General features: G+C 59.2%; 48 protein-coding genes, 1 tRNA gene and 1 pseudogene (2 of these 50 cut by a window edge). 18 read left to right on the top strand and 32 right to left on the bottom strand.

The features are described 5' to 3' along the window. Together ACFQ00_RS10070 and ACFQ00_RS10065 are read right to left on the bottom strand one after the other, a co-directional pair. Positions 1-1,098 carry the 5' portion of an MFS transporter gene (locus ACFQ00_RS10070; RefSeq protein WP_381489811.1) on the bottom strand. The gene continues 69 nt to the left of window position 1, outside the view, so the window shows 1,098 of its 1,167 coding nt (coding positions 1-1,098); the start codon lies at positions 1,096-1,098; its stop codon lies beyond the left edge, outside the window. Positions 1,099-1,126: 28 nt separating this feature from the next. Continuing rightward, positions 1,127-2,128 (bottom strand): zinc-dependent alcohol dehydrogenase family protein, encoded by a 1,002-nt coding sequence (locus ACFQ00_RS10065; RefSeq protein WP_381489808.1) that lies wholly within the window; start codon positions 2,126-2,128, stop codon positions 1,127-1,129. 218 nt (positions 2,129-2,346) lie between these two features. Between ACFQ00_RS10065 and ACFQ00_RS10060 the strand changes: the two genes are divergently transcribed. After that, entirely contained in the window at positions 2,347-2,781 is a 435-nt protein-coding gene (locus tag ACFQ00_RS10060; protein ID WP_381489805.1) for a hypothetical protein, read from the top strand. Positions 2,782-2,801: 20 nt separating this feature from the next. Here ACFQ00_RS10060 and ACFQ00_RS10055 read toward each other — a convergent pair whose 3' ends face one another. Then, entirely contained in the window at positions 2,802-5,609 is a 2,808-nt protein-coding gene (locus tag ACFQ00_RS10055) for a LuxR C-terminal-related transcriptional regulator (protein ID WP_381489802.1), read from the bottom strand. A 173-nt stretch (positions 5,610-5,782) separates the two neighbouring features. Between ACFQ00_RS10055 and ACFQ00_RS10050 the strand changes: the two genes are divergently transcribed. The 4 genes from ACFQ00_RS10050 (at position 5,783) to ACFQ00_RS10035 (ending at position 11,316) form a co-directional block, all read left to right on the top strand. Beyond that, positions 5,783-6,202 carry a hypothetical protein gene (locus ACFQ00_RS10050; protein ID WP_381489800.1) on the top strand — a complete coding sequence of 140 codons (420 nt, stop codon included), beginning with the start codon at positions 5,783-5,785 and terminating at the stop codon, positions 6,200-6,202. A 144-nt stretch (positions 6,203-6,346) separates the two neighbouring features. Beyond that, complete coding sequence (locus tag ACFQ00_RS10045) at positions 6,347-7,921, top strand: hydantoinase/oxoprolinase N-terminal domain-containing protein (protein WP_381489797.1); 1,575 nt, start codon at positions 6,347-6,349, stop codon at positions 7,919-7,921. A gap of 15 nt (positions 7,922-7,936) precedes the next feature. Beyond that, positions 7,937-9,034 (top strand): DUF917 domain-containing protein, encoded by a 1,098-nt coding sequence (locus tag ACFQ00_RS10040; RefSeq protein ID WP_381489794.1) that lies wholly within the window; start codon positions 7,937-7,939, stop codon positions 9,032-9,034. A 140-nt stretch (positions 9,035-9,174) separates the two neighbouring features. Further along, the gene (locus ACFQ00_RS10035; protein ID WP_381489791.1) at positions 9,175-11,316 is read left to right on the top strand and encodes a TonB-dependent receptor; all 2,142 of its coding nucleotides are present in this window, start codon (positions 9,175-9,177) and stop codon (positions 11,314-11,316) included. Positions 11,317-11,387: 71 nt separating this feature from the next. Here ACFQ00_RS10035 and ACFQ00_RS10030 read toward each other — a convergent pair whose 3' ends face one another. Continuing rightward, positions 11,388-11,801 carry a nuclear transport factor 2 family protein gene (locus ACFQ00_RS10030; protein ID WP_381489788.1) on the bottom strand — a complete coding sequence of 138 codons (414 nt, stop codon included), beginning with the start codon at positions 11,799-11,801 and terminating at the stop codon, positions 11,388-11,390. Positions 11,802-11,988: 187 nt separating this feature from the next. On the opposite strand from ACFQ00_RS10030, the gene ACFQ00_RS10025 reads away from it, so the two are divergent. Continuing rightward, the gene (locus tag ACFQ00_RS10025) at positions 11,989-13,215 is read left to right on the top strand and encodes a metal-dependent hydrolase family protein (protein ID WP_381489785.1); all 1,227 of its coding nucleotides are present in this window, start codon (positions 11,989-11,991) and stop codon (positions 13,213-13,215) included. A gap of 1 nt (position 13,216) precedes the next feature. Here ACFQ00_RS10025 and ACFQ00_RS10020 read toward each other — a convergent pair whose 3' ends face one another. The 7 genes from ACFQ00_RS10020 to ACFQ00_RS09990 all read right to left on the bottom strand — a co-directional run bounded on the left by ACFQ00_RS10020 (position 13,217) and on the right by ACFQ00_RS09990 (position 20,489). Further along, positions 13,217-14,083 (bottom strand): NAD(P)-dependent oxidoreductase, encoded by an 867-nt coding sequence (locus ACFQ00_RS10020; RefSeq protein WP_381489782.1) that lies wholly within the window; start codon positions 14,081-14,083, stop codon positions 13,217-13,219. Positions 14,084-14,109: 26 nt separating this feature from the next. After that, positions 14,110-14,601, bottom strand: a complete 492-nt coding sequence (locus ACFQ00_RS10015) for a flavin reductase family protein (protein ID WP_381489779.1) — start codon at positions 14,599-14,601, stop codon at positions 14,110-14,112. After that, positions 14,598-15,494, bottom strand: a complete 897-nt coding sequence (locus ACFQ00_RS10010) for an alpha/beta fold hydrolase (protein WP_381489776.1) — start codon at positions 15,492-15,494, stop codon at positions 14,598-14,600. The genes ACFQ00_RS10015 and ACFQ00_RS10010 overlap by 4 nt, the downstream gene beginning before the upstream one ends. Next, complete coding sequence (locus tag ACFQ00_RS10005) at positions 15,491-16,966, bottom strand: 4-hydroxyphenylacetate 3-hydroxylase family protein (RefSeq protein ID WP_381489773.1); 1,476 nt, start codon at positions 16,964-16,966, stop codon at positions 15,491-15,493. The genes ACFQ00_RS10010 and ACFQ00_RS10005 overlap by 4 nt, the downstream gene beginning before the upstream one ends. Before the next feature lie 13 nt (positions 16,967-16,979). After that, the gene (locus tag ACFQ00_RS10000) at positions 16,980-17,930 is read right to left on the bottom strand and encodes a 3-carboxyethylcatechol 2,3-dioxygenase (RefSeq protein WP_381489772.1); all 951 of its coding nucleotides are present in this window, start codon (positions 17,928-17,930) and stop codon (positions 16,980-16,982) included. Positions 17,931-18,061: 131 nt separating this feature from the next. After that, positions 18,062-19,333: an MFS transporter gene (locus ACFQ00_RS09995; RefSeq protein ID WP_381490886.1), complete on the bottom strand. Its 1,272-nt coding sequence runs from the start codon at positions 19,331-19,333 to the stop codon at positions 18,062-18,064. A gap of 64 nt (positions 19,334-19,397) precedes the next feature. Continuing rightward, complete coding sequence (locus tag ACFQ00_RS09990; protein ID WP_381489770.1) at positions 19,398-20,489, bottom strand: NAD(P)-dependent oxidoreductase; 1,092 nt, start codon at positions 20,487-20,489, stop codon at positions 19,398-19,400. A 233-nt stretch (positions 20,490-20,722) separates the two neighbouring features. Between ACFQ00_RS09990 and ACFQ00_RS09985 the strand changes: the two genes are divergently transcribed. The 5 genes from ACFQ00_RS09985 to ACFQ00_RS09965 all read left to right on the top strand — a co-directional run bounded on the left by ACFQ00_RS09985 (position 20,723) and on the right by ACFQ00_RS09965 (position 28,120). Continuing rightward, positions 20,723-22,942 (top strand): TonB-dependent receptor, encoded by a 2,220-nt coding sequence (locus ACFQ00_RS09985; RefSeq protein WP_381489768.1) that lies wholly within the window; start codon positions 20,723-20,725, stop codon positions 22,940-22,942. A gap of 111 nt (positions 22,943-23,053) precedes the next feature. Next, positions 23,054-23,851, top strand: a complete 798-nt coding sequence (locus tag ACFQ00_RS09980; RefSeq protein ID WP_381489766.1) for an IclR family transcriptional regulator domain-containing protein — start codon at positions 23,054-23,056, stop codon at positions 23,849-23,851. Positions 23,852-23,996: 145 nt separating this feature from the next. Continuing rightward, entirely contained in the window at positions 23,997-25,580 is a 1,584-nt protein-coding gene (locus ACFQ00_RS09975; protein ID WP_381489764.1) for a hydantoinase/oxoprolinase N-terminal domain-containing protein, read from the top strand. Positions 25,581-25,592: 12 nt separating this feature from the next. Then, on the top strand, positions 25,593-26,687 hold the full coding sequence (locus ACFQ00_RS09970) for a DUF917 domain-containing protein (protein ID WP_381489762.1): 1,095 nt from the start codon (positions 25,593-25,595) through the stop codon (positions 26,685-26,687). A 41-nt stretch (positions 26,688-26,728) separates the two neighbouring features. Continuing rightward, positions 26,729-28,120 carry an FAD-binding oxidoreductase gene (locus ACFQ00_RS09965; protein ID WP_381489759.1) on the top strand — a complete coding sequence of 464 codons (1,392 nt, stop codon included), beginning with the start codon at positions 26,729-26,731 and terminating at the stop codon, positions 28,118-28,120. 29 nt (positions 28,121-28,149) lie between these two features. Here ACFQ00_RS09965 and ACFQ00_RS09960 read toward each other — a convergent pair whose 3' ends face one another. From ACFQ00_RS09960 to ACFQ00_RS09950, 3 genes are read right to left on the bottom strand one after another with little or no spacing between them, the layout of a single operon-like run. Further along, a complete protein-coding gene (locus ACFQ00_RS09960) occupies positions 28,150-28,764 on the bottom strand; it encodes a hypothetical protein (protein WP_381489756.1) in 615 nt (204 codons plus the stop codon). 23 nt (positions 28,765-28,787) lie between these two features. Beyond that, positions 28,788-29,453, bottom strand: coding sequence for a glutathione S-transferase family protein (locus ACFQ00_RS09955; protein WP_381489753.1), 666 nt, complete (start codon positions 29,451-29,453; stop codon positions 28,788-28,790). Between the two features lie 54 nt (positions 29,454-29,507). Then, complete coding sequence (locus ACFQ00_RS09950) at positions 29,508-30,863, bottom strand: MFS transporter (RefSeq protein ID WP_381489750.1); 1,356 nt, start codon at positions 30,861-30,863, stop codon at positions 29,508-29,510. Between the two features lie 237 nt (positions 30,864-31,100). Here ACFQ00_RS09950 and ACFQ00_RS09945 point away from each other — a divergent pair, with 237 nt between their 5' ends. After that, on the top strand, positions 31,101-31,511 hold the full coding sequence (locus tag ACFQ00_RS09945; RefSeq protein WP_381489748.1) for an ester cyclase: 411 nt from the start codon (positions 31,101-31,103) through the stop codon (positions 31,509-31,511). Positions 31,512-31,592: 81 nt separating this feature from the next. On the opposite strand, the gene ACFQ00_RS09940 is transcribed toward ACFQ00_RS09945, so the two are convergent. Then, complete coding sequence (locus ACFQ00_RS09940; RefSeq protein ID WP_381489745.1) at positions 31,593-32,054, bottom strand: nuclear transport factor 2 family protein; 462 nt, start codon at positions 32,052-32,054, stop codon at positions 31,593-31,595. Positions 32,055-32,357: 303 nt separating this feature from the next. On the opposite strand from ACFQ00_RS09940, the gene ACFQ00_RS09935 reads away from it, so the two are divergent. After that, positions 32,358-33,059, top strand: a complete 702-nt coding sequence (locus ACFQ00_RS09935; protein ID WP_381489742.1) for a glutathione S-transferase family protein — start codon at positions 32,358-32,360, stop codon at positions 33,057-33,059. A gap of 167 nt (positions 33,060-33,226) precedes the next feature. Here the strand turns inward: ACFQ00_RS09935 and ACFQ00_RS09930 are convergent. The 8 genes and pseudogenes from ACFQ00_RS09930 to ACFQ00_RS09895 all read right to left on the bottom strand — a co-directional run bounded on the left by ACFQ00_RS09930 (position 33,227) and on the right by ACFQ00_RS09895 (position 43,324). After that, positions 33,227-33,930 (bottom strand): annotated as a pseudogene (locus ACFQ00_RS09930) (tyrosine-type recombinase/integrase). 332 nt (positions 33,931-34,262) lie between these two features. Then, the gene (locus tag ACFQ00_RS09925) at positions 34,263-34,967 is read right to left on the bottom strand and encodes a hypothetical protein (protein WP_381489739.1); all 705 of its coding nucleotides are present in this window, start codon (positions 34,965-34,967) and stop codon (positions 34,263-34,265) included. Next, the gene (locus tag ACFQ00_RS09920; RefSeq protein WP_381489736.1) at positions 34,967-35,707 is read right to left on the bottom strand and encodes a M48 family metallopeptidase; all 741 of its coding nucleotides are present in this window, start codon (positions 35,705-35,707) and stop codon (positions 34,967-34,969) included. The genes ACFQ00_RS09925 and ACFQ00_RS09920 overlap by 1 nt, the downstream gene beginning before the upstream one ends. Further along, entirely contained in the window at positions 35,707-38,751 is a 3,045-nt protein-coding gene (locus tag ACFQ00_RS09915; RefSeq protein WP_381489732.1) for a type I restriction endonuclease subunit R, read from the bottom strand. Before ACFQ00_RS09915 ends, ACFQ00_RS09920 begins: the two co-directional genes overlap by 1 nt. Continuing rightward, on the bottom strand, positions 38,748-39,548 hold the full coding sequence (locus ACFQ00_RS09910; RefSeq protein ID WP_381489729.1) for an abortive infection family protein: 801 nt from the start codon (positions 39,546-39,548) through the stop codon (positions 38,748-38,750). Before ACFQ00_RS09910 ends, ACFQ00_RS09915 begins: the two co-directional genes overlap by 4 nt. Before the next feature lie 26 nt (positions 39,549-39,574). After that, complete coding sequence (locus tag ACFQ00_RS09905) at positions 39,575-40,804, bottom strand: restriction endonuclease subunit S (protein WP_381489725.1); 1,230 nt, start codon at positions 40,802-40,804, stop codon at positions 39,575-39,577. Beyond that, positions 40,801-41,835, bottom strand: coding sequence for a virulence RhuM family protein (locus ACFQ00_RS09900; protein ID WP_381489722.1), 1,035 nt, complete (start codon positions 41,833-41,835; stop codon positions 40,801-40,803). Before ACFQ00_RS09900 ends, ACFQ00_RS09905 begins: the two co-directional genes overlap by 4 nt. After that, positions 41,825-43,324, bottom strand: a complete 1,500-nt coding sequence (locus tag ACFQ00_RS09895) for a type I restriction-modification system subunit M (protein ID WP_381489719.1) — start codon at positions 43,322-43,324, stop codon at positions 41,825-41,827. Before ACFQ00_RS09895 ends, ACFQ00_RS09900 begins: the two co-directional genes overlap by 11 nt. A 294-nt stretch (positions 43,325-43,618) precedes the next feature. Here ACFQ00_RS09895 and ACFQ00_RS09890 point away from each other — a divergent pair, with 294 nt between their 5' ends. Continuing rightward, positions 43,619-44,230: a hypothetical protein gene (locus tag ACFQ00_RS09890; protein ID WP_381489716.1), complete on the top strand. Its 612-nt coding sequence runs from the start codon at positions 43,619-43,621 to the stop codon at positions 44,228-44,230. Positions 44,231-44,241: 11 nt separating this feature from the next. Here ACFQ00_RS09890 and ACFQ00_RS09885 read toward each other — a convergent pair whose 3' ends face one another. Both ACFQ00_RS09885 and ACFQ00_RS09880 read right to left on the bottom strand, forming a co-directional pair. Then, positions 44,242-45,234 carry a site-specific integrase gene (locus ACFQ00_RS09885; RefSeq protein ID WP_381489714.1) on the bottom strand — a complete coding sequence of 331 codons (993 nt, stop codon included), beginning with the start codon at positions 45,232-45,234 and terminating at the stop codon, positions 44,242-44,244. Between the two features lie 260 nt (positions 45,235-45,494). After that, positions 45,495-46,040: a DUF488 domain-containing protein gene (locus tag ACFQ00_RS09880; protein ID WP_381489711.1), complete on the bottom strand. Its 546-nt coding sequence runs from the start codon at positions 46,038-46,040 to the stop codon at positions 45,495-45,497. A gap of 391 nt (positions 46,041-46,431) precedes the next feature. Here ACFQ00_RS09880 and ACFQ00_RS09875 point away from each other — a divergent pair, with 391 nt between their 5' ends. Together ACFQ00_RS09875 and ACFQ00_RS09870 are read left to right on the top strand one after the other, a co-directional pair. Further along, positions 46,432-46,953 (top strand): hypothetical protein, encoded by a 522-nt coding sequence (locus ACFQ00_RS09875; protein ID WP_381489708.1) that lies wholly within the window; start codon positions 46,432-46,434, stop codon positions 46,951-46,953. Beyond that, a complete protein-coding gene (locus tag ACFQ00_RS09870; protein WP_381489705.1) occupies positions 46,950-47,768 on the top strand; it encodes a hypothetical protein in 819 nt (272 codons plus the stop codon). The genes ACFQ00_RS09875 and ACFQ00_RS09870 overlap by 4 nt, the downstream gene beginning before the upstream one ends. A 26-nt stretch (positions 47,769-47,794) precedes the next feature. Here the strand turns inward: ACFQ00_RS09870 and ACFQ00_RS09865 are convergent, their stop codons facing one another. The 6 genes from ACFQ00_RS09865 to ACFQ00_RS09840 form a co-directional block, all read right to left on the bottom strand. Next, complete coding sequence (locus ACFQ00_RS09865) at positions 47,795-48,322, bottom strand: hypothetical protein (protein WP_381489702.1); 528 nt, start codon at positions 48,320-48,322, stop codon at positions 47,795-47,797. 383 nt (positions 48,323-48,705) lie between these two features. Continuing rightward, complete coding sequence (locus ACFQ00_RS09860) at positions 48,706-49,509, bottom strand: hypothetical protein (RefSeq protein WP_381489699.1); 804 nt, start codon at positions 49,507-49,509, stop codon at positions 48,706-48,708. Between the two features lie 189 nt (positions 49,510-49,698). Beyond that, positions 49,699-51,303, bottom strand: a complete 1,605-nt coding sequence (locus tag ACFQ00_RS09855; RefSeq protein WP_381489697.1) for a DUF6538 domain-containing protein — start codon at positions 51,301-51,303, stop codon at positions 49,699-49,701. A 101-nt stretch (positions 51,304-51,404) separates the two neighbouring features. Beyond that, positions 51,405-51,480, bottom strand: a tRNA-Glu gene (locus ACFQ00_RS09850). Positions 51,481-51,600: 120 nt separating this feature from the next. Then, entirely contained in the window at positions 51,601-53,268 is a 1,668-nt protein-coding gene (locus tag ACFQ00_RS09845; RefSeq protein WP_381489694.1) for an MFS transporter, read from the bottom strand. 18 nt (positions 53,269-53,286) lie between these two features. Next, the gene (locus ACFQ00_RS09840; protein WP_381489691.1) at positions 53,287-54,651 is read right to left on the bottom strand and encodes a DcaP family trimeric outer membrane transporter; all 1,365 of its coding nucleotides are present in this window, start codon (positions 54,649-54,651) and stop codon (positions 53,287-53,289) included. A 183-nt stretch (positions 54,652-54,834) separates the two neighbouring features. On the opposite strand from ACFQ00_RS09840, the gene acs reads away from it, so the two are divergent. Next, complete coding sequence (gene acs, locus ACFQ00_RS09835; RefSeq protein WP_381489688.1) at positions 54,835-56,796, top strand: acetate--CoA ligase; 1,962 nt, start codon at positions 54,835-54,837, stop codon at positions 56,794-56,796. Between the two features lie 6 nt (positions 56,797-56,802). Continuing rightward, on the top strand, positions 56,803-57,429 hold the full coding sequence (locus ACFQ00_RS09830; protein ID WP_381489685.1) for a response regulator transcription factor: 627 nt from the start codon (positions 56,803-56,805) through the stop codon (positions 57,427-57,429). Here ACFQ00_RS09830 and ACFQ00_RS09825 read toward each other — a convergent pair whose 3' ends face one another. Then, on the bottom strand, positions 57,430-57,671 hold the 3' portion of the coding sequence (locus ACFQ00_RS09825; protein WP_381489681.1) for a PAS-domain containing protein. Its footprint extends 3,100 nt past the window's final position; only the last 242 of its 3,342 coding nucleotides appear in the window; the start codon falls outside the window, past its right edge; it ends in the stop codon at positions 57,430-57,432.

The following is a 57,671-nucleotide window of genomic DNA, read 5'->3' as shown; positions in this document are numbered from 1 at the left end:
CAAAGCCAGAAGAAAGACGACACCACTGAGAAGAAGCATGCCGCTCGAAAACACCCCGACGGCACTCAGTCCGAACGTCTGCCTGAGCAAAACGGCTGTTCCGGGTCCGATTGCGAGGCCTGTCAGCATCATTGCCGGCCCAAAGCCGGTGAACCTTCCACTGCGATCGAATGCGCCCAATTGCGCAAAGAAGTAAGGCACGACGAACATGGTCGAACCGGCGAGCACGAACACACCCGCCCGGAAGACAGCTGCCGATTGCGCAAACGTGAGCAAAAGCGCCGTGCAGGCGAGAACGATGGTTACCATCAGGACCGGAACCACGGGTTTGACGCGCTCTCCCACAAACCGCGCAAGCATGCCGCCGGCAAATCCGAAGGCCATGCCGAGGGCGATTGCTTGATTGGCGACGGCGAAGCTGAGGCCCGTTTCCTGACCGATGATCGGCATGAAGGCGTTGATCGTGGCTTGCCCGATGAAGAAGCAGGCAAAGGCGGCAAGCCCGATAAAGCCCTCGCGTGGCCACACAGAGGCGCCTTTCGTTCCGGAGCTTGCCCGCCTGGCGACTTCGGCGGGGAGTTTCATTAGAAGCAGAAAGGCAAGGCCGGCCACCGCAGCCACTTCCGCGAAAACGGCCATGAGGCCGAAGCGCGCGATCAGCATGGAGCCGGTCAGGAAAAGGATCGTCGCTATGACGACTTCCATGACCACGAACAGTGCATAGCCGTGCTGGACATGTTCGCTGCTTCCCATCAGCCGATTTATGACGTTAAGCCCGGTGCCGAGCGCCGCCCCCGACAAAACAAGCACCGCGAGGAAAACGACGGGGCTGGGGAACAGCGCCAGGAGATAGGCAATACCGGCAACCGCCATCGCCATGCGTGCCAATAGCAGCAACGGCATCCGGCGGAATAGAACCGGCGTCGCCAGGTTGAAGAGCGCCGCGCTTCCGAGCTGCATCGCGACGGCAAGGCCCGCGAACCAGGAGGGCATGGCGAAATGCCCCGCGATCCCTCCAAGCCACAACGGCATCACGGTCGACGCAGAAAATCCAACAGTATTGATGATCGCAAGACGCAGGGTATCGGTTGTTTTCATCGCAAAAGCCGGATTCGTGGCGGCGCCGTCATTCCGAGACCGCAACCACGATCTTGCCGACCTGCTTGCCGGACTGCATCCGCCGGTAGGCATCGGCGATCTTTTCCATGGGAAAGACACTGTCGATCGTCGGAGGCGGGAGTTCCCCCTTGGCAATGCGATCCGCAATAAACTTGCATCCACGCTCCAATGCCCCAGGGACACGAAGTTCGTTGATCAGCGAATAGCCATGAATGCCCGCCTGTCGGTGTACGAGGTTCAGGATATTCATGCTGAAGTTGTTATCACCAGAAAGCCCGCCATGAACATACATGACCCCTCCGAAGGCAAGAATCTCACTGAGCTTGGCCACATAGGGACCGCAAAGGGAATCATTGATCAGATCGACACCCTTCCCTTCCGTGACCTCCATCACTCTGTCTGCAAAATCGGGCTGGTCCGTGGACAGAACGACGTCCGCGCCGTGCGCCTTGAGAACCGGGGCCTTCTCGTCCGTGCGCGTCGTCGCGATCACGCGCGCACCCAGCAGCTTCGCGAGACGAATGGTGCCAAGACCGGTTCCGCCACTCGCTGCCGTGACCATCACCCAGGCCTTTGGCGCGAAGCGGAACCGTTCAGCCATCGGATAGTAAGGCGTGAGGTACTGCATCAGGAAGCCGGCGGCTTGCACCGAGCTCCAACCTTCAGGCCAGGCGACGAGAAAGTCCTCCCTGGCGAGCGCAGACTCACCGCCTGTCCAGTAGGGACCGTCCACATTGGGAACGGATGACACTCTGTCACCCGGTTTGAAGCGCGTCACGCCGGCACCGACGGCATCCACGATACCGCAACCTTCATAGCCAAGACGTATCGGCAGGTCGGCAGTCACATAGTGCCGCCCCTGGGTCAACAGCAGGTCGGCCTGATTCAATGCAAAGGCTGAAACCTTAAAGCGCACCTCGTCAGGACGGGGCTGGGCGACTGCCATCGTCCCAACCGTGAAATCGAAGCCGCTACCCACCTTATCGAAAATTGCGACCGCCTGGTCCATTCCCACCGCACTCCATTCGTTCCCCGACAGGCTAGGACGCAGCCTACGACCTCTCAAGAGAGCGAAAGAGTAGTGCATCTCCAAAACGGAGCGGTGGGCAGCGCCAGACCGGCAGCGCCACTCCAAATCCCGCGCCACTAGCCATTTGCCGCACTTCCAGCACCGAGGCCATCTTCGGATATTGCCGGACGTTCACAACCACATCGGAGAGCCTGCGCATGGAAGACGTTCAACCAGGATGTGAAGCCGCAATTGCGCAGCTCAAGCGATGGGTCAACGCCCTGATGGCAGGCGACTTCGACGTGCTGGAAAGCGTGCTGGCCGACGATTTTCAGTTTACGGTCGAACCCCGGTTCGCCGGCGGGCGGATGAACAAGCAGCAATTCATAGCCTTTGACCGCATGATCAAGAGCTGCAGCATCACGTTTCTTGGCATCACGGCACGCCGTATGGGTGACATGGTCACTTCACTGGCATTCGCCGAAGTGACTGAGGAGTTTCACGGCGACCTTGGCCCCGATATGCCGAGTGCGGCTGAAATGGCGGGACTCATGCAAGGCGCGCGCCTCGCTTATGGATCTGGCTGGCGCCAGAACAGCCAGGGCGAATGGCAATGCTTCAGCCACCATATTTTCGGATTCATAGACGGCTAATGACCTCGAGGTCCTGGCGATCACTCAAGCACATTGCTCGCGACCGCTTTCGCAACGGCGGCACGGCGGCTTGACACCTTCAGCTTGGAGAAAACCTTCTTCAAATGAAACTTCACGGTATGGTCAGTGATGCCCATGCGGCGCGCGATCACCTTGTTGGAAAGGCCATCCGCAAGGTGGCGAACGATCTCAAGTTCGCGGGCATTCAGGTCCATGCTGTCGATGCGTGCCATCGCGCCGCGGATCGCACGGTGCACCTCTTCAAGGTGCCGGCGCGCATAGCCGTCGATGGCGTCGCCGTTCAACAGCTCATCGATAACGGAGAGGAGAGCGCCCCCCTCTTCCGCGAAAGGTGCAACGAACCCTTCCGGGTATGCAAGCATGACGGCTTCATATATCCGCTCCCTGGCGCCGGTCTGCTTGCGCGTTATCAGAGTCAGCGCCGTGAAAATATGCCCTTTGATGAGCGCCCTCAGCCGCCCACCGGCCGCGCCGTGCTTCAAGAGAGTCTGGGCAGTTTCTTCTGCCTCATCATACTCCGCACACGCCATCTGTAGGCGGAAAAGCGCCACCAGAGACGCGTCTCGCTCGCGCCAGCCGCGCAGATCAGCGATATCGTCTTTTCCATAGGCGCAGGCCTTTAATGCGATTCCGTCGGCCAGGTGCCGCGCGCTTTCCGCATCGCCTGACCGCGCCAGATATTCGATCTCGAGAAATGTCAGGAAATCGGGGAGCGCCTCCAGACCGCCGGTGGCATGGAACCGCTCTTCGGCAATATAATCGAGCGCCGCTTGAGCGCCTTCTCTGACAAACAGTCGCGTCGCGATCGGCGGGATGGAAATCGCGTACTGGTCGAACCAGGATTCGGCCTTTCTGTGCTCTATCTGATGCGTTTTGAGTGTTTCAACTGCATGGTCACTATATTCCCGCTCGTATCGGATCACAGCCAGGATGAGCTTGGAAAGCGTCGGTGTACCGGCATCATAGGAGGCATCGAACTCCGATTCCTTCTTGTACCCGGCAATCACATCCATGGCACGGCGCATCTGCCCTCGGGCCGTGTGGATGAGCATTTCGTGCCCGATGATCTGATTGCCGCTGTATCTTGAATGCGCAATCGTGCGATATACGTCCCGCGCGCGTGCGATTGCCACCTCCGCCGCGTCGAAATTGCCGTGAATCTGATGCACCAGCATCATGACGATCTCGCAAGCCCCCCACATGACCGGGTCCTGTGCCGCAGCAGCGCGCACAATGTCATGCAACCGGATGGCTTCAGGGCCACAACGAGACACTTGGCACAGCGCGATCAGATCAACAAAGCTGCCGTCGATCAACAACCAGTCCGGATGGCCATCGGGATCGATGGTGAAATTCTCGGTTTCCTCTCTCAACCGCGCGATCATTGAACGGCTTTCCGCAAAAAAACCGCCCTTGAAATGCGCAAGAGCGGCCATGATCTGCAGGTTGGGATGCATCTGCATCACATCATCCGAAAGTTCCCGCAAAATCGTACGCAGGCTCACCGCGCCGCCCGCCACCATGATATGCATGGGCCGCAATTGCCCCACGATATGGTGCACCGTATCGACGGAATGCGAATCGATGGCTGCACGAATGGCTTCGGGATAACGAACCTCCGCCATGTACCAGTGCGCGGCGCGAATGGACAATTCCTGCCGGCGACGAGGATTCTGCGAAAGACGCTGGCGTAGATGTTCCAGAAGCAGCGGATGGAGGCGGTACACCATCGCTCCGTGCTCCCGCCCAGTCCACATCAACGACGACATGTTGTGCGCAGCCGCCATAAGTAGTGATGCGCTGTCATCTCGCCCGCGCATCGCGTCGGCCAGCTCGGCGGAAACTTCAGGCCGATCCGCAATATCGATGAGGAGATCAAGATGGTCTTTCGGAAGGCTGGAAAACAGCTGTTCCGCCAGATAGTTGTGCACCTCGGCCACATGACCGCCGAAGGTCGCCCTTTCATCGTGAACGCCCCGGCGCTGGCGCCAAAGACGGTACAATTCCGCAGTAACCGGCCAACCCTGCGTTTGAAGCGCGACTTCCGCGATCTCCGGACCCGTGGAATCCAGATCGAGCATCCAGGCCAGTTCATCGCGCCGCAGCCGCAGCTGATACGTATCGATCATCCGCAACTTCCCCTCAAGCTCAAGGGCAGACAGAGGGATGTTCGGAAAGGTCCGGGAAGCGATGACGAAGTGCAGAAGCGGCGGCGCATGCTCGATGAACGCCTGCATGATATTCGTGATTGCCGGATCGTTGACTCGCTCGAAGTCATCGATAACCAGCGCCATGGGCTGCCCGGCCAATTCAAGGCCAAGCAAGATATCGTCAAGCGTGATGTCATCCTGAACGTTGTCATCGTCCAATGCCGAGCCCTGGCCAAGATCTACACCCGCAGCAATCAACGCATGAGCAATCATCGTCAGAAACGTGGTCGGATCTCGATCGTGTTCTGAAGCTGAATAGTAGGCGATCATCGCCTGGCTATCAGCCTTCATCAGGCACCACTGGGCTAGCAGCGTGGTCTTTCCATAGCCCGCGGGGGCAATAACAAGCGTTACTCTATTCTCAAGACTCGCATCAAGACTTTCAAGAAGTTCGCGACGCTCGCAGAGCCTTCCACCCCTGGGTGCCGGTGGTTCCACGCGGCTGTTGGTGGCGCGGCGCTTCAACGTCTTGACGTGGAAACCGGTCTTCTCAATCGGAGCGCCCAGCTGCGATAATGGTACTTCGCGATCCGTCATGAACTGCCTGTCACTCATCCTGGTCTTTACACGCCGCAGATGGCGGAAACCGTCGATCACGAAGAGACTAGTCTCTGCCTGCCGGGAATCAAGATGCACGCACGATTAGAGCAGCGGTGCAAGCAAGGGAATGCCCGGCTACCCCAAAACCACGCGATACTGGCCGACGCGAGACCTTCTGGCGCATGGCCCGACCCGCTAGGTTGACGCCTGGGATTTTGAGGGAGGTTACTATGGAATGGAATGATCCTGCTGATATTGCCTTGGTATCACGCACGTTCGATGCCTGGGCCGCCGCAGTCATTGTCAAGGATCGCCCCCTCGTCGAAAGCTTTCACGACGATGGCTTTCGGGTGCGTCTCGGCGAGCGCCTGCTCACGAAGACAGAGCATGCCACTCTTGAGCTCACCGTTGCCGTTGAGGAAATGTCGATCATCTCGATCGACGCTACCCGCCGGGTAGGCAACATGCTGCTTGTCTGGTCCCAGCACCTGATTCGTGCACGCGAAGTTCCGCCCATTCCGGATTTAGGGTTGGAAGGAGACTGGGGCAACGCAGCTGCGGCCAAAGCCGGCTTTCGTCAAATAGAGTTCACTCTGTGGCGTCAGGACGGCGACCAATTGAAGTGCATGGTCTTCGAAGCACGGTCCTGACGCACGATCGAGGCAGATACTGGCCTCGCCCCGCATATTCGACTACCCAAAAATCCGGCATCGTTCCCCTCTCCCGCTCTCGTCCGATATCACGATTGCCTTAAGCTCTTAACAACCGAAGTCATCGCTTGCGCGGGGGGTCTTATGCAGAATCAGGGTCGTGGACAATTCCGTCTTGGCATCGATGTCGGAGGCACCAACACCGATGCCGTTTTGATGTGCGGCCGCGATGTTGTGGCAACGGCAAAGAGCTTCACGACCGCCGATGTCCGGACAGGAATCGTCGATGTCGTCACCCAACTTCTCGACAAGGCCAAGGTGGACCGCGCGCAGGTCCAGGCCGTGATGATCGGCACCACACAGTTCGTCAATGCATTCATCCAGCGCCGTGACCTCGCCCGCGTGGCCGTGATCCGCGCCGGATTACCCAAGGGAGACGGCGTTCCGCCGATGTCGGACTGGCCCGATGACCTGATGGCGGCCATAAGCCCCGAAATCTACATGGTTCGCGGAGGTTCGCACTATACGGGAACGGAATACGTACCGCTCGACGAAGATCAGGTGCTCGATGCCATTCTGGACGCTCGCCGCAAAGGATGCAGTGCAGTCGCGCTGTCTGCCTGCTTCTCGCCAATGCGTCCGGATATAGAGGAACGCGCTGCGGCCGTGATCGCAAAGGCCGCGCCTGACATGAGCATCACCTTGTCCTCTCAGGTCGGAGGCCTGGGTCTCATCGAACGTGAGAACGCGACGATCATAAACGCTTCGCTTCGCGACCTTTCGATCACGGTTGTCCAATCGATGATCGATGCGTTTTCCGAAATCGGTATTCCCGTTCCGATATACATCAGTCAGAATGACGGGACACTGATCTCGACTGCCGCCGCGAGTGAGTTTCCGATTCTGACCTGCTCTGCAGGTCCGACGAACAGCATTCGCGGCGCGGCATTCCTCACCGGCCTGGATGAAGCGATTATAGCGGATATCGGAGGCACCACGACTGACATCGGCTTTCTGCTGAACGGCTTCCCGCGCGAGACGACAGCAGCAAACACGATCGGAGGCGTGCGGACGAATTTCCGCATGCCGGATGTTCTGTCAATCGGACTCGGCGGCGGCAGCCTCATCGAGAAGCGGAACGGCGTCGTGACGGCTGGACCGCGTTCCGTGGGATTCCGTCTGCAGTCTGAAGGAATCGTCTTCGGCGGTACAACACTGACAGCCACTGATATCGCAGTCCGTGCGGGCCACGTGAACATCGGAGACGGCGCGAAGGTTCGCCACCTTTCCGACGACTTTATCTCACAAGCGCTTGATACCATTCACGATGCAGTCGAGATCGCCGTCGACCAGATCAAGACGAGTCAGACGGCAATGCCCCTCGTTCTTGTCGGTGGGGGTTCGATATTGTTGTCGAGGCCGATCAGCGGTGCCTCGGCCGTGCTGCGGCCCGATCACGCCGAAGTGGCCAACGCCGTCGGCGCCGCTATCGCACTGGTGAGCGGGCGTGTCGACAAGATGTATGACTACGGCCAGATCGGGCGCAACAATGCCATCGCCCAAGCCAAGCAGGAAGCTATTCAGTCGGCAGTGGATTCGGGCGCACTTGCCAGTGCCGTCGAGGTGATCGAGGTCATCGAAATGCCGATGACGAACATGCAGACCGAGGCCGTTCAACTCAAGGTTCGTGTCGCCGGGCCGCTGGCCGCCTTGACCTGAACCGAGGAGCAAAATGTGAAGATCATCGACAGCATCCAGGATGTACAGGACATGGCCCGGGGGGCGACGCTTCTCGGCACGGGCGGCGGCGGCGATCCCTATATCGGCGAACTGTTCATCCGTAATCAGATGAAGAAGGGCCGCTTCCCGACAATCATCGATCCGTCAGAGGTCGATGATGGCGCCTTCATCGTTTCCGTCTTTCACCTCGGCGCACCGCCACCGTTCGTTGAGCAACTGGTCAGCGAACGGATCCAGCTTGAGATCCTGCGTCGAACCGAAGTTCTGACCGGCCGCAAGATTGACGGATTGATCTGCGTTGAAATCGGCGGCTTCAACTCCACCATGCCTCTCGCCATCTCGGCCATGACGGGCATACCCGCGATTGATGCCGACGGCATCGGCCGCGCATTTCCGCGTATGGAAATGACCGCCTTCAGCATCAACGGCATCAGAAGTACGCCGACGCTGCTCATGGATGAGCTCGGCAACGAAGCGCTCATCAATACCGAAAACGATCGGATGTGTGAAAATGTCACGCGCTCCATCTGCTCCACCCTGGGCGCGCATCTGACGGGTGCGGGCTATCATATGTCCGGAAAGCAGATGAAGGAGAGCGCGATCCTGGGCACCGTCACGCAGACGCTCGAGATTGGGCGCACCATTCGCGAGGCCCGCGAAGCAGGCGAGGATATCTTTGGGAATCTTCTAGACAGCCTGAACCGAGGCGGACGCTTCGCTCGCATTCTTTTCGATGGGAAGATTGTCGATATCGTTCGCGAGATTCGCAATGGCTGGCACTGGGGCAAGGTCACCATGCACGGGCTCTCCAACCCTGATGACGAGCTCGTTATCGAACTTCAGAACGAATTTTCAATTGCACGCCTGAACGGCCGCCCTGTCACAATGGTGCCCGACCTCATCAGCGTCCTCGATCGCGAATCCGGAGAACCACGGACGGCCGAATCCTTGTCTTACGGCCAGCGTCTCAAGGTACTGGGATATAGTGCGGACCCGATCCTGAGGCGCCCGGACAGCCTGAAGGCTGTAGGCCCTCGCTGCTTCGGATTCGACGAGGATTTCCGGCCGATCGAAGAGCTTTTCCAGGATTAGCGGACCTGAATACTGTCGGCTGTTCGCTCTGAGAACGGCGCCTGAAATTCATTTGAGAGACGTGCGTGCGGGCCATAGCCTGTCGCCTTCCGGCGGTATTTCGCAGGATTTAAACACTAAGATCAAAAAGGGGAATTTCGGTGAAATCGATCAGCAGAAGGCCATGGTCCACACTCTCATATCTCCTCGCGGGAACACTCTTGTCCATGCCGGTGCAGGCGCAGGAGCAGGAACGACGGGAGGTTGAAGACATCGTTGTCACGGCGACGAAGCGCGAAGAGAGCATACAGAAGACGTCGATTGCCATAACCGCACTTTCGAACGTGCAACTGACCGAACGAGCCATCACATCGGCGCTCGAACTCAATAATGCCGTCCCCAACTTGCTTGCCTCACCGACCGGATCGTCATCCCCCGGATCAGTAAGCTTCAACATACGGGGAATTGGCCAGGTCGACTTCATCACCACAACGGAACCCGGCGTGGGCGTCTACCTCGATGGTGTCTACCTCGCTCGAACCATCGGCGCCTCGATCGAGCTTGCTGACATCGAACGGGTTGAGGTGCTGCGGGGACCGCAAGGCACGCTTTTCGGCCGCAATGCGACAGGCGGTGCCGTGAGCATCGTGACCAAGAAGCCAAGCTTCAGCGGCCTTTCCGGAGAAGCCAATGTATCGTTTTCGGCCTGGACGGACGATTGGCGACCCACATTGAGCGGCCGTGCATCGTTCAACGTGCCGCTATCGGACAAAGTTGCGGCACGCTTCAACGTGCTGTCCAAGATCAGCCAAGGCTGGGGAAAGAACAATGCCCCCGGCACTGGAGAGGGTCTGGGCGAACAGGCAATGGTGGCCGGACGCGCCGCCTTCCTCGTCGAAGCGAGCGACGCCTGGGATATCATCCTGACAGCAGACATCTCCAGCAACCGAGGCACCATCGCACCCATGGCGGGTATTCGCGGGCCGGCGATCACCAGCGAGAATCCCCTGAATGTCGCGCTCAGCGCGCCGACTTATGACGATATGGACTCTTATGGCCTTTCCGCAACGATCGAAGGCAGGATCGGCGACAGCATCAATCTCCGCTCGATCACGGCTTATCGGCATCAGGACGGCAGGCTGGGTCAGGATTCCGACGGAACCGTGCTTGCCGTTATCGACCAAGGCGTCGACTATCGCCAGCATCAGTTCAGTCAGGAAGTGCAACTGTATGGAGATGCCTTCGAAAGCCTGAAATGGCTTCTGGGCGGCTATTATTTCTATGAAAAAGGCACATTCCTGACGCGCGGAATGATCGCGTTCACGCCTGTGGATATTGATACGTACAATGATACAAAGTCTTACGCGGCATTCGGAAACCTGACCTTTTCCGTAATGGACGGGTTCAATCTCATCGGGGGATTCCGCTACTCGCATGAAGAAAAGTTTCTGAACGCCGAAACGCGCTTTGGGGGTATTCCCATCGTACCGGCAAGTGATAATTCGAAAACTTTCTCAAAACCGACGTTCAAGGCAGGCTTCGAGCTTTTCCCAACGTATGGCACCATGGTCTACGGCTCCTTCTCGCAGGGTTTCCGGAGTGGAGGGTTCAACGGCCGGCCGTTTTCACCCGCCGATCTTGCCCCCTTCAGCGAAGAAACCAATAATTCTTACGAACTCGGCTTCAAGGCCGATCTGTTCGATCGATCGCTCCGGCTGAATGGCGCGGTCTTTCATTCCAAGTATCGAAATATTCAGCTGACAGTGGCAAAGCCCGACCCCGTGATCGGCGTGATTGTCGTGACGGATAATGCGGGCGTCGCCAAGCTGCCCGGCGCCGAAGCCGAATTTCAGTGGATCGTCAGCAACCAGCTCAATGTCTATGGCTCGGTCGGATATCTCGACAATAATGGCTTGAAGCCGAAGGCGGGTTATACACTTCCGGGCGACACGCTCCCCCTCAGTTCTCGCTGGAACACCACGCTTGGTTTCTCACTGACAGTTCCGATGAGCGGACTTCAGGGCAAATTCAGCGCTGACTGGAACTATCGGAGCGGCTACTTCCAGTCGATCGACAATTCGCCGCTTATTCAGCAGGATGGTTTTCACTTATTGAATGCGCGCCTGTCGCTCTCGACTTCCGGGCGGGACGACTGGGAAGTCATGCTGTTCGCGAAGAATCTCACCAACAAGCAATATCGGGTTTTCGGGCAGGATTCTGGATCGCAGTTCGGCTTTCCGGTTGCAGTCGTAACTCTCGGTCAACCGCGCGAGATCGGGGTGTCAGCTCGCTTCCGCTTCTAGATACGAACCATTGACCACGCAAAAGGCCCGCGGAACATTCCGCGGGCCTTATTTTGGCGTCATCGAGCTGATCAGGAGAAGCTTTCGAGATCGACGCGATGACCTCCGAAATGGACAACTTCGCAAATGCCGGAAATTTTCCCGTCGCGAACGGAGTATATGCACATATCGTGCACGCGACCCTGGGTTCCATCGTGGGCCACGGTATCGCAAGTATAATAGACAAACACGTCCTCACCTTCCACAACCGTCCGCTCAAACGGAAGATTGAAGTGCCATGTCTTCAGCTTCGCCTGGATATCCCGTCCGTGGAGCATCAGATTATGACGGCCTTCACAAAGAAGCTGCCCGTTCAGTTCCATGCGGCAATCCTCCGTAAACAGGTCCGCAGCCTGTTCGGATGTCATTGCTATGCCCGTCACACAGATAGTGTTCATCGTGGTGAGCAATTTTTCAACCACCGAGAGTTTTTCGGCTCTGGTCATTCCTGCCTCCCGTATTGCTGCAGGAGCGATAGACGATAGAAGTCGCCATACGCACGTCTAAAACTGGGGCGGAAAAGGCGAATGCGAGTAGCGCGGCCGTCCCTTTTTCTTATCCACTACCCTTCCAAGGCGTTGGGTTCGCAGCCGCTGCCGTTATCCTGACCCCTGGTTTGGTGAGGACTTCAGAATGCTCGTTATCGAGAATTGCAGCATATTCGACGGCGTATCCGAAGAGGTGCGCCCAAACTGTTCAATCATTATCGAAAACGGCGTGATCCGCGAGATCAATGAAGGTGGCAATGCGCCTCGCTTAGATGACGTACCGATTATAAATGCCGCTGGCCGATTCGTGATGCCCGGTATGATCGATGCCCATTTCCATGCTTACGGCATTGAACTCAACCCCGCCCTTGTTGACAAGGTGAAGCCGGAGCTACGCGGTCTTCACGCCAAATATATTCTCGAAGCTGCGCTTGGCCGAGGATTCACGACGATTCGCGATGCCGCCGGCGGCGACATAGCCTTGTCCATGGCGCTTTCGCAGGGTCTTATCGACGGCCCGCGCTTTTTCTTCCCCGGTCTGGCGGTAAGCCAAACGGGCGGTCATGGCGACCTTCGGGCAGCCGGGCACTACGACAGCTGTCCATGCGCGTATTGCGGCTCCATGTCGGTTGTTGCCGACGGCCCTGAGGAGGTTCGCAAGATCGTACGCGAACAACTACGGACGGGCGCCACGCATGTAAAACTCTTTGTTTCCGGAGGTGTTCTATCTCCAACCGATCCGATCTGGATGAACCAGCTCGCGGATGACGAAATTCGCGTCGCGGTCGCGGAGGCGGAAACACGCCGAGCTTATGTCATGGCGCATGCGCATACCAATGAGGCCGTGCTACGCTGTATCGCGAATGGCGTCCGTTCCATCGAACATGCGACGCTTGTCGAAGCAGACGGTGCAAAAGCCATTGCTGATGCCGGCGCCTTTGTTATTCCGACGCTTGCCATTGGCGATACGATGCTTCGTGAGGGCGCTTCCATGGGCCTGCCCCGTGCCATGATTGACAAATTGAAAGAGGCTCTCGACGCATCCTCGCATTCCCTGGAGCGGCTTCGCTCAGCCCATACCCGAATCGGTTTCGGTACGGATCTGCTTGGAAAACTGATGCCGCAACAATCAATCGAATTTCGACTTCGCCGCGAGGTATGTCAGCCCGTCGAAATTCTGCGCCAGGCCACATCCACAAATGCCGCACTGCTGAACATGGAAGGCAAGCTTGGCGTGCTTGCGCCGGGCGCTTACGCGGATATTCTGATCATCGATGGTTCGCCGTTGAACGACATCACGGTTCTTGAAAACCACAGCCATATCCGGATGATCATGCGCGACGGACGGATCATCAGGAACACGCTCGACTAGATCATTCTCCTGTCAGGGCATCGAGAACCAGCTGAACCACATCACGATCCTGCCGCCCTGAAGCGGAAATGGCAGAAAACCCTGCCATGGCGCTTCGCGTAGCCGGTGCTTCGACATGCCTTCGATCCGCAAGTTGAAGCGAACGTTGCAGGACATTACAGACCCCGGCGATATCGTAGCCGACCTCGTTCGTCTCACCCCTTATGATGGGCATCTTCGATCGAAGCGCATCCGTTGCGACCGGGCTGCTCAGCAGAACCTCCAGCATCGCGTCCGGTGAAAGACCGTTGCTGCCACCCATTCTGAGCGCCTCTGCAAGGCTTTGCCAGTATGTGCAAAGGTGCATGATCACGACGAGCTTCATCGTCGAGCCCTGCCCCGATGGACCGATATGGACAAAATGCGTGGCAAGATGCGCAAACACAGGTCTGACCTTGTCGATCGCATCCACCGGACCTCCGGCAACGACTGTGATCATTCCCGCACGTGCCGGCCCGATGGTTCCGAGGATCGGCGCATCGACCATTACGCCACCGCGCTCGACAACACGGCTCCCCAGCCTTGTCACGAAATCCGGCATGACCGTGCTCGTATCAACAATAATACGGCCCCTGAGGTCAGCAGAAAGCATGCCATCAGAGCCCTCCATGATGGATACCAGCGCCTCTTCGTCTGCCATGGACGTCAGGACAATATCGCAATTTCGAACAAGCTCCGCAGGCGTCGCAGCCATGGATGCGCCCATTCTGGAAAGGGGCTCAGCTTTCGATTCCGTTCGGTTCCAGACTCTCAGCGGAAATCCGGCATCGATCAACCGCGATGCGAAGATTGTTCCCATGCGGCCCAGCCCTGCGATACCGATCGACATAATCCCGGCCCTTTTTGAGATCGTCTTCACGCCTGCGCCATCGTTGTGACCGACCCATAGTCGCCACGCCAATGCAATAATGGTTTTCGATCGAAGGTTCGGGCGTTCAGAACCCGCGCGATAAAGATGCGATGGTCACCGCCTCTCGCCAGCTTTTCGCGGACACATTCAATCCATGCTGCCGCACCATCGATCAATGGCGAATCATGGAGGCCCCGATTCCAGGCGACGTGAGAGAACCGGTCCATGGGGCTGCAAAAGACCCGCGATACGACTTCCTGATCATGTGCCAGCACGTTGATAGCAAAAGCTTTCGACTTGGCGAAGACCGGCATGCAGTAACTCGTTTCGATGACGCTCCACAGCACGAGTGGCGGGTCGAGCGAGAGTGAGCCGAAACTGCTGACTGTCATACCGAACGGCGTGCCTCCTTCGTCACTTGTGGTGATGACAGTGACACCGGTTGGCATTTCGCCCATGGCATTACGGAAATGACGAGCGTCGATCGCCCCCATCATATCGCCTTTACGGATGCCGGAAGTTCCTGCCCAAGCAGAAAAGCGATGTGCAATCGGTTGAAAAGGTCCGCGTTCTCGTATTGTGGCCAATGTCCGCAGCCATTCATCACAACATATTGCGCGGCGGGAATCATCTCTGCAATCTGCCTGCCTTCTTCCGGCGTCGCAGTCGGGTCGTGGGAAGTCCAGACGATCAGGGCCGGCGCCTTAATGGATCGGTATTGCGCTTCGCTGATCATGTTCCGGCGACGGATGTCCATGTCTTGCAGACAGAGTATCCGTGCCATCGCATCGGCAAAGTGCGGTTGCGAATAGATGGCCCGCCTTGTCTCCACGAGATCGTCCGACACCCTGCTTTTATCGTGCATCAGGAATTCAAGGCGCGCACGGATCCTTTCCGGGCTCGGATCGGTGACCGCAGCTATGGAGAGTGCTTTCAGACGCTCCATGACATCAGGATGCGCGGTCCAGCCACCTGCCGTATTGAGAACGACGCGGCTGACCACTTCAGAGTGGTGTACGGCAAGCCAGGTGGCGACCCAGCCTCCAAGGGACTCACCCGAGATCAGAGCCTCGCTCCGCCCAAGCGCGTCCAGAACAGCAAGTACGTGCTTACCGTAGTCGGCGATTTCATAAGCGAGGCTGGATTTGTCCGACCAGCCGTGGCCTACAAAATCCATCGCCACCGTGTAAAAATGCTCGGCATGTGGACCGAGGTTTCGTGAATAGGCTTCGGCGTGCCCTCCGGTACCGTGTAGCAACAGTAGCAACGGCTTATCTGGCGAACCGGCTGTCAGCACGCGCGTACGGATTCCCCCTGCCTCGATGAAATCTTGCCGGAATGCCGTGTTGGTCAAATCAGACCAGACCGATGAATGGCGCGATGCGTTCATTTCGCATCCTCCAGCATTCTCGGATCTCCAGCGAGCGCAAGCGCGCGGGCCACCAGCTCATCCGGACGCTGGTCACCATATGTCAGATAGTTGGAGGCAAGCAATCGCACCGGATCTCCGGCGTAGTAACGCTCATACTGCAGTAGCCGCTGTCCGAAGCCCTCGCCCGCCAGATCCCAGGCCAGCTTGAACAACCGAACCCGGTCTATCGAAGCCATGTCAGCACCTTGATAATAGAGGTCCATATCCTGTCCGAGCTCAGGCACACGGAAGTCTGCGCCCGTTGGCATCATCATAAAGCCGCCAGCCGCGATCGTCTGCAGAACCTCAATGACGCGGGGATACGCGGTTGGCATGAACGTACGAAGCGCCTGTAGCGGTGGAAGCGAGGTTCGCAGCGTTCCGGCCGGCGTCTTTTCCGCTTCCGCCTCCGATCGTACGAGACCGCTCTTTATCATTTCAACATAGCCGAGACATTCCCCCAGCATCTTCTGCACATGAAGGAACTGATCGGCCTTGATCGAGCGGGCCAGCGCCATTGCAACCCCCACCGCGAACTGGAACTTGACAAGGGCGCGCACGTTGGTCTGGTGCGCTGTGTGGTTCCGGATCGCGCTATCCGGATACATAGCGTTACACAAAGCCACGTCTCGAAACACGAAGACGCGCTCCCACGGCACAAACACATTATCGAAGATCAGAAGCGCGTCCGCTTCCTCGAACCGCGTGGAAAGCGGGTGATCGAAACTTTCCTTCGTTCCGGCAAGCGTATAGGGTTCACGCGCGATCTGCCGCAGACCCTCCGTGTCGGCCGGAATCGCGAAGACAATGGCATGATCTTCATCGCCTGGCCGCATGCCTGGATGATTGTACATCAGAAGCTCATCGGCAATCGGGCCCAGTGTTGCGATCATGCGTGCGCCGCTCATGTAAATTCCGGCGTCCGTTTCCTTGACGACGCGCAGATGAAGCTTCGCCTGCTCCGAGGATGATTTTGAACGGTCGTTCTGCGGTGTGATCAGTGCATGACTGAGGAACAGATCATTGTCCCGAACATAGCGATAGTAGTTCGTCACATTCTGGGCAAACTGCGCTCCACCGCGCCCAAACACGTCGGCTGATTCCCACATTGCAAGCAATGTAGTATTCAAAAAATCGGGAGACCGTCCCATCAGGCCGAACGTCATCTCGGACCATATCCGGAATGCCTCTCTCCGGCGTTCCAGATCCTGCGTCGAGTAGGCAGGCATGAAGGCCGTGCCTGCGCGCCGACCCGTTTCAGGCACCACATAGGTAAGCGTATCGGCCAGCTCCGGTGATAACTGGGCATCATAAAGACGCGCAATCTGCTCTATACTGCCGGAGAAAGCCGGATGCGTCGTCACATCGGTAACGCGCTCGCCGCCGACCCACACGGCCCTTGGGCGCGCCTTCAAGCCATTAATGAAATCACTTCCGCTTCGTGCCGCCATTCCTGAAAAACCCCTATCCTGCTACGACTGATGTCGCGGTGATGATGCCCATGCCCGTGATCCATTCCTTCACGGGCGCATAGAAACTGTCTTCGATATCGTAGGATCCCTGCTCGGCGGCGAGCGCCGCGAGTGCGGCATGCCAGCATCGCAGCTCATGAGCACCCGCTCCGCCATCTGCGGATATCTCGTCATCCGAAGCGGCTTCGAGACCGCCGAACTCGCGCCTTGCATAGGCCGCCATGACATGTCGGTCCCAATCCGGGTTGAGGGGACGAAGCCGGGACCTACCCTCGGCGAACATTGCACCTTCCGCATAGGTCCGGGCTTGCCGCGCAGCCCGCGCAGCAAACGACATTTGCCCACCTTCGCGCAATCTCGCCGCTTCGTCCCCGGCCGACAATGCGATCGTCGGAAGCGGCGGATCATGCGAGAGACCGCCCGATCCGATCAGCAATATGCGCTCTGGTCTCCGGCGCGCCCAATCGCCAATGGCCTTCCCCAGTGCGCGGGCGCGTGCAAAACTCGGGCGTGGCAGCGCGGCACAATTTATGAAAACCGGAATGATGGATATCGGATCGGCATGTCCGGCCAGCAGCGTAATCGCCATCGCACCGCCATGATCGATCGGCATGCGATAAGATTGAGCAACATCGAAATCATGCGCCAAGCAATGGGCAATACACGAAGCCGCCGCTTCCTCCGCGATATCGAGTTCGCCTGGCGCAGTGCCGTAGTCGCCGATGGAAAAACCACCTGCACCAATGCAAAATGCCGGGAGCAGATTATAGAGAAAACCGTTCAGGTGGTCGGGATAGAAGATCACTGCAAGCTCGCTTGCCGTTGCGGCCGCAAAATGCCCGGCCCTCTCGACCGCCTCGGTCCAGCCCGCTTCTGTCGCGGAATCAGCGCGGTTGTGATCGATTAGTGGACTATGAGATAGGCATATGGCGCCGGTAATCATTTCTATCGCTCGCCCGATTGTAAAACTCACTCCAACAGGCGCTATGCGCGATGCCGAGGTCGTTCAACGCAGGCGGTCTCGTCGTTCACGGAGTGAACAGCACCAATCGGCACCTCATGCTGCGGCGTGTGCTAGCGTTCTTTTGCAGCACTTATGGCGAGCTTGCGATACTGCGGCAGCGCCAAAGCCAGAAAAAGCGCGGCCAGCCCTATGCTTGCCCCGCTGACAATGGCCAGCGAAAAGTTGATGGCCTGAGGGTCGGAAAATACCCGATCGTTCAGGAAAGCCACTGACATCGGCCCAATGCTCATGCCAATCGCATTGGTTGCTATGGTGAGCAGCCCGATCGTTCTGCCACGCAGCTCATTGGGGGTAATAAGCTGCAGGGATACCTGCGGCATCGCAACCGGAAAACTGAAAAAGAACATCGAAACGGCGATCAATGCTATAGCCACTTTGCCGCTCGGCATCAGCGGTGCAACAATGGCCACCGGCAACAGCAGAACAAGCCCCCCGATCGCGATGAGCATCGGCGCATCCGCATGTCCACGTTTCATAAGCCATGACGCCAGCCAGCCAGCCGTGAAGATACCCAGGATTCCTGGAACCATCATCGCCAACCCGAACGCCGCGCCCGCCTCCACCATTGTCCAGCCGTAGATACGCGAGAGAAAGGTCGGACCCCACAGAAACATCGCGAACGTATAGATCCCGGCAAAGCCAAAGCCGAGGTTGTGTTGAAGTATCAGCCATCTCCTCCGCCATAGAAACACAAAGCCTTCGCGGAACGATACACCGCCTCCGACAGAACGACCGATACGCTGCGGCTCTCGGGTAAGGAGCAGCATCGCGCTGACGAACAACCCAAGGAAACCCACGAAAAGAAGCGTTGTCTGCCAGGGCATCGTATTTCCCAGAAGCGGCAAATCGACAGGGCCAACCTGTATCGCCAAGCCGTAGACCCAGCCACCTGCCACGAAGGCGAAGGAAGCGCCAAACAATCCCGCTGCGATGAAGCAGCTCATCGCGATCGGCAAGCGTTCAGGGCGAAAATAGTCCGCGAGAAGAGATGAACAGCATGGCATCATCGCGGCTTCACCAAAACCGACACCGATGCGCGCGATGAACAGGACGATAAAACTCTGCGCTCCGCCGCCGAGAGCGGTCATGACGCTCCATATAAGGACGGCAACGGCGAGGATACGCACGCGTGTCATTCGGTCGGCGAGCCAGCCGAAAGGCAGCGCCATAACGGCATAGAACAGGCCGAACCCCAACCCGAGAAGGCCGATCTCGCTGTCGGTCAGGCCAAGATCTTCACGAATGGGATCGATGAGCAGGCCGACAATTGCCCTGTCCAGTCCGGCAAGCAGAACAGTAACGGCAAGCGTTCCGAACGCAATCCACGCCTGACGCTCCGGAGGCCAGGCAATGGAGCGTGTCGACGAGGGTGCAAGAACGTGCAGCCTAGAAATAGGACGAATCCACTTCGCACATCAAAGGCCGCCCTTCGATGAAATTCTCCAGATTGTCGATGAACAGCTGGTCGTTACGTTCCAGAACACCATCTCCAGCCCATGAACAATGTGCAGTCAAACGAATGGCCGGGTGAGCCCAAAATGGATCTTCAGCAGGCAAGGGCTCCTTGCGAAATGCATCCAGTATCGCGATACGCGGCGCACCTCGGTCAAGCGCGCACAAAAGAGCGGCGTCATCGATGAGGCCGCCGCGCGAAATGTTGATCAGCATCGAGCCAGTCTTCATTCTCTTAAAAAAAGCATTGTTCGCAAAATCGGCAGTCTCGATGCTGAGAGGAAACGTAAGAATGACGACGTCCATCTCGCTCAGCATTTCCAGACCCTGTGCGTTGTTTACCACCGCATCGACATGTGCGTCAGGTGTCAGCGTACGCCGCGTGGCGGTTACGCGCGCACCCATCGATTGGGCTCGCCGCGCAATCTCGCGCCCGTTACTGCCGTAGCCGAATATCATCCACCGGGATTTCGCCATCTCTCGAAACGGCGTAAGCTCCCACCGGTGTTCAGCCTGGGCCGAACGCTGTGCCACGATCGGATACCATTCCGCACTGACCTGAGCCATCACATATTCGGCGATCGCCGGTGCCATGGCATTGCTGTTGCAAAGTCGGCGACCCCGGAGCAGCATAGCCTGGAAGATCGATGTATCTAGCCCCATCTTCTCCGCAGCTTCCCATGCACGCGCAGAAAACTTGATGCCGTAAGCCTTCATCTTGCGGAAACTGGTATCGAGCCCAGCATTGAAGGTTTGCACCCAACGCACGTTCGCTTCGCTCAGTGCGGTATCCAGAAACAACTCGGCCTTGTTCTCATCGAACACGTGCCGCGTTATCCACACGATATCCGGGCGAACATGGTTGGCTTCGACGCACTTCCCCTCGAAGCGAAGCGTTCCATCGCGCATCGCGATCAACGGGCGAACCGCTGGAAAACGGCGAGCCAGCTCGGTTGCGATCCGATCATGATCCCGCTGGTATAAGAATGTGATCATATCCGAACCCTGCTCCGATGTGTCCAGCAAGTGACTTCACCTTAGTTGATCGGCCGAGTTTGACATGAGTCTCGAAGGGCGGCCGCCCGAAGAATAGGGTAGCCGTCCCGCTTTCAAGAGGAGCCAATCCTGAGGGAGCATCAGGCTACCCATATCCCCTCGATCACTCCCCCACGGACGCATTGAAGCCGAACGCAGCCCGGATAGGCTTGCAAAGAGGGTCAGAAACGGCGCTTCGAGAGAGAAAAAAGGGGGTTAAACGCATGACTATAAAGAACAAATCGCGATTCTTCACCGACGCGCTGTGCACCAGCCTGTTGGCCTGCACAGCAATTTCACTGGCGTCAGGGGCCGCCTCCGCACAGGAAACGCCAGAGAGCGCCGTAAACGAAGTCCCCGAGATCACCGTTACCGCCCGTCTGCGCAACGAAATGCTGCAGAACATTCCCGAATCGGTGACCGCCTTTTCCACCGAGACGATCGAGAACGCGCGCATCCGGAAAATGGATGACTTCATGGGCCTGACGCCCAATGTCGAGTTCCTTCCTGCCCAGTCTCCCGGAAACTTCAAGATCAGCATCCGCGGCATCAGCATGACCGGCCTCGGCGAAGCGCCCGTTGTCATGGTGGTCGACGATGTGACACTTCCCTACCCCAACGCCTTCAATACGCCGCTCTTCGATATCCAGAGCATCGAAGTGTTGAAGGGGCCGCAAGGTGCGCTCTATGGCCAAAATGCTATCGGCGGCGCCATCGTCGTGCGCACCAAACAACCTTCGAACGCGTTTGAAGGCCGCGTGACGGCAAGCTACGGCGCGCATAACGAACGCAGCTTCATCGGAACCGTCAGTGGCCCGATTGTCGAAGATGTCCTGCTTTTCCGGGCTGGCTATTTCTACAATCACTTCGGCGGCGATGTCCGCTATGCTTATGCGCCGCGTGAGAAGCAGAACCGCTTTACCGAGCATACTGGCCGTTTTGATCTTAAATGGCTCATGAGCGATGGCATCAGCCTCGATACGAGCTTCACCTACAGCAAGACCGACGCGGGCGGCGGCACGCTGGTTCCCGAAACGCTGAGCACGGGATCTGGCTTTCCGAACGTGACAACCGAAGAGCTCAATGAACTGCTTGTTCTTGGTGTGCCCAACCAGGACCTGCATTCCGAAACGTCACGTGAGTTGATCTCCGCTTCGGCACGGTTCGCAGCAGATCTCGGCTTCGCTGAGTTTTCCTGGGTTTCAGCCTACACGGACATCAAGGAAACCAACTATCAGGATGCTGATGTGGCCTCGATTCCGTTCGTCGGAGGCACACAAGACCAGACTGTCGATGCCTTCTCGCAGGAGCTGCGCCTCACGTCTGCGGACACCGGACCATTCCGCTGGGTGGTCACCGCCTTCGGCCAATGGACGGACCGAAAGCAGCCGCAGGACATCAGGGCAAACCTCAATCTCATTCTGAACGGTGACATTGATCCCGCCAATCAGATTCTGGTGCCCGCCTCCGTTCTGACTCGTTATCAGAACCTGAACTCAAAAGCCGTCGCCGCGCAGATCAACTATGATATTCTTCCAACGCTCGAACTGACTGTCGCCGGGCGCTATGATTACAACCCGCGCAGTCAATTGACACGTAGCTTTGCGCCAGCTGCCGCAGATGTATCACTCGAACGTACGTTTAAAAAATTCCAGCCGAAGACGTCACTCGCCTACAAACCGAACACGGACCTCACCTTCTACGCGACCTATGCGGAAGGCTTCCGGGCTGGTGGTTTCAATGCGAGCAACGCAACCTCCTCAGTCCTTCCGGCCTTCGACGCCGAGGAGACAAAAACCGTTGAAGTCGGCACGAAGTTCACGCTTTTTGATCGGCGTCTGACGGTTGCGCTCGCAGGCTACACAACGGAATATGCGAACCAGCAGCTTACGCTGACCTCAACGGCAGGCGGCGGGCTTGTTCAAAGTGTTTTCACCGTTGAGAAGAGCCGGATCAAGGGAGTGGAACTCGATTTGCAGGCGCGTCCGTTCCCGGGTTTCCAGTTCGGCATCGCAGCGGGCCTGCAAGATGGCGAGATCAAGTCCTTCGGCGATTCATTGTCAGGCCCGAGCTTCGATACCAGCGACTTTGTCGGAAACGATGTACCGCTGCTTCCCAAGTACACGCTGGCGATGAATGCCCAGTATAGTGCGCCGATCTCCGATTCTCTTGAAGGCGTCCTCCGCGTCGATTTCACGCGAAAGGGAAAGCTCTATTGGTACGCTGATAATGTTTACACCCGGAAGCCATTTAACCTTGTGAATTTCAAGGCGAGCGTTCAGGGTGAGAACTGGGAGTTTGGCGTTTACGGACGAAATATTTTCAACGTTGATTATAACGTCGACTACTTCGACAATCTGTTCGTAGGCGCCCCCGGCGGCTTCAATTTTGGCTTCCGCGGCGAAAAATCACGCTACGGCGCAGAAGTCACGTACCGTTTCTGATGAATGCGATCGCGGGACGACAGGCCAGGACTCCCTGTCGTCCCGTGACCCCTATGGCGCTAGCATTCCACTCTTCGCATTTCGAAACGTCAATGACGTGAAGGACACGGGATGCCCGCCAAAAATCCGGTTCACAAGGACGTCCGGGCACTCCGGCGAGGCATTATGATACTGGAAGCCTTGGCGGAACACGGATGGGCGAAACCCGTGGACCTTGCGAAATTCACCGGAATCGACCGATCGAGCGTATACCGGATTGCCGGGACTCTCGAACAACTCGGTTTTGTGACCCGCCGCCAGGAAGATGGCGCGTTTGCCCTCTCACAAAAGGTGCGGATGATCGCGGCCGGCGTGCGTACCGATGAACTCATAATCGAGCAAATCAGCAGTATTCTTGCCGACCTGACACAAGAGATCAGCTGGCCGAGCGACCTCGCCATATTCTCCGGCGGCGAGGTTGTCATCCAGGCGTCTACACACGCGCTCAGTCCCATTACCTTTCATCGTGCAACGGTTGGACAAGCGCGTTCGCTGCTCGATACAGCTCTTGGACGTGCGATCATGATGGTTTTGACAGACGACGAACTGGATGCTGCAATCGACTTCGCCGGCCGCGCGTACGCACGCAACAGCAAAGAGCCCGATCGTGCCGCCATCGCCCATATGAACACGCGCTATCGTGAAACGGGCTATGCGTGGTCAGTCGGTAGTGTCGACGAGAATGTGTCAGCGATTGCTGTTGGCTTCCGTGCAAAGTCCGGACTCGTCGGCGCTGTCAATATCGTTTTCTTCCGCCGCGTTCTGTCACCTTCGCAGGCCGCCGAACGATATCTGGAGGCGCTACGCGGCTGCGTTGAGAAGATCGCAGTGCTGGATGCGACAACACGGCGGCATCTTAAATGGAGCTAGAACGGCAGCACTTTCCGTGTGGCATCGTGTTGGAAACTCCGGCTACCCAATTTTCGACTGCGCCATCCCAGGCACCTCTGGCCTCGCAGCGGGCAAGCGCACTACGCACACGCACGAGATCAATATCAGACTTCAAAGGGTTTCAATGATGCATAGCGATGCCGCGCCGCGGTTCAGGCTCGGAATTGACGTTGGCGGCACGAACACGGACGCGGCACTGCTGTGCGGGCGTGATGTCGTTGCCACGGCAAAGAGCTTCACAACAAATGACGTCCGGTCGGGCGTCGTCAACGCTGTCACAAAACTTCTGCAACAGGCAAGGATCGATCAATCGCGAATTGAAGCCGTGATGATCGGGACAACCCAGTTCGTAAACGCCTTTGTTCAGCGGCGCGGCCTTTCACCGGTCGCGATCGTCCGCATCTCCTTACCGAAGGGAGATGGTGTGCCACCCTTCTCGGGCTGGCCAACTGACCTGAAGGCGATCGTCAACGGCGAAATCTACATGGTAGGCGGCGGCTCTTTCTACACCGGCCAGGACTATGCGCCGCTCGACGAAGACGGGATACGCGCCGCCGCGAACGATGCGCATCGCAAGGGCCTGACCTCAGTTGCCATTTCAGCCAATTTCGCACCAATCCGCCCTGACCTCGAAATCCGGGGGGCCGAGATCGTCGCCAAGGAAATTCCAGGAGCGCGCATCACGCTCTCGCAAGATGTCGGCGGGCTCGGTCTGGTCGATCGCGAAAGCGCCGCGATCATCAATGCAAGCCTCGCCGAAATGGGGATTCAGGTCATTCGCTCGCTCGAAATCGCGATGACGGAACTAAGGATCACCGCGCCGCTGTTCATAAGTCAGAATGACGGCACGCTCATCACCACAGAAACAGCCGCGTCCCTCCCGATCCTCACATGTTCGGCCGGCCCGACGAACAGTATTCGGGGCGCGGCCTTCCTGACGGGGATCAGCGATGCCATCGTCGCCGATATCGGCGGAACGACGACGGATATCGGCTTCCTCATGAACGGATTTCCCCGCGAAACCACGGCCGCAAACTACATCGGCGGTGTAAGAACCAATTTCCGGATGCCGGATGTCCTCTCGATCGGCGTCGGCGGCGGCAGCATCGTGAGCAAGTCCAACGGGACATTCAAGGTCGGACCCAAATCCGTTGGCTACAGGCTGGCTGAAGACGGGCTTGTCTTTGGTGGCAGCGTCATGACAGCATCCGACATCGCCGTCCGTGCGGGCCAGGTCGTCATGGGAGATGCCGCGAAGGTCGCGCACATAGACTCGTCGGTCGTGGAGGCTGCGCTCGACGATATCCACGCACAGATCGAGGAGGCGATCGACCAGATAAAGGTCAGTTCCGCGCCTTTGCCTCTGCTGCTGGTTGGCGGTGGCAGTGTCATCGTTTCCCGCAAGCTGAAAGGCGTCTCCGAAGTTGTCAGACCCGAGCATGCCGATGTCGCCAATGCGGTTGGGGCGGCCATTGCGCTGGTCAGCGGGCGCATCGACAAAATGTACGATGTCCCACGTTTGGGCCGCGAAAAGGCACTGCAGATGGCAAAGGACGAGGCCATCGAAGCGGCAGTGAGGGCGGGAGCGGAACGGTCCGGCACGGAGATTGTCGAAGTCATCGAATTACCAATGACGCACATGAAAGCCGGGGCAACCCAGATCAAGGTTCGTGCCGTCGGCCCCGTGGCAGCGCTTGCGCAAAACTAGAGAAGCAGCACAATGTTCAAAGTCGATTCACTCCAGGATATTCAAGACATGGCCCGCGGCGCCGTGCTGCTCGGCACGGGCGGCGGCGGCGATCCCTATATCGGCGAACTGTTCGTCAGAGCGCAGATTGCAGAGGGACATTATCCGACAGTCGTTTCTTGTGACGAGATTCCCGACGACGCCTTCGTTGTTTCGATAGCAGGCATCGGCGCGCCCTCGGTCATTGTCGAGCACCTGGTCAGCGAGAAGACCCTTAGAGTTCTGCTCGAACAGGCCGTGGCCTATTACGGCCGCAAGATCGATGCTTTCATAAGCGCCGAGATTGGTGGGGCCAATTCGATGTTCCCCCTGGCGCTCTCGGCGCTGAGCGGTATTCCGGTTCTTGACGCTGACGGTATCGGCCGTGCGGTGCCTCAGCTGGAAATGACGACCTTCAGCATCTTCGGCGTACGCGCCACGCCGGCGCTGCTGATCGACGACAGCGGCAATGTCGTCAAGGTGGAGGCTGTCAGCGATAGGATGGCGGAGGATCTCTGCCGCGTCAACACGATGGCCATGGGCTCTATGGCATTCACGGCGATCTATCCGATGAGCAGTGCAGATGCCCGGCGCGTCGCCGTGCAGCGCACCATATCACAGACGCTCGAAATCGGGCGCGCGATCCGTGAGGGGCGCGAAAGCGCAGGCGATGTGTTCGACACACTGCTTGAATGCCTTTCGAACCGAGACGGGCGTACCGCGCGCATCCTCTTCGATGGCAAGATCAGTGATGTCGTTCATGAAACGCGAGATAGCTGGCATTGGGGTCAGGTCACCATCGCCGCACTCAACGGTTCGGACGATGTGTGCACGATCGAAATCCGTAACGAGTATCTCGTTGCACGCGTGAATGGAAAGACGGTCACGATCGTACCGGACCTCATCGCGATCCTGGACCGCGAATCCGCGGAGCCACTGACTGCGGAGATGCTCACCTACGGCCAAAGGGTGAAGGTCCTCGGCTATGCCGCCGATCCCCTGCTCCGCCTCCCCCAGAGCCTGGAGGTGCTGGCCCCGCGCCAGTTCGGCATCGATGAAGACTTTTCACCCATCGAGGAACTGGGCTAGATCGCTCTTCACTCATTGATGATCGGCCCGGAATCGAAAAAATGGCGACGATTTCACCACAAAGCACGCGGAACGAGGCCGTCAGCAGCCTGTCCCGCGCCTTCGGAGAAAAGCTACTGCTGTCGCAGGCCGTGCGGGAACAACACTCCGGGCTGGAAGGTCATCACACCAGCCGGCTTCCGGATGCCGTTCTGAACGCCGCCTCAATCAATGATGTCGTGGAAGCCCTCCATATCTGTGCCGCACACGACATGCCCTTGATCGCGCACGGTGCCGGAACATCCCTCGAAGGCAATCTCTCAGCCGTAAGCGGCGGACTTTCCCTTGATCTTACGGGCATGAACCGGATTCTCGATGTTGACCCGGAAAATATGATCTGCCGCGTTGAGGCAGGCGTCACCCGGGAGCAGCTGAACCAGGAACTTCGGCATAGCGGCCTGTTCTTTCCGATTGATCCCGGCGCCAATGCAACGTTGGGCGGGATGGCTTCAACCCGTGCATCCGGCACAAACGCAGTCCGCTATGGCACGATGCGCGACAATGTCCTTTCGCTTGAGGTCGTGACAGCGGACGGCCGCATCATCGAAACGGGAACCCGTGCAGCCAAATCGGCGGCCGGGTATGATCTTACCGGGCTGTTTGTCGGCTCCGAGGGTACACTTGGCGTCATTACAGCGGTGACGCTGAGGCTCTATGGCATTCCGCAATGCACGATGGCGGGAACGGTGACATTCGCCAGTGTCGATGACGCTGTATTGACGACAATTCAGGCCATACAGCTTGGAATACCCGTGGCCCGCATCGAACTTCTCGATGCCGCCCAAATCAAGGCCTGCAATGCCTATTCGCAGCTCAGCCTTGCCGAACAGCCGACATTGTTCCTTGAATTCCATGGCACCGAGGACGGCGTGTCCGAACAGGCGTCTCTCTTTGGACAGATCGCGAAAGGAAATGGCGGCAGCGAACTCAGCGTCGCCGTGCAGGTGGAAGATCGAAATAAACTGTGGAAAGCCCGGCATAGTGCCTATTTCGCATCCAAGTCACTTCGCCCGAATGCCAGGATATGGTCAACCGATGTCTGCGTCCCCATCGCGAAGCTGGCCGATAGTATCGCCGCCACGCGCGCCGATATTGAAAGATGCGGCGCTCAAGCCACCATCGTCGGCCATGTCGGTGATGGCAATTATCACGTTCTGTTTGTGCTCGATCCGAACCAGCCCGAAGAATGGGAGGTTGCCGCGGGCATCAACGAGCGGATGGTCGCTCATGCCCTGACACTCGGCGGTACCTGCACGGGCGAGCACAGTGTCGGCATCGGAAAGCGCCAGTGCCTTGTTGATGAGCGAGGTGCCGATGCCATTTCGCTTATGGCAGCGGTAAAGCGCGCGTTCGACCCTCAGGGCCTCCTCAATCCGGGCAAGATCTTCCTTTAAGCATCAGACCGCCCACCGTTTTGGTTCCTTCATGCCGCCGCCAGGCGGTAAAATGGCAAGCCGGTGCAGTTCCGTTCGTGCCAGGTCTTCAACCATCCGTGCTTTTCAAGCTCTTCCAAACGGCCCTGATCTTCAAGCGTCCACCACAATGCCGCCATCAAGGCATCTGCAAGGCACGGCGTGTCTGCCGCAAGATAGCGAAACCCGAGATGCTCGGAAATCTTGACCAATCCTTCAAGGTCCGGCGGTGTCGTGATCACCAGTTCCGAGGCAGAGGATGCGCTGTTCCATGTCGGCCGCTTCCACCCTGTATGGCTGGAGATGTCCGCGACACAAAAGCGCGTGAAGCGCTCCTCGATCATTGTCGCGAAGGCGCGGGCGTGGCCACGCAATACGATGTCGTCCGGGAACAGCGCCTTTTCGGGATAATGGCGATGAAAATATTCGACAATGCTTGGCAGGCCAAGGAGCGGCAGATCGTCATCATCCATCGACAGCGATATGTAGGGGCCGACGACGTCGTTCTGCAACGTGCTGGAAACGATCTCAAGGGCAATTCGCTCTAAAGAAGGTTTTCCGACAAGTTGTTGAAACGCATTCGCCTGATGCTGATAGGGATACCAGGCCGACACCACGAGCTTCATGGCGGTTGTCCTTCCGTGTTTGGTCAGTAGCGGGTGCCGAGTTCCGGGATCGAGCGGTCGAAATAGTCGTCCGGCAAGGCGATCGGGTCAACGCCCGGAAGCGCGGAAAATCGCTCGTACCAACGGTTGAGACGCTTCAGATGCGGCGGAATGACGATACCGAAGCGGTGTCGTATGTATTCCAGCATGGTGTAGAGCATAACGTCCGGAATGCTGACTTCGTCATCCACCAGATACTGGTTTCCCGCCATGATCTCATCGATCTGATCCAGCCGAGCGCGCCAATAGGCATTGACCACGATGTCCGCATCATAGGCCTGTTTCTGCCCTTTCGAAACGTAGGGAGAGGTATGCAGCGTAGAGATATAGAGATAGTAGAAGAACTCGTTGATCATTCCGGATTGAACGTCGAGCCGCCTGGCCTTCATCTCCTCCGTCCGCACCATGGGCGGTTCAGGATAAAGGGTTTCCAGATACTGCAGAATGCTCTGGGATTCGAAAATGTAATGACCGTCTTCGGTTTCGAGAAGTGGAATCTTGCCTGCCGGATTCCGCGCCAGGAATTCCGGTTCGCGAGTCTCCTTGTAGGGAACGACCAGATTGGTCTCGATGCTCGTGATCCCTTTCAGCTTGCAGTAGATAAATATCCGCCGCGGTCCGGGACCATAAAGATTTGTGTAGAGTTTCATGCGACCTCCCGACGTTCGCGATTATCCGCATGTATTCGTCCCTCTCGAGTGAGATCAACATGAGGGTGGGATAGCGGCTGACGTGATTCGGGTGGCGTCCTCGCACCGGTAGGCGAGAAGCGTTCGCCAAACAAGAAATGTCGTAAGCGGCATCGACAGAAGACCAAGGAGTGCAATCGATTTTCCAAGCGCTGTCGGGGCACCGAACACATATTCGGTAAAGACGGACACGACCACCGGACCGCCGCCAACCGAGACCACACCTACGACAAGAAGATAGATGGCCACCATTCTACCCCGTACCGAGCCGGCGACCAGAGAGGCAACAAAGATCGGCGCTATACTGGACACGCCGATGGTCGCGAAGATGACGATCGATATTAAGAAAAGCGACAACCAAGCATTGGAGACCAGCGTTGCTATCACCGAAAGCGGCACGGTTATGACGCAAAGTATCAGAATGGTCTTCAGTATCGCATCTCCTCCTCGCTCGTTCTTGACGCCCCGGCCTCCTAACCAACCCGCGAAAATAGCGCCAGCAGCGCCACACACCGTAATGGCAAGTCCCAGCCTCCCACCGGCTTCGGCCAGCAACCAGCCGTGATTTCTGGCGAAAAAAGTGGCCGACCACGAAAGCAGTCCATTACCGAACAACGAGAACAGTGCAACGGCGCCGAAAAAGGGAAATAGCAGGCGCCGATGTAACAGCAACGCCGCCCCAAGCTCCCCCTTGTCCGGCGCTAGCCCTGGTACAATCTTCTCCGATTGCCGCTGCGGTTCGGTAACGAACAGGAGCACCACAACCGCCCAAAGCACCCCCGGTAATGCCAGGGTCAGCAGAACCAGCTGCCAAGGTTCCAGCGCGCCAAATCCGGAAAGATTGACAGCGCCGATACCGGTAAACAGATGCAGCAATGCTCCGCCGACGAGGAGCGCCAGACCAGGGCCAAGCGCCGCCCCAAGGAAATAGACACTGCCCGCACGTGTGCGCTCGTGCACCTCAAAGCTGTCAGTGATGATCGAATACGCTGCAGGCGACAGCGACGCCTCTCCAACAGCAACTGCCGTGCGCGAGAGAAACAACTGAGCGATCGACCTGGAGAGTCCGCTCATTGCCGTGGCAAGGCTCCAGAGCAGGAGGCCAACTGCAATCAACGTTCTACGATTGGTACGGTCTGCAAGCCAACCCATGGGTATGCCCATGATCGTATAGAAGAGAGAGAAACTGAAACCCGTAACAAGCGCAATTTCAACGTCATTGAGCGAAAGGCTGGCGCGGATCGGATCGATCAGCAACATGATAACCTGCCTGTCGACAACGGAAAGCAGATAGCACACTGTCAGGATGACGATTGTGAACCATCGCCGCATCCGTGCCGCCTTCTGCTGCTCGGGCCTGCCAATCTCCATGCGCCTCCCTTTCCGGCCTCCCGAACCTACGGAAACCGATGCATGCGCGTTACGCGCCCTACAAGCTCTGAATGAAAGCAACGCATCTGTCGGCCACGGTCAATGCGAGCCCTTCTCTGTTATGCCAATTCCCCGATCGGCTACCCATTTGTCTCGCTTTCTGCGCGGAATGCTGGATTGCTTCGATGCAAGCAATGACGAATGTGGCCATGGCCCTAAACAAGAATGGAATCACCGATGTCGACCGCCGAACGTGTTCGTCAACGATTTACCCAAATGTATGTCGATGCCTATCGAGGGAATTTCGAACTCATAACCGAGATCATGTCGCCGGTCTTTGTATGCCGGAACCCCCTGAATCCGGCAGACGGCATCGAAGAGCTGGTCGCAATGTTGCAGGCGCAAATCGATGCTTTCGAAGACATTGATTTCAAGGTGCGCTGGTCTTTCGGCAGCGAAGACGGCTTTGGAATCGCCTATGTCATCAGCGGCCGACATGTCCGCGAAGTGTTTGGGCTGAAACCGAGCGGAAAACGGTTCGAGGTGACGGGTGTCAGCATCCATGAAGTGCAGGACGGCCACAGTATCGGTGTCTACTCAAGTGCGAATTTTGTCGAGGTTTTGAAGGCACTGACCGAGATGGACTGAGCCAGACTCATTGTACACAAGACAAAGAAAATGCCCCCGCCCATAGGGGCGGGGGCATTTGAACCTGGCTATAAAAAGGGCTTATGAGCCCTTGCGAATACCATCCCGATGCACGCCTTCAGACACGTGCACATGAACGACCTTCCAGCCCGCACCTGTGTTGCGCATCACCAGCGAAATCCGGATCGGAATTTTCTTGCCGTCCGGGAGGATTCCGTCAGCTACATCCGCGAACCATGCCACGTTGCCGGAAACCCAACCCTTCGGGTCGAGACCATCCCAGCCGACCTTTTTCAACGGGCGAAGATGCTCGGCGAACTCGATACGATCGGATATCTTCGGTGCACCCGATCCGAAAGAAGAGAAGCTGCCGACGGGATCCTCGATGGAGTTGGCGGCGACATAATCGGCATCACGTGTAACGCATGCGTCAAGGAAGGCGACGGCCAACTTTGTCAGATCGGCACCGGCGGGCGCCGCGGGAATCTCCACAGGTGCCATCGGCGCCGCGGTGTCAGCAAAAGCGGGCAGTGCGGTGCCCATGAAGGTTGCCCCTCCTAGGAATACACCCGCTGCAAGCAAAGACGTTCTGATACCCATATCGTTCCTACTCCTCCTTGTTTTCCCTCGTTTGCTCCTACAATGATGTTTGTCGCTGCTGCCTTACATCAGCAACAAGGCCCAAGAGCAGTCAGTGCCGTTATCGGAGTAGCCCGCTCGCGCTCTACCCACTCTACCCGCTCTACCCCTTTCGCCACCACCTCTATCCGTCCCCGCCATGGAAATGGAATCTTGCTGTTGGTAACGTGCCCTGTCGCTCCACATCATACTCTCGAGGAAGAAGTAATGAAGCTTTACGATCTAGCTTGGGGTCCGTGGACAAGGCGTGTTACGATCTACATCCAGGAAAAGGGTATCACCGATATTGAAATCGTACCCTTGCGCTATGGCGAACAGCGCGATCCGGAGATGGTGGCCAAAAATCCGCTGAGCTTCCTGCCCACGCTCGAACTTGAAGATGGTCGTTGCCTGTTCGATTCGCTTGCGATCATCGAGTATCTTGAAGAACTTTATCCCAGCCCGAATTTCATTGGCCGCGACCCGATCGAGCGCGAACGCATGCGGTGTTACATGCATTTGTGCAACGAGTTCTTCAACCGCTGCATGCCTTATTACGCCAATACCCTGCCCCAGTTCGCGCGCGCCATGCCGCAGAGCCCTGCTGTGGCTGAATGGATGAAACCATTTCTTGACCGGACTTTATTCGGTCTTGAAACCATGGCGAGCAACCAGGGCCCCTTCCTGATGGGCGAGACTGTCTCCGTCGCCGATTGCGCCCTTTATCCGATGGTTCATCATAACGCCGAAAACTTCGACGATCATTTTCTGACGGACGATTATCCAAAGCTGAAATGCTGGGCCGAAATGTTTTCAAAGCGGGAGAGCGCACCCTGTCCGCTACGTGACGACGGCCTGCGTGAAATCGAACCGGTTGAACCGCCGCCGGGGCAACGCTTCTGGTGGCAGAAAGATGGAGAGGCGAGGTGAAGCAATCCCGCTCCTCCGAGCACAGATAGCCGAAAGTTCGGCATCCTGAGAAGAAGCCTCGGGGCGATTACGATTTTCCCCCGATTTTTTTGGAGCCAATCATTCCACGAAATACGTGCCGCGATCGAAGGGGATGGCAGGCTCAGGGTACAGTGGTCTTCTGCCTCTCAGCGGTACGGCAACAGGCGCAGCGCCACTTCCGTGTTCGCATGACCCGCAAACACATCGATCGCCCGGAGCAAGCCTCCCACCTCATCGGCCTTGGTAATCGCCGCGCGGTGAATGGGCTTCGGCGCAATCAGCGCCCCTTTCAGATCGGAAGCGATGTCGCGCTCGGCGCGCGCCGTGGCAATGGCATATCGAAAAACCTGGGAACAGGTGATGCGCAGCCGACGCGCCGTCTCATAGTGGCCCTTGACCTCCGTCTTGCGGAGCAGCAGCAGCAATTCCTAGCTGTGATCGACGCAATGGGCCGGTTTCCGATCGAATGGCACACAAAGTCGAGCAGCCAGCGCAGCTTCTTCATAGTGACCGTCGAGCGCCCTTCACGCTCGACCTTGATCAGCCACTCATCGGCAACGGCCTTGAAGCTGTTCGCGGCGGCAACGCTCGCGGCGATACGTTCGAGCTTGATGTGTTCCCCGGGGTCATTCCCGTCAGCAAGCACCTTGCGCGCGGCGTCCCGGCGCTCACGTGCTTCGGCAAGCCCGGTTCCGGGCCAGACGCCAAGTGCGAGCGTCTTCTGCTTGCCCAGATGCCGGTAATTCATCCGCCAGTATCGCCCGCCCGACGGCAGAACCAGCAGGTAGAGGCCATTGCCACCCGTCAGCTTGAACGGCTTGTCCCACCCCCTTCGCGGCTTTGATGGCAACGGTGCTCAGACCCATGATGGTATCTCCCTTCCCGACTCGCGCGATGTACCATCAAAAATACCATCAGATTGATGGTATGTGGCGGCCCAGAGCGGGATGACTTGGGAGCATTATAGCAGAATAAATGGCGGAAAGCAGCCACTTATGGTGCGTCTTGGGATGCCTTGGGAAGGCTTCGTGGTGACCCCTACGGGAGGGGTGATTGCATCCCCTTGAAGCACCATTTTTCAGTCGCTTAGGCGTGTCTGGTTTCTGACTTGTATCACAAGGCGGTTACCCATTCTAGTAGTGCTTAGCTCCCCTGAAATGGATGGAATGAGTGAGTGCCGCCTTACGCTGCTACGGGCAGCGACAATCCTGTGCTCTGAACCCAACAAACCCATTTCTGAAGCGTAGCTCGATATTCATGTGGTGTGGTGCGCAGCGAGATCAGGCGCTCGGGGGGCTTCCGCATATTACCATTCGGATACTGAGCACTGACAAAGCCCATCATCGAAGTGGACTTACCATGCGCTTGCCGCCCCGCCGCATCGAGGTAGATAATACCCCCATGTGCCAGAGCATTGCGCAGGCAGTTCATCCACGCTCTTGCACTCAAGTCATCAGCGTCTCGGACGGCATCATCTGCCGAAAGTCGCATTGCCAGTTCCTCTGGAAACTCGACTGCGAGATTTTGATCGGGGTTGTAGTCGATAGATGCGAAGCGCCATGCGCCGGGAATGTGGAAAGGTGACGCGCTAAACCGAGTATCGTCACTGCCCAACACTGCATCAATTTCCTTCGCTGATGCAGGATCGAGAGGTCGATCATCCATGTATCCTTGCTGACCGGCCTCTTCCTTGCGGCGATGCCGCTCAAGCCGTTCAATCGGGAGCGTGAAAATCAGAGTGGACATGGCGAACAAGAACGTCGCGTCCAACGGGCCGAGGTCAGTCTCGTGCGGAGCGGTAATCGTCTGAACTTTGGAGAAGAGCCTGTCGATGAGCCAGAGGCATCGACCCGGTACGTCTTGGCTCGTATGATACGGGACGCCCATTACCCACCTCCCGGCAGGAAGCTCGCCGACAGCATTGATTGGTGCCGCTCCAGCCAAGCCTTGGGTGTCTCAAAGTCCGGGACGATCTGACCCAGTAGTGCCCAGAACTCCGGCCCGTGCGACCGCACCCGCAGGTGTGCCAGTTCGTGCACGACGACATATTCCAGCACCTTCCTGGGGGCAAAAATCAGGTGCCAATTGATGAGCACATTACCCTCCGGTCCGCATGATCCCCAGCCATGGGTAAGATCGGCGGTGCGGATCGACCGAGGCACAAGGCCGAACCGTTTGCCGTAGTCGGCGGCGATCTCCCGCACGTCGCGCCGGGCGCGCTGCTTCAGCCAGAGCTTGAGTTCGCTGGCGACGAGGTGGTCAGCATCGTCTCCTGCCCAGTGGGGCAGGTCAACGATGAACCCGTTGCGATATGTGATCGTCATCTGCTCGCCGTCGGTGTGGCGCACGGTCAGCGACATATTCCGGCCCCGATAGGGTATCTTCGACCCGGTGATGAACCGGGGCACGGCATGGCGGCTGGCGGTGATCCGCTCCATTTCGCGCACGGTGTCGAACACCCACTGGCGTTTGCGCTCGAGGAAACCGGCGATGTCGTCATCATTGTCGCAGGTGAGCGCCAGCACCTCGACATGGCCGGGCGTGATGGTGATCCGGCGCTCCGAAGCCGTTGTCGACCGGCGAAGCTCGTATGGGATTTCCTTCCTGCCGATCTGGAGCGTGGGCATCAGGCACCGGCTCTATAGGCATGGACGGCGAACTCTTCGACCTTCTCGCGGATGGTTTTGGTTTCGCCGATGCTCTGGTCGGTCAGGACACGCCGGACCTGTTGGCGCAAGGATCGCAGATAGGCTTCCATATGCGCGAACGCGGGCTGGGTTGCTGCGGCATCAGCATAGACCGCGCCGATGGCGATGGCCGCGTCCCGCAAGGTCGCTTGATCGGCGTCGGGCACGATGGCTTCGATGATGCGCAGGATCGAGAAAGCATTCTCGTCCATGCCAAGGTCGGCGTGCGCGCCCTGTTCGGTCTCGATGTCGTCGGTCAGTCCCTCGAACTCGCGCAAGCCATCAGCGGCGGCAATCTGGCCCTCCTCGAAACGGCGGATAATCTCCAGCACCCGTTCGGAGAAGCGGCCATATTGCGCGGGGTTCTTGTCCACCAGTTCACGGGTTGTCCGGCGAAGCTCGGCGGACTTGCGGACGAACGCCTCTTGCAGTTCCGGTTCGGCCTTGCCCTCGGTGGCGAAGTCGTCGGCGAAGTTCGGATCGGTGATGTTGCGCAGGCGGATCGTGGTGGAGAGGCCGGTGACGTGGACGTGCGTTTCCAGCATCTCCCTGATCTTGCCGGAATAGCTCCTGTGGTCGAGGCTCTCGTCCTTGGCTATGGCCTGCGTCGCGAGCCGCAGGAAGGCGGAAGCCCATTTTACCTCGGCGGTGAAGTCGAGGATCGCTGGGTCGGGCGACAGGTCGGCATAGACCTTGATGAATATCCGGGTCAGCCGCTGGAGGTCGAACCAGTCGTCCTCCTGTCCCCCTGCTGCCAGCTTGGCGGCGGCATAGGCGGCTGCCTTCTCGTCCATGCCCTCCAGCCCAATGGCGCGCTTCTGAGCGCGGTAGCGGGCGTGGGCTTCCTTGAGGTCGTTGCGCAGGATCGCGACGTCGCGCATCGCGTTCTCGACATCCTCGGAGCGATAGGACTGCAGCGCCTCGTCGAGATGGCTGGTGACGCCGATATAATCTACGATGCGGCCATTAGGCTTGGCGATCTCGCCCCCGTCCGGCAGCCTAATGGTGCAGGTGCGGTTGGTCCGGGCGATGGCTTGCAGGAGATTATGCTCCTTCAGCGGCTTGTCGAGATACATCACATGCTCGATAGGCGCATCGAACCCGGTCAGCAGCTTGTCGCACACGATCAGGAACTGCGGGTCTTGGCCTATGGCCTTGAACCGCTTCTTCACGTCCTTCTCGGCGGCATCGTCGAGATAATGCGCTTCCAGATGGCCACGCAGCGCGGCGACCTCCGGGTTCTCGCTCGGCTTGTTGTCCTCCTGAGACTTGGAATAAACGCAGGCAATCATCGCGTCGGCCTTGGCCTGTGCGTCCCCGGCCTCCATCCCGCCGCGTTCCAGCTCGGCGGCGATGACGCTGGAGAGCGCGGCGCGGTAGAGGATTACTGCCTCGCGATCCACCGCGACGATCTGCGCTTTGAACCCGTCCGGCTGGCAGACCGCCTTGAAATGCTCCCAGATGTCGAGCGCGATCAGGCGGATGCGCTGCGGGTGCTTGGCGATGGTGGCCAGCGTCAGGCCCTTGCGCTTCAGTTCCTCGCGCTTGTCGTCGGGCAGATCGACGAACCAGCGGTCGAACAATATGTCGATCTCGGCCTCGTTGATCGCCCAGTCGGCTTTGCGGCCTTCATAGAGGATCGGCACGGTCGCCCCGTCGCGCACCGCGTCGTCGATGCCATATTTGTCGAGATAGCCTTCACCCGCGACGCTGAACCGGGCGTAGGTGTCCTTGTCGGTCGATTTGATCGGGGTGCCGGTGAAGCCGTAGAAATGGGCATCGGGCAGCGTGGCTTGCAGGAATGCGCCCAAGTCCTTTTCCTGCGTGCGGTGACACTCATCGACCAGCACGATCCAGTTCGCGGAGTTCGGGATCGGCTCTTTCGACCCGGCGAACTTGAAGATGGTGGAGAGCAATATCTGCCCGTTGCCGCCCCGGTTCACCGCTTCGCGCAGCGCGGTGACCGATCCGCATTGTGCCGGGTTGGGCAGGCCGCAGGCGACGAAGGTCTTGCTGATCTGGTCGTCAAGGTCGATCCGGTCGGTCAACACAAGGATATTGGGATTGGCGAGGCTGGGCGCGTCGAGCGTCAGATGGGTTTTGAGCTTGAGGGCGAGGAACACCATGGTCAGGCTCTTGCCCGAACCCTGCGTGTGCCAGATCAGCCCCTTGCGGTGCTCGCCCGCCGCAACCCGCTCCACCGCCTTGTTGACGGCGCGGAACTGCTGGTAGCGGCAGACCTTCTTGATCTTGCGGCCCGTCTCCGGGTCGGTCTCGAACACGATGAAGTGCGCCAAGAGGTCGAGCAGGCGCGACGGCTCGCACAGGCACCACAGGTCTTTGGCAAGATCGTCGGCGAACTCGTCGCGGCTGCGAGGCCATGCGTCGGGCCACGGGGCATAGAATTGCGACGGCGCACCTGTCGCGCCATAGAGGGTCGCCATGCCATCGGTGACGAGGTTGAAGGCGTTGGGATAGAACAGCCGGGGGACGTCCCGCTCATATTGCTTGATCTGCTCGAACGCCTCTTCGGCGCGTGCCGTGGCTTTCAGCGGAGACTTGGCCTCGATCACCACCAGCGGGATGCCGTTCACGAACAGCACAATATCGGGAATGCGCGGCCGCTGGGCGGCAACGCGGAACTGGTGGGTGACGTGGAAACTGTTGCGGGCCGGGTTCTTGAAGTCGATCAGCGTGATCGGGCTGTCGCGGTTTTCGCCGGACAGGCGGCGCGAATAGCTGCCGCGCAGCTTGCGCTGCCAATCCTCATTGTCGGACAGGGTGGCAAGGTCGTTATAGATCGCTTCGGCATCTTCCGCGCCGATCCCGTTCAAACCGCGCAGCGCGTCGATCAGCACGGGCTTGAGGATGACGCGGTTCTCCTCCTCGCGCATCGCCAGCGCCTGCACCGGGGATAGCATCTGCCAGCCCATAGTCTCCAGCGCATCGAGCGCGGGCTTCTCGGCGAGGCGATATTCACTCATTCCGCTGTTTCCGTAGATTGGGCCTCGAAGGTTTCGATGAGGAACAGACACAGGCTGCCTGCTGAACCGACCGCAAGTCGTGCGTGACGAGGAAGCAAACCACGTGAGGAACTTGGCTTACCGTGACCGGAACCATACAGGCCCCGCAGTTCATCCATCTGATGCGCGATGTTGGCGAGCGAGTTCAAGGTCGCTCTGACGGCATCTACGCCACGAGACCGTTCTGGAATATTCTCAGGTGCGAGTTTCAGCACCTTCAGGGCTTCCTTCACAAGTGCGGCGGGACTGGCCTTGCGATCGAAGGTTTGCCCGGACCGTTCGATGATGTCCTTGCAGACGGCTTCGATCAGTTCCTTCGCTGAACCGATCGCATCCGCAGGGCTTGCTTCTGCCTCCCGGTCGATAATGCGAATACGCGACAGGACGTTTTCGTGGTTGAGCCGCTGACCATGGGCCTTCAAATGTTCAAGGACGGAGGTGGCAGCGGAGCCTGAGCGTGCTGCAATATACACACGGTAGCCGTCATCCGTGATGTCATATCCGTCGAGTTTCAAACATCGTTGGAGCTGCTGGACCTGCCGACCGCGCTCTTCGGGATTGGGAAAATAGTGGGGGCTAAGTATCTGGTTGATGGCCTCCGGCAACTGATCCGATCCGCTCAGCTTTCTCCACGCGTCAACAGCGAATTGACGCTTGCTGCCGAGCATATGCACGACTTCTTCGTTCAGACCGAATGAGTTGAAGAAGCCGATTAAGCTACTGCTGTTCATGCCCGTGGCAAATGCAATGTCGCCCAAGCTCGCGATAGCGCCCTGTCCTAGCCTCATGCTGGCACCCGCACACGACCGGAGAGGAGGTCGGACATGAGGTCGGACTTGATCTGACGTAACGTCACAAGCTCCTCTATCGCAATTCGGCGCGCTGCTTCAGCCGATTGCAGCTGTGCCGCGATGTCCCGTTGCTCGGCAAGCGGCGGAAGCGGGATGATCTGCTTTTTCAGGTTGGTCGGGTTGATATTCGACTGGCTCACCCCCGGCGTAGCAATGGACTTGAACTGTGCCTGGGCCCGACGCGAGTGCATCACGGCGAATAAGTAATACGGGTCCGCAACCAACTGGTTGACCCGAAGCCGAACGATGTAACTGGCATATAGAAAATCGGTCGGATCGCGGACCAGCGCGACCTTGCCGACCAAGTCCCGACTGTTGGTTCGGTTGAAAAGAATGTCGCCGACATCAAGGGTGAGCGTCTGCGCTTCTGTATCGTCAATCTCACCCCACTTGAGGTCTGCTGGGTCTATCCAGCCATCTTGCAGGTTCCCCATACGCAACACGGCGTATCCGATTGGCTCGTTGCCTAGCGGCGCATTGACGCCGTAATCGGTGCCTAGCAAGGCATGACCGATCGGCTGGGCTATATCGGGACTGGTTGAGAGCCGATCCCATATCAGCCCTTCGGTTAGGCCATTCCATACAATCTTGGCTTGTTCCGCGACGTTCTGCCCAACCGCAATCGCTTCATCCACCGACCGCAGCACCTCGGCGACCCGCCGCTGCTCGTCGAGGGGTGGGAGCAGAAACTCGAACCGCTCAAACGCCTTACGGTCCACGCGCTGGTGGCTGTTTGTGCTGGACGAAGGCGTGATGTCGGGATGGCCAAGAAAGGCTGCGCTGGACAGGTAGTGCGTCAGGTAGTCGAGATCGACGTCACTGCCCTGCGCCACCAGCGGCCAAAACTCCGTCGAGCAATACGAGTGAGGCAGCGCGTCGCCGGGCACGCGCCAGATGCGCGGAATGCGTGGATTGAGCTTGCTGAACAGCACGCAGTCGTCCGGGACAATCGTCTTGTTGCTCTTGATGGCGTCGCCGGGGCCAACCTCCGGGCCTGCACCCTCGTCAAACGCGGGCAGGGAGTAGTGATGGACCTTCGGCATAGCAGCAAGGTCCGCCGCTGAAATGCCATCGGTGACAATACGCACGATGCCGCCAAGCGTGACCTTCGCCCATCCTGCGGGCATCGCTGCGGGGCGCTCAAGCTCCAGCGCAACACTCATTCGCCGTTACCTTTCGACTTCCTCTTGGGCCGGACAGCACCGATCTGTTTCGCCTTCGCGGTCGCCTCGATGAAATGCCGCTCCACCGCGCTGGGGGCGTCCAACTGGCGGGCGTGCCATTTGTCATATTGCGCCAGCGCCCTGGCCTTGGCGACATCGGTGGAGACTTTGCCCGCATGGGTCAGGATGTCGCGGTCGCCCAGCTTCAGGAAATCGTCGAGCTTGGCGATCCAGTCGCGCATGGTCATGGGCTTGCGCGCCATGGCCTGCATCTCGGCAAACTCCAGATAGGCAGTAACGATGCGGTTGAGCGCCTCGATCTCGTCCGCTTCCAGATAGTTCTTGGCGATATGGACATCGGCCTTGCGTGGGCTTCCGCCCTTCGGCTGGTTGGCCCACGAGGTCAGCCCCATGTGATCCTTGGCCGCATCGGCCCGCGCCGCCACGACCTCGGCAGCGGTGTGGCCATGCGCCGCCCAGTGCATCTTGTTCTGCACAGTCTGGAAGAATAGCTGGCTGGCCTCCGCGCTACCGTCATAATCCACGCTGGTCGCGTAGATGTCCAAGACCTTCTTGTAGAACAGCTTTTCCGAGGACCGGATGTCGCGGATGCGGGCGAGCAGTTCCTCGAAATAGTCGGCATCCGGCTCTTTCAGCCGGGCATCATCCATCGCGAAGCCCTTGACCAGATATTCGGACAGGGTGGTAGACGCCCAGCGCCGGAACTGTGCGCCGCGTGGAGAGCGAACCCGGAAACCCACCGCAAGGATCATGGGCAGGCTGTAGTGGGCAACCTGCCGGGTGACGCTGCGCCCACCCTCGGTTTGAACTATTGAGAAATGCTCAATAGTTGCCTCCGTCTGCTCGCCCTCGTCGATTATCGCCTTGATATGCTTGTTGATGTTGGAGACCGTGGTCTCGAACAGTTCGGCCATCTGCACCTGCGACAGCCATGTCGAACCATTGACGGCCTGCAACTGGACAACGGTAACGCCGTCCTCGGTGTTGTAGAGGATCATCTCACCCGACATAGCCAAGCCTCTTGAGGTGCCCGAACATCACGGCCTCGGCTTCATTGCGCTTGGCGATCAGGTCTTGCAGCTTGGCCACTTCCGCCGCGACATCGACCGCCTCGGCATCCGCGCCGGTCTGCACATAGCGGCTGATGTTGAGGTTATGCCCGTTGGCGGCGATCTCCTCGACCGGGACGACGCGGGCCAGCTTCTCGATGTCGGCGAAGCCATGGACCGCCTCGGCCAGCGTGGCGACATGATCGTCGGTCAGGAAGTTCTGCGCCTTGCCCGGCTGAAAGGTGGCGTCACCGTTGACGATCAGCACCTTGCCCCGCCGCTCGGCAGGCTTGGCCTTGCGGCATACGAGGATCGCAGCCGGGATGCCCGCGCCGTAAAACAGATTGGGGGCCAAGCCCACAACCGCCTCGATCACATCGGCATCGAGCATGGCCTGCCTGATCCGCCCCTCGGCCCCGCCACGGAAGAGGACACCGTGCGGCACCACAACCGCCAGCATCCCGTCATCCTTCAGGCTGGCGAGCATGTGCTGGACGAAGGCGAGGTCGCCATAGCCTTTGGGCGGGCAGCCATAGGCATCGCGCCCGAACGGGTCGCCGTTCTGCCAGACATCGTGGCCCCACACCTTTTCGCTAAACGGAGGGTTGGCTAGCACCCGGTCATAGGCCCCGATACCCTCCACGAACTCGCGGGCCTTGGGGTCGTATCGTTTGGGGGACAGGATCGTGTCGCCCTTGGCGATGAAGGCGTCATCGACATTGTGCAGGAACAGGTTGATCTCGGCGATGCCCCACGTGGCGAAGTTCTTCTCCTGCCCATAGAGCGACAGGGTGCGGGCATCCTCGCCCCGGTCCTTCAGATACTGCACCGCCTCCAGCAACATGCCACCCGAGCCGCAAGTGGGATCATAGACCGACATGCCGGGGCGCGGCTCGACGATCTCGACCATCAGGCGCACGATCTGCCGGGGCGTGTAGAACTCGCCGCCCTTCTTACCTGCTCCTTCTGCGAACATCTTGATGAGGTAGAGATAGGCATCGCCCAGCATGTCGGCGGGCACATCGGCATTGCGCAGCCGGTGCTTCTCGAAGTGCGACAGCAGCTTTTCCAGCAGCGCGTCAGAGAAGCGATCCTGATTGGCGAAGTCCACATCGCCGAACACACCGCGCAGCCGCAGGTTGGCGTCTTCGATGGACGCCAGCGCATTGTTCAGCCGCTGGCCGATCTGCGTGGCGTGCTGGCGCACGGCCTCCCAGCGGTGCTCCTTGGGGATATGGAAGCGATGCTCGTCGGGGTCGGCGGCCTCCTCACGGTCGCCAGTTTCGGCGAGCAGGGCCTCGAACTCCTCGTCCCACACGTCGCACAGGCGCTTATAGAACAGCAGGCCGAAGATATATTGCTTGTAATCCCCGGCATCGACGGTGCCGCGCAATATGTCCGCTGCGCCCCACAGATGCCGTTCGAGTTCGGATTGCGTCAGTATTGGCATTGATCCCCCAGAAGCGCGGCTCCTCCCTGAGCCACGAACTTTGTTCACCTGATGATCCGATAGCAGCGGCGTGGATTTTTGGCGACACAAAGGAACCGGAAAATGAAATTGCAATTAATTGCACAACTGTCGAGGATACCTTTGCCGTTTTTAGGTTCTGATAAGTGAAGGTTATCAGAGGCTAAGCGGCTTCAAGGATCAGTTCCGACCGCCGGAGCATACTTGCATCGGTATACAACGTCTCCCCCGCTGCTTACATTAAGAGCTGAGCGAACGTAGTCATCGGGGGAATGCATGAAGCGAAAGGCGTGGGAGTATGTGGTCGCCCTGAGGCGGGATATTTTGGTGATAATCAACGGAATTGATAACGCGGGGAGCTATCTGTGGTGGGACAACACGACACCCAATTCTACTACGCGCCATCGGCTCCAAAAAATCCTTCAAAATGCAGTTCGGGATGCATCGGCATTCGGCGTCTATGTGGTTACGCGCCACACTGACTGCGGACGGCGCAGTCACAAAAAGGTATCCGATGTTAACGGCTATGTTTGGACCGATCCTTACAACTTGAATGTCGAATGGCAGGATAGCCGCTTCGTATGGGACGGAGACCAACTATTTCAAGGGATGCGACATGAGTTATGCCCCTGCTCAAAACGGGACGAACCGCTGAACCATCATGTCATTGACGACTTCATTTACAGCCCTGATGTCGATCCATCCTTTTACCGGATGATCTCCCACGTCCTATCTGACATTCGGTCAGCAATTGAAGAAGCTGGGGACAAGAAACCCCGTTCCGGTATCCGTGAATACCTGCTTCGGTGCATCATCCAACTCAATGACGCGATCATCCCGGTTGCGGTCGAAGCGCACATAAAGTCACAATCGGCGACCGAGGCTTGATGCTTCAATCGCTATAGCACCGCGCCCGCCGCGTTATCGACGAACATGTCGGCGGACCTAATGTAGCGGGCAAGTATGGCATCGCTCCGATGGCCGGTTTGTTGGCGGATTTTCCATGACGACGCCCCGGCCATAGCGGCGCTGGTCGCAAGCCCGGCGCGGAGGGAGTGGCCGGAGAAGATCGCAGGATCGAACCCCGCCGCCTCCACACGCCGTTTGACGATAACGGCAACGGCATCCCCGGACAGCCGATCCTGGGCAATATGCCCGTGTCGGTCGATGCTGCGGAACAGCGGTCCCTGCTCGATCCCAGCATGGGCGAGCCAGTCGGTGAGGTGGCGCACGGGGCACCAGCGCGTGCGACCATACGGAATGGCGATCTTGCGGCCTTGGCCGGTCTGATCCGTTTTCGACCGGCGCAGATGCAGCACGATGCCCCGGCCAACATGCTCGACATCACCGCAGTCGAACCCAACCAGTTCGGATCGACGGAACGCCCCGGCGAAGCCGATCAACAACAATGCCCGGTCCCTGATGTCGATTGGACGTTCGCCCATACGCTCCAGCACCGCGAACAGGCTGTCGCGCTGCAACGCCTGCGCCTCTCGTTGAGCCATGCCCTTCGTCCGCTTGATCCCGCTCATCGTTGCGCGCACGATCTCGGCCCGGCAGGGATCGTCATGTCCGAGAGCGCGATGCGCCTTCGCAATCGCGGCGAGCCTGCGCTGGATCGTGGCGACAGCATGGGTCGCAACCAGCTCGGCCAGATACTCCGCCAGGGCGTGCGGTGGACAGGGAATGTCTCTGCCGGATGCCCGGAAATGGTTCAAATCAGCCGCGTAGGCGCGCTGGGTGCTCGCCGATAGGGATGAGGTTAGGAGGCGGTGAAGTGGCTCTGAGATCGGCTCTACGAGGTGGAGCTGCTGATCCGGCAGGCCGTTCGATTTGCAATTAATTGCACAACGCTCGGTGCTCGCTCCTACTACAATTATTTGTTTTTCCATATCGCGGTTCGTCCTGTGATTTCAAAATGATAAGCCAAGGTCGCCTATGCAGAAAACAGGGGTCTGGAACCTGCATTTTCCGCCCAACTTTGCTCGTGCGGGGTGTCGGCTGCCGTTGGCCGCTGTCTGTGATCGGCCCACAGACCGTCGGCCTTGGCTTTGACAATTACTTGATTTTGCATTTCGCAATTCCTCGCATGTTTTCAGAATGATGCTCCAAATGCGCTGGCCCAAAATGAGGGGTTTAAGCATCGTCGCTTTCAGCCCAGCTTTCGTTCCTGCCGGGCATAGGCTTCCGCCAGTCGCTCGCTGCGAACTGTGAGCAGGTCGTCGGACAGCTTGTGGACAGCGAGCAGGCGCTCCTCGGCCTCGTCATGGGTCTCCAGCGTGCCGTCGTGACGAATGTGCGAGACCCGGACATCGGGCAGGCTATGCAGGTGACGGGCAATCAGCGTGAAGCGATGACATTGCAGCACATCGCGCTCCGAACATAACAGGGCGGGTCTGCATCGGGCGGCTATTGCGAGTACGTCGTCGATCGCCGTGGTGAAGGCCTCGGTCCCACGCCGCGTTGCGTAATCGGTCGGGCCGTTCACCGGCATCCCACCCAGAGCATCGCCCATATGAATGTAGCTCACGCCGACCTGGTTCAGGCGGGCACGTAGTTGCGGCTTGTTGAAATGCTGCCAGCGTGACCGGGGCGATGATCGCACATCGACGATGCAACCGATGTCGAATTGTTCGAGGGCGTAGCTGAACTCGTCCCAGCGCGCATTGGAATGTCCCACGCTCATTATTTCAATCATCTTGATCCTTTCAGAATGAAGATGATCCTATGGACAAAATCTCAATAAAAACAGTATTTTCAATTACTTAAATACTTCTCAATGATCCGGCCTCACCCGCCGCCTTCCTATTGCCGACGAGCTTCGCTATCACGGTCGCGCTCCCGAGATACGCGGGGGCGGGGCGTGGAAACCCCGAGCAAAGCAATTCGGTCACCGACTTCGGCGGCCGGATGGCTGTCGCGCATGTCCAAGGCTCTGCCCAAAGGCGGCAGCGCCTTGTGCTTTGCCGAGGTTTCCAACATCCGGCTCAGGCCGTCGCTCCAAAAAGGTTCAGGGGCGACGGAGGGGCAAGATCGACGACACAACGCAGAACAAAACGCCTGCATCATCGCGCTTCGGGATCGACGATGTGATCGCCAAGGTCTCGCAGGCAGCCTTCGGTAGCCCCCTCGTGACCAACGTGCTGCGCGGGCAAGTCGCCGAGGCAATCATTGCGCTCGCCCTGGAACCGGAATGGAACTGGTGCAGCGCCGACTACAGCGGATGGGACTTCGAGCGGCCTGACGGCCTCCGGCTGGAGGTCAAACAGTCCGCCGCACGGCAATCGTGGAGCACTGGCAAGCCGAGCAAGCCGATCTTCGATGTCGCGGCGCGCACAGGACATTGGGAGGGCGGAACACAGTGGATCGCCCAGGTGGGACGTCCAGCCCATATCTACGTGTTCGCACATCATGGCATTTATGCCGATCACGCCGATCATCGCGACCCGGCACAGTGGGCGTTCTATGTCGTCGCCACCCGCGATCTGCCGGACCTGAAGCAGGCGGCTCTGAGTACGATCAGCAGATTTACCGAGCCGGTGTCGATCTCGGCTTTGGCGGACAAGGTGCGTATCACCGCATCGCAAATTACAAATGAGGGCGGGGTATGAAAACCATTCGGAATGACGTGATCGGCAAGAACACGTTGCGGCTCGTTGATACCGGCAAGGGTTTTGTCGGTCTGGTAATCTCCGGCGGCAAGCAGTTGAGCCGGATCGACGGCGATGACCCCGAACAGCTCTGGGCTGATCTCCGTGCCACAGCGGGCCGGACCAGTGATGCCTATTTCGGTTTCGACGGCGCACGATCCCGATTTCGGCAGTTCTTCCCTGACGGGTTCCGATCTCCCTCATTCAAGGAGGCCGAACGCGATTATAAGCTCAAGGCCAAGGCGAAGCTCGATGAGACCGCTCCTCTTGAGCAGGCGTTGACCGGCAGCAACCTGGGCGAGGCCGTCCTGTCGGCATACCGGGGCACGAACCTGTTATCGCCGTTCGAGAAGACCCGGCTGCAACCGCTTCTGCGAGGCCCGGATGCCGATCCCTTCATCCAGGCAGCCGCCCGCTTTACGATTGGGGAAATCGCACCGGGTTTGGCGACTATGGAGCGTCTGCTGCTCAAGCACGATAACGCCAAGTGGCCAGTGGTCACGTATCTGCCGTTCCTGTGGCGACCCAAGGATCATATGTTCCTCAAGCCCATGGTGACGCAGGAGTTCGCGGAGCGGGTCGGTCATCCCTTCGTGCATGATTACAGCCCTGCGCTCGATCCTGTCGTATATGCTAGCCTGTGCGACCTCATGGCACAGACCGGGCGCGAGTTGGCCGATCTGGAACCCCACGACAACATCGACCTACAAAGCCTCGTCTGGATCGTCGGTGAATACAAGGAGGACGATGTCCCGATTGCAACGCAGACAGGATGAGACGCCCGATCCGCGATCATCTCGATCTACTTTGAAGCTGAACCGGCCAAGCTCTCGGTGACGAGCCTCATGAGCGCCGCCTCCTTGCCCAGCAGCCCCCTGGGGTGCGGTTCGGCGCCCTTGGCGCGCAGGGCCTCCTCCAGCAACGCATATTGCTCCTTGTCGAAGTGCAATACGACTGTTCGACCGCCGGGGTCGATCCCGCCTTTGTGAATATACATCTTCAGCTCGTGCGCGGTGCAGTCTTCCGCCACGTCGAGCAGGTCGTCGATCGTTTCCTTTTTGCCATATGCTGCGAGGATGGAGAGCTTGGTCCAGCCGAGACGCTGCATCCGCTCGGCGGGAATATCCATGTCACTGAGTGCCTCGTCGATCTGGGCTAGGTGGTATGCCTTGCGGAGGCGCATCCTCAGCTTCGTGGCGACCGATCTGAACTCGTCGCGATTTTCGTCCCGGACTTTTCGCAAGAGGCTCGCCGTTTCGAGGAGCCGCGACTTGCTGTGGTCGATCAGGTCCTGCGGCACCTCCACCGCTGCTTTCTTGATCCCTTCCATCTGTGAAACCTTCGTAGTTGTTGGGACCAGATGCCTATGGGAAAGACGCAGCCGGGCAAGGGATGATCGGACTGTGGCAGCGCACGGGCGTCCGTCCTGGGTGTGATCGACCCAGCAGACCCGTGTCCCACCAACGAGGTCGAAACATATCACCCCGATCCTAACGAAAGATGGATTGCAATTAATTGCAATTCTGAAATCGCTTTAATTGCAGCAGTGGTTATTATCCCTTCTATTCCTCTCCCGAGACAAAGGGCATGGCGCAGGAGCGAAGCGACGAGCCATGCACTGAAATGTCTGTTTCTCTCTCCCTGTGAACATATCAGTTTATGGTAACGATATAATTTTAAGAACATGTGATAAGAGAAACAGACATTTTTCGATCAAGGTGCCAAGGCAGGCGTCAAACTGGCGATCTTGGCAGTCAGTCGGGCACTCTCTGTGAAGTCGATCGTCCCCTCCTCCTGCTTGATGTCGAGATAGGCTTGGAGGGCAATGTCGGGGTTCGCAGCGATCGGACCAAGGGTCGGCCAGTGATAGTAAAGGCCGGAAACTCGACCAGCGAACTTCGCGTATGCCATAAACTTGTGCCACCCGTTCCATGAGGTGATGCAGGCGACGGTGGCGAAGGCATCATCTTCCAGTCGTTTCACGCACTCACGCAGCAAGCCCATTTCGTGCGATTGAACCTCATATGATATGTCATCGCCTGCTTTCAGCTTCGCCAGATCAGGCAACCGCTCCTGGGCCTTCTCGATGCGCTTCAGCAACCGTTTATACGGCAATTTTTCTTGCTTGGCCTTTATGGCGTCGATCGGCCACGCTTGCGCCGCCGCCCCGTTGAAATAGAGCAGACCTCGAACCCATACAGTGCGCAGTCTGAAGACGAGATCGGTCTCGCAGGGCTCCGTACCCAGCTTCAACAGAATGTGCCTGCCTTCCTCCGCAGTCCATCGCGTGATGTAATGGAACGGTGGTTTCTGGACGTTGCGTTCGATTGTCTTCTCATTCACGCCAAGGTGATCGGCAATTCCGCCGAAGGTGCCCTGAAGCCATTTGAACCCCTCATATTCATAATTCCCATGCTTCGATACCAACTCAGCCAGTCGTCGAGCTGTTCCCTTCAGGTGTTCGATGGCGATGACTGGTGAGGGTACAGGCTTCTGCACCTTGATCTTTATGGCCACGGTTCTGGCTCCTATCGAGTTGCGTCGAAGGAGAACCGGACGTAGAAGTGCTGGTGTCGATCAGCGTCGTCTCGGCGCTCCCAAAGGCCCTCGCCCGGCAAGGCGGGGGTCTTCTCGTTTCAAAGCTGGCGAACAACTGATTACAGCGGGATCAGATAATTTTTTCTGACCCATAAAGTCAGGGATCGTTTAACTGGCCGGCGGCGCGGGCAGGTTCACGCCCACGGTCTTCACTGCCGCCATACCTTCGACAAGCTGGAACAGGGAATAGCCGTTGCCATAGTCGTCGGCCACGTCCTCGCCGCTATGGCCCATAATCTGGCGCGTAACGCCTTCGGGCAGGCCACAATGCCGGGCCGCGTCCTTGAAGCTATGGCGGAAGGAATGGAAAACCTTGCGCTTGTCGGTGATGCCGATGGTGCCGCGCATGTAGCCGCTCCACCATTCGCCCCACTTGTTGCCCAGCCGCCCATAGGCTCCCGGCTTCAGCAGGTGGAACAGGCGGGCGTGTCCAGCGTCCTGCTGGGCCTTCACGAACGCGACGAAGCCAAGTTCCTCCAGCACGGGATGCACGGGAACAAGGCGTTCGCTGTCCACGGTCTTGACGGTGGTGCCGTCCTCGCCGTCCACTTCAACAATCTTGATGAACCAGCCTTGCCGGGTCTGGCCGTCGCCATCGGCATAGGTGTGCCGGGCAACGTCATGGGGACGAAGCTGGGCCATTTCCTCCAGCCGCGCCCCGCTGAACAGCGCCAGCAGCGGGAGCCAATAGGAGGCATCCCCACGCCCACGAAGGGGACGTTCGCCGCCCGCATGAACGGGACCGGCGAAGATCGCGTTCAGGTCTTCCGGGGCGAAGGGCTGGCGCTTGTCCTTGGACTTCTTCGGCACCTTGATGGTGATGCCCTTGGCGGGGTTGGCATCAAGGTGGCCGTTCTCGGCGGCCCAGCCCAGCACGGTGTTGAGACGACTTAGCCGGGTCTTGATGTTGGCGGGGCTTTGGCCGTCCGCGATCATCGCCGCCTTGTAGGTCAGCACGTCCGCCCGCGTCATCTCTCCCACGGCCTTCGGGCCGGTATGGGCAAGGAACTTGCGGGCTTCGCTCCGGCAACTGTCCACAGCTTTTTGCGAAGGTTTCCGCTCGGCGGCCCAGCCGTCCACAATGTCAGTATCGAGCGCGGCCATGCTGGCAGCAGCGGGGGGCTGCGCCGGATCAAATGCGGCATCATGGAAGGCGGTGCCGTTTTCGTTTGTCAGCCGCCCGATATGGCGGCGGGTGACTTCCACCAAGCCCCGCCGCACGATTTCCGCGAACTGCGCGACAAGCGCGGCGTCAGTCAGGTCCGCCTCGTGGGCGTGGGCAATGCGGTCACTCACCTTCGCCACGAACTCATCTTGCCGTGGGTCGCCCGGATCGGTCAGGATGCCAAGCTGGACTTGGGCATCCTCCACCATGTCGGCCAATTGCCGCTTATCGGCGGGAGGGGACAGCGCAAGCCGTTCCGATGACTTGCGGTCCATCTCTTCCACCGTCTCCCGCACGTAGGCGGTGAGGGCGTCCAGCGACACGGACATGCGCCCGGTGCCGGGCTTGATGCCCTTTTCCGCTTCCCGAAACATTGCTTCGGTGCGGGCGTCCTCCAATGTACGGCGGCGGCGCGCTTCCTTGGGGCTGTCAGTGCCCAGCGCACGGCGAACAAATTTCTTGCCGACTATATCGACAAGGTGGAGCGGCACGCGCCGATGATAGTGGTAGGTGTCGCCGCGCTTCAGCAGCCGTTGCATATCAGCCATCTTTTCCATGCCTCTTTGTATCACAGAATTGTGACCAGTGAGCACGTCTAAATGTCTGAAATCCGCCGTTCTTGCCCATTTCTGGGACATTTGGCGGGTTATGGTGACCCCTACGGGACTCGAACCCGTGTTTTCGCCGTGAGAGGGCGACGTCCTAGACCGCTAGACGAAGGGGCCATCGGCGGCAGAGCCGCTTGCGAAGGCGCGTGACTTAGGCGGGCGGCCTGCCGGAGTCAAGCGGGCAAGAAAAGGGCGGCGATGCTGCCATCGCCGCCCGGTTTCATGCAGGAGCCAGGTTTACTGGTCGATGTTGCGGCGGAAGGTTTCGGGCAGGAACAGAAGCCCGATCACCAGCGTGATCACCGCCACGACCACCGGATACCAGAGGCCGTAGTAGATATCGCCCGTCGCCGCGACCATCGCGAAGGCCGTGGTCGGCAGGAAGCCGCCGAACCAGCCGTTGCCGATGTGATACGGCAGCGACATCGAGGTGTAGCGGATGCGACTGGGGAACAGTTCAACCAAAAGCGCCGCGATCGGACCGTACACCGCCGTCACGAGGAAAACGAGGAAGAACAGGATCGCCACGACCATCGGCTTGTCGATCCGCTCCGGATCCGCAGCGGCCGGGTAACCGGCATCGCCGAGCGCACTCTTCACCTGATCCTGGAAGGCGGTGATCGCCGCCGCACGATCCGCCCCGGTCACCTCGGCGGGGTTCGGCGCCACGATGGTGGTGCCGCCGATGTGGATTTCGGCGACAGTGCCCGCAGGCACCTCCACGTTCTCGTAGTTGAGCCCCGCCTTGGCGAGATAGGCCTTGGCGATATCGCAGCTCGAGCTGTCGAACTTGTTCTTGCCGATCGGGTCGAACTGGAACGAGCACTCCGCCTTGTTCGCCGTCACGCTGATCGGTGACGCGGCAGACGCTGCCGCGAGCGCCGGGTTTGCGGCCTTGGTAAGCGCACTGAACAACGGGAAGTAGGTAAGCGCCGCGATCAGGCAGCCGGTGAGGATGATCGGCTTGCGGCCGATCTTGTCCGAAAGCCAGCCGAAGAAGATGAAGAACGGCGTGCCGAGAGCAAGTGCGATGGCGATGAGGATGTTGGCGGTCGCGCCGTCCACCTTCAGCGTCTTTTCAAGGAAGAACAGCGCGTAGAACTGGCCTGTGTACCAGACCACCGCCTGCCCCGCGACCGCACCCATCAGTGCGATCAGCACCCACTTCAAATTGCCCCACTTGCCGAACGCTTCGGTGAGCGGCGCCTTGGAGGTCTTCCCTTCGTCCTTCATCTTCTGGAAGACTGGGCTTTCGGAGAGCTGCATACGGATCCACATGGAAACCGCGAGCAGGATGATCGAAACGAGGAACGGAATCCGCCAGCCCCAGTCGGCAAAGGCTTCTTCGCCCATGACGGTGCGGATGCCGATGACGACGAGCAGCGCCGCGAACAGGCCGAGCGTCGCCGTGGTCTGAATCCAGCTCGTGTAGAGGCCGCGCTTGTGGTTGGGCGCGTGCTCGGCGACGTAAGTCGCCGCACCGCCGTATTCGCCACCGAGCGCGAGGCCCTGCAACAGCCGGAGCGCAACAAGGATGAACGGCGCCGCGACGCCGATCGTGGCGTATGATGGGAGCAGGCCGACCGCGAAGGTCGACAGGCCCATGATGCCCATCGTGACGAGGAACGTGTTCTTGCGCCCCACGATATCGCCGATGCGCCCGAAGACGAGCGCGCCGAAGGGCCTCACCGCGAAGCCCGCAGCGAACGCCGCGAGCGCGAGGATGAAGCCCGTCGTCTCGTTCACACCCGAAAAGAAGTGCGACGAGATGTAGAGCGCCAGAAGGCCGTAAAGGTAGAAATCATACCATTCGAACACGGTGCCAAGCGACGACGCGGCGATGACGAGCTTTTCGCTCTGCGTCGCCTTGTGGTGCTTGGGAACATCGTCATAGGTCGTAGCCATGTCCCTGTTTCCTCTCCCTCAGAAATTGTATTTTGCAGCAAATTCCAGCCTGCTCAGCTGACCTGCAAGGCCATTCAGCAGTTCGCGCTCACCGTGGCGGTATTCGACGCCGAGATCGAGCGCCTTCACGGGCGACCAGAAGAGATTCGCGGCAAGGCTCCATGCCTTGTCGTTCGCCGTGAGCGGTGCCGGCGAAGGATAGCTGGCGTTCTGGTAGCCGGCCATGAAGGTGGAGCGCAGCGTCGGCGTCCAGCCGAGCTTCAGGGCGGCGAGCGCAGCGAAGGTCTTCACCGTTTCGAGCGTGCCTCCGGGAAGCCCGTCGTACACGGCATCGGGCGCGAAATTCAGGCCCACGTAGCGGCCGATGCCATCGCCGTAGGTCGCCATGAAGCGAATGTCGTGGCGCTTGCCCGGCCCGAACACGATCTTGCCCGCAGCGCTGACGCCCCATGCCCCCGTCTTGTCGGAGATGGCGCCGTTGTCCACCGAGAGTTGACGGAACAACCCAGCCAGCGAGAGTTCGCCGAACGGCGCGGTGTAGGCGAGCCGCGCTACGAAGTCCGGCATCCGGTCATCGTCGTTTTCAACGAGGGTGGGTGATGTTGAAGAAATCGTCGCGGACTCGGCGTTTTCGGCGGAAACGCTGAGCGCCAGCGCAGGCGTCAACTTCGCCGTGTAGCGTACGAGCGGCTGACGAACGAAGACGGTACCTTCGGTGGGGCCGACGAAATCCGTGCTTTCCGGAAGCGCGCCGACATACTGGAATGTCGACCAGTCCTGCCCGACGAGCAGATTGTCGAACTGGACCCAGGCGCGGCGCAGCGCGAGGTTGTAGCCGTTCGTCGTGCGTTCCGATCCCTGCGTGCCCGGTGAGGTCTGGAAATCGGTTTCGAGATAGCCCTTCAGCGTGTGGCCGGACACGTCGGTCGAAAGGTTGAGCCAGAGACGCGTCTGCTTCGCTGAGAAATCGCTGTCGGTTGACTCGCGCGTGCCGCCCACGGGGATTGCTTGCGGCAGATAGAAATCGCGGCCAAGCGAATTGCCTGCAACGTCGCCGTCGTCCCAGCGGCTGAAGGTCGCGACCGTTTTCAGGAAGCCGCCGATCTTGACGGTCGTGCCGCCGACCTTGAAGCCGTCCGCGGGCGCGGCTGCCGTTTGAACGACGGCCGGCGGCGCCTTGGCACGGGTCTCGGCGAGTTCGCTACGAAGCGAGGCATTTTCCGCGCGGGTGGCTTCAAGCTCGCCGGTGAGCGCCGCCATGCGGCTCTCGATCGCGCTCATGCGCGCTTCGATATCGGGGCTTTCGGCGGCGCTTGCCGGCCCGGCGACAAGGGCGATCAGGGCAACGCCGGCGCAAAGGCCGGGCCGCGAACGCGTGGTCATGGCGATCCTCCCAGTGGCGGCCGATCCCCTGACAGGACAGTGCCGACGCTGCAGAGCATCGCGTTGGCCGGGCGGCGGGAACACCCCGACCATGGTCGAATACGGCTACGACCATGGTCGAGGATGCGCGGCAGGGCGCCCCTGCCCTATGTGCTGCCCCAAACAGAATGGGAGGAGATCATCATGGCCAGTCTCGCCGCATCCGCAGCCAGCGCATCCGCAACATATTCCGTCCCCGCCGAATGGCGCGCACGCGCCATGATCAAGCCAGACACCTACGACGCTTTCTATGCAGAGGCCGCGCGCGATCCAGACGCCTTCTGGAAACGTGAGGCGCAGCGACTCGATTGGATCACTCCGTTCACGAAGGTGAAGAACACCTCGTTCGCCGAGGCCGATTTCGGCATCAAATGGTTCGAGGACGGCGCGCTCAACATCTCTGCCAATTGCCTTGACCGCCACGTCGCCGAACGACCCGACGCGATCGCCATCATCTGGGAAGGCGACGAGCCGGGCGACAGCCGCATCATCAGCTACCGCGACCTTTACGAAGAGGTCTGCCGGCTGGCGAATGCGCTGAAGGCGAACGGCATCCGCAAGGGTGACCGCGTGACGATCTACCTGCCGATGATCCCGGAAGCCGCCGCCTCGATGCTCGCCTGCGCGCGCATCGGCGCGATCCACTCTGTGGTGTTCGGCGGCTTCTCGCCGGACAGCCTCGCCGGACGCATCACCGACTGCGATTCCCAACTCGTCATTACCGCCGACGAGGGTCTGCGCGGCGGCAAGCGCGTGCCGCTGAAGGCCAACGTCGACGAGGCGCTGGCGCACTGCACGAGTGTTGAAAAGGTGATCGTGGTACGCCGCACCGGCACCAACGTCGCCATGAAGGCCGGCCGCGACATCTGGTATCACGATGCCGTGGCTACTGCCGCGCCGGACTGTGTCGCCGAAGCGATGAACGCGGAAGACCCGCTGTTCATCCTCTACACCTCCGGTTCCACCGGAAAGCCCAAGGGCGTGCTGCACACGACCGCCGGCTATCTCGTATGGGCGTCGATGACGCATCAGTATGTTTTCGACTACCGCCCCGGCGAAGTCTTCTGGTGCGCGGCGGACGTGGGCTGGGTGACGGGCCACACCTATGTCGTCTACGGCGCGCTCGCGAACGGCGCGACGACACTGATGTATGAGGGCATTCCGAACTATCCTGACTTCAGCCGCTTCTGGAGCATCATCGACAAATATCAGGTCGAAATCTTTTACGCTGCGCCAACCGCGCTCCGCGCGCTGATGCGCGAGGGCAATACGTGGGTGGAGCGCACCAGCCGCAAGTCGCTGCGTCTGCTCGGCACCGTAGGCGAGCCGATCAATCCCGAGGCGTGGGAATGGTATCACCGCGTCGTCGGCGAAGGTCGCTGCCCAATCGTCGACACGTGGTGGCAGACGGAAACCGGTGGCGCGATGATCTCGCCGATGCCGGGCGCGACCGATCTGAAACCGGGCAGCGCCACGAAACCGCTGTTTGGTGTGAAGCCCGAACTCGTGGATGCCGAGGGCGCGGTACTGGAAGGTGCCGCTGAAGGCAACCTCGTCATCACCGACAGCTGGCCGGGGCAGGCACGCACGATCTGGGGTGATCACGAGCGTTTCTTCCAGACCTATTTCACGACCTATGCAGGCAAGTATTTCACCGGCGACGGCTGCCGCCGCGACGTGGATGGCTATTACTGGATTACCGGCCGCGTCGATGATGTGATCAACGTCTCGGGTCACCGCATGGGCACCGCCGAAATCGAAAGCGCGCTCGTCGCGCACGCGAAGGTCGCGGAAGCGGCCGTCGTCGGGATGCCGCACGACCTCAAGGGCCAGGGCATCTACGCCTATGTGACCCTGAATGCCAACGAGACCGGTGACGAAGCCCTGCGCCGTGAACTCGTGCAATGGGTGCGCCGCGAGATCGGCCCCATCGCGACTCCGGACGCCATCCAGTTTGCGGCTGGCCTCCCCAAGACGCGATCGGGCAAGATCATGCGGCGCATCCTGCGCAAGATCGCCGAAGGCGATGTCTCTAACCTTGGCGACACATCGACGCTCGCCGATCCGTCAGTGGTTGCGAACCTCGTCGCCAATCGGCAGAGTTGAGGCTGCATGGCAGGCGAGAGCATCCTGATCGCGGACGACCACCCGCTGTTCCGACAGGCGCTCTCGCTCGCCGCTTCGCGTATTCGCCCCGACGCTCGCATCATCGAGGCGGGAACGCTCGACACCGCATCGCGCGCGGCGGAGGCTAACGCGGACATCGCGCTTATCCTGCTCGATCTCAACATGCCGGGTGCAACCGGCTATTCGGGCGTCGCGCTGCTCCACGCCGAGCGGCCAGGCATTCCCATACTCGTGGTATCGAGCGCTGAGGCATCGTCTGCCGCGGCGGAGGCGCGGCGTTTCGGCGCCGTGGGTTTCGTCAGCAAGGAAAGCGACCTCGCCACCATCGAAAGAGCCATTGCGAACGCGCTTGCCGGGGAAACCATTGAAGCGCCCGCCAGCGGCGAGCTCGATGACGTCGCGGCGCGCGTCGCGGCACTGACGCCCACCCAGCTCCGCGTCCTCCTCGGTGTTCTCGATGGACGCCTCAACAAACAGATCGCCTTCGATCTCGGCATTACCGAAGCGACCGTGAAGGCGCACATGACGGTGATCCTGCGCAAGCTCGATGTCGGCAACCGCACCCAGGCCGCGCTTGCGGCACGAGCACTCGGTATCGGTATCAAGCACTGATCAGGCGGCGCAGGGCTCCTCCGCTGCGCCTGCAAGCCAGGCATCGAGCGTTGTCGCGGCGAGCGGTTTGGCGAGTACGGGAATACCAAGTGCGGCGGCGCGGCGCGGTGTTTCGGGGCTGCGGTCCGCTGTAACCAGCGCGGCGCGCAGGCCGGGATGGCAAGTGCGTAGGCGCCCGATCAGTTCGATACCATCGATGTCGCTGCCAAGCTGGAAATCAACCAGCGCGACATCGAACGGCC

The organism is Sphingosinicella xenopeptidilytica (assembly GCF_042676985.1).
In the GTDB taxonomy this organism is placed as follows: domain Bacteria; phylum Pseudomonadota; class Alphaproteobacteria; order Sphingomonadales; family Sphingomonadaceae; genus Sphingosinicella; species Sphingosinicella xenopeptidilytica.
The sequence above is the reverse complement of the archived record's forward strand: the minus strand, read 5'-3'. Positions and strand labels throughout refer to the sequence as shown.

Excerpts from the sequence above, each read along its gene's own strand:
- ACFQ00_RS10065 (WP_381489808.1), bottom strand. The coding sequence starts at position 2,128 with ATGGACCAGGCGGTCGCAATTTTCGATAAGGTGGGTAGCGGCTTCGAT.
- ACFQ00_RS10060 (WP_381489805.1), top strand. The coding sequence starts at position 2,347 with ATGGAAGACGTTCAACCAGGATGTGAAGCCGCAATTGCGCAGCTCAAG.
- ACFQ00_RS10050 (WP_381489800.1), top strand. The coding sequence starts at position 5,783 with ATGGAATGGAATGATCCTGCTGATATTGCCTTGGTATCACGCACGTTC.
- ACFQ00_RS10045 (WP_381489797.1), top strand. The coding sequence starts at position 6,347 with ATGCAGAATCAGGGTCGTGGACAATTCCGTCTTGGCATCGATGTCGGA.
- ACFQ00_RS10030 (WP_381489788.1), bottom strand. The coding sequence starts at position 11,801 with ATGACCAGAGCCGAAAAACTCTCGGTGGTTGAAAAATTGCTCACCACG.
- ACFQ00_RS10025 (WP_381489785.1), top strand. The coding sequence starts at position 11,989 with ATGCTCGTTATCGAGAATTGCAGCATATTCGACGGCGTATCCGAAGAG.
- ACFQ00_RS10020 (WP_381489782.1), bottom strand. The coding sequence starts at position 14,083 with ATGTCGATCGGTATCGCAGGGCTGGGCCGCATGGGAACAATCTTCGCA.
- ACFQ00_RS10015 (WP_381489779.1), bottom strand. The coding sequence starts at position 14,601 with ATGATGGGGGCGATCGACGCTCGTCATTTCCGTAATGCCATGGGCGAA.
- ACFQ00_RS10010 (WP_381489776.1), bottom strand. The coding sequence starts at position 15,494 with ATGAACGCATCGCGCCATTCATCGGTCTGGTCTGATTTGACCAACACG.
- ACFQ00_RS10005 (WP_381489773.1), bottom strand. The coding sequence starts at position 16,966 with ATGGCGGCACGAAGCGGAAGTGATTTCATTAATGGCTTGAAGGCGCGC.
- ACFQ00_RS10000 (WP_381489772.1), bottom strand. The coding sequence starts at position 17,930 with ATGATTACCGGCGCCATATGCCTATCTCATAGTCCACTAATCGATCAC.
- ACFQ00_RS09985 (WP_381489768.1), top strand. The coding sequence starts at position 20,723 with ATGACTATAAAGAACAAATCGCGATTCTTCACCGACGCGCTGTGCACC.
- ACFQ00_RS09980 (WP_381489766.1), top strand. The coding sequence starts at position 23,054 with ATGCCCGCCAAAAATCCGGTTCACAAGGACGTCCGGGCACTCCGGCGA.
- ACFQ00_RS09975 (WP_381489764.1), top strand. The coding sequence starts at position 23,997 with ATGATGCATAGCGATGCCGCGCCGCGGTTCAGGCTCGGAATTGACGTT.
- ACFQ00_RS09970 (WP_381489762.1), top strand. The coding sequence starts at position 25,593 with ATGTTCAAAGTCGATTCACTCCAGGATATTCAAGACATGGCCCGCGGC.
- ACFQ00_RS09965 (WP_381489759.1), top strand. The coding sequence starts at position 26,729 with ATGGCGACGATTTCACCACAAAGCACGCGGAACGAGGCCGTCAGCAGC.
- ACFQ00_RS09960 (WP_381489756.1), bottom strand. The coding sequence starts at position 28,764 with ATGAAGCTCGTGGTGTCGGCCTGGTATCCCTATCAGCATCAGGCGAAT.
- ACFQ00_RS09955 (WP_381489753.1), bottom strand. The coding sequence starts at position 29,453 with ATGAAACTCTACACAAATCTTTATGGTCCCGGACCGCGGCGGATATTT.
- ACFQ00_RS09950 (WP_381489750.1), bottom strand. The coding sequence starts at position 30,863 with ATGGAGATTGGCAGGCCCGAGCAGCAGAAGGCGGCACGGATGCGGCGA.
- ACFQ00_RS09945 (WP_381489748.1), top strand. The coding sequence starts at position 31,101 with ATGTCGACCGCCGAACGTGTTCGTCAACGATTTACCCAAATGTATGTC.
- ACFQ00_RS09940 (WP_381489745.1), bottom strand. The coding sequence starts at position 32,054 with ATGGGCACCGCACTGCCCGCTTTTGCTGACACCGCGGCGCCGATGGCA.
- ACFQ00_RS09935 (WP_381489742.1), top strand. The coding sequence starts at position 32,358 with ATGAAGCTTTACGATCTAGCTTGGGGTCCGTGGACAAGGCGTGTTACG.
- ACFQ00_RS09925 (WP_381489739.1), bottom strand. The coding sequence starts at position 34,967 with ATGGGCGTCCCGTATCATACGAGCCAAGACGTACCGGGTCGATGCCTC.
- ACFQ00_RS09920 (WP_381489736.1), bottom strand. The coding sequence starts at position 35,707 with ATGCCCACGCTCCAGATCGGCAGGAAGGAAATCCCATACGAGCTTCGC.
- ACFQ00_RS09915 (WP_381489732.1), bottom strand. The coding sequence starts at position 38,751 with ATGAGTGAATATCGCCTCGCCGAGAAGCCCGCGCTCGATGCGCTGGAG.
- ACFQ00_RS09905 (WP_381489725.1), bottom strand. The coding sequence starts at position 40,804 with ATGAGTGTTGCGCTGGAGCTTGAGCGCCCCGCAGCGATGCCCGCAGGA.
- ACFQ00_RS09900 (WP_381489722.1), bottom strand. The coding sequence starts at position 41,835 with ATGTCGGGTGAGATGATCCTCTACAACACCGAGGACGGCGTTACCGTT.
- ACFQ00_RS09895 (WP_381489719.1), bottom strand. The coding sequence starts at position 43,324 with ATGCCAATACTGACGCAATCCGAACTCGAACGGCATCTGTGGGGCGCA.
- ACFQ00_RS09890 (WP_381489716.1), top strand. The coding sequence starts at position 43,619 with ATGAAGCGAAAGGCGTGGGAGTATGTGGTCGCCCTGAGGCGGGATATT.
- ACFQ00_RS09885 (WP_381489714.1), bottom strand. The coding sequence starts at position 45,234 with ATGGAAAAACAAATAATTGTAGTAGGAGCGAGCACCGAGCGTTGTGCA.
- ACFQ00_RS09880 (WP_381489711.1), bottom strand. The coding sequence starts at position 46,040 with ATGATTGAAATAATGAGCGTGGGACATTCCAATGCGCGCTGGGACGAG.
- ACFQ00_RS09870 (WP_381489705.1), top strand. The coding sequence starts at position 46,950 with ATGAAAACCATTCGGAATGACGTGATCGGCAAGAACACGTTGCGGCTC.
- ACFQ00_RS09865 (WP_381489702.1), bottom strand. The coding sequence starts at position 48,322 with ATGGAAGGGATCAAGAAAGCAGCGGTGGAGGTGCCGCAGGACCTGATC.
- ACFQ00_RS09855 (WP_381489697.1), bottom strand. The coding sequence starts at position 51,303 with ATGGCTGATATGCAACGGCTGCTGAAGCGCGGCGACACCTACCACTAT.
- ACFQ00_RS09845 (WP_381489694.1), bottom strand. The coding sequence starts at position 53,268 with ATGGCTACGACCTATGACGATGTTCCCAAGCACCACAAGGCGACGCAG.
- ACFQ00_RS09840 (WP_381489691.1), bottom strand. The coding sequence starts at position 54,651 with ATGACCACGCGTTCGCGGCCCGGCCTTTGCGCCGGCGTTGCCCTGATC.
- acs (WP_381489688.1), top strand. The coding sequence starts at position 54,835 with ATGGCCAGTCTCGCCGCATCCGCAGCCAGCGCATCCGCAACATATTCC.
- ACFQ00_RS09830 (WP_381489685.1), top strand. The coding sequence starts at position 56,803 with ATGGCAGGCGAGAGCATCCTGATCGCGGACGACCACCCGCTGTTCCGA.